The following is a 48445-nucleotide window of genomic DNA, read 5'->3' on the forward strand; positions in this document are numbered from 1 at the left end:
GCACCTTCGGTAATAAAGGACAGACCGAGGATCGATGCTACTTTACCTGCTTCGCGTTCTTCTTTCGTAAAGCGTTTTTTCGCGATCAATGTTGCCAGCCAGATACCGAGTGGAGGTGTCATACCTGCTGCCATAACAGCAGCCATTGGTGTGAAAATTGATGCGCCCAGCAGACCTACTGCAAACGTATACGCTGTTTTATTAAACGGACCACCCATATCGAACGCCATCATCGCGCCGAGAATGGCACCAAGCAAAATCGCATTTCCTGCGCCCATATTAGTCAGCCATGTCGTCAATTGAGCGAGCAGCCATTGAATCGGTTCACCGATTACATATACCATTAACAGACCGATAATTAGAACAGACAATACAGGAACGATCAGAATCGGTTTCAGACCTTCAAAGTTACGCGGCATTTTGATGTGTTTGATCAGCCAGTGTGCAACATAACCTGCGATAAAGCCGGCGATAATCCCACCGATGAAGCCTGCGCCCATATCTTTGGCAAGTACACCACCAACGAGACCCGGAGCGAGACCCGGCTTACCGGCGATCGAGAAGGAGATAAAGCCTGACAGAACGATAACCATCAAGCCCATTGAAGCGCCACCAATAGTGGACAATGCAGCTCCGAGTGAACCTTCTACTTGATCTACGCCACCTTTTGTAAACGCAAACAAGAAGGAGAAGGCGATAATCAGACCACCGGCAATAACGAGCGGCAGCATGTTGGATACACCGTTCATCAGATGCTTATAAAACATATTTTGTTGCTTCACACCGCTATCCGCTGGTGCCGGTGCTGCTGCGGTAGAGCTGGACGGCTGCATATTCAATGCGCGTGTGATCAGCTCACCTGGAATTTTAATCCCCTGTGCTACCGGTACGCGTACAACAGGCTTACCTGCGAAGCGTGCTTCATCCACATCGGTATCTGCTGCAATGATGATCGCATGCGCCTCGGCGATTTCCTGTGGTGTCAGTCCATTTTCGACACCGACTGCGCCACGGGTTTCAACCTTGATTTCTACATCTTTCTCTTTCGCAGCTTTGGCGAGTGACTCTGCCGCCATGTACGTGTGAGCGATACCCGTCGGACAAGCGGTAACAGCTAATAGTTTTTTCATTGTAATATCCCCTTCATCTTCATCTCTCAAATCGGTCGTTCATCAATATGTCCTGCACGACTGCGTTCCCATCGGTGCCATCCGAAATTTGGTAAAACGCTTACAAACTTGTAAAAAGGTTGTTTGCCGAATCCATCAAGCGATAATCATGTCCAGTCCCTGCTTACGGAACTGCCCTATCATAGATACGGATGTTCCCCCATCGGTAATGCAATAATCGATATCCGACAGATCTGCGAATTTGGCATAAGCAATACCGCCAATTTTGCTATGATCGGTCAGTAGAATCACCTGCTTGGAAATATCGATCATTTTACGTTTGATTGCGGCTTCGGTCAGATTCGGCGTTGTGATGCCTTCCTTAAGATGTAAGCCGTTTGTTGCCATAAATGCTTTGTCCACTCGGATCATATCGAGTGTGCGTTCTGCCATCGGCCCAACAAATGCCTGTGTATCCGGCCTGAGCAATCCGCCAATGATCGATAACTCGATGTTGCGACAATCCTTCAGTTCGCCCAGCACAATAACCGAATTGGTAATGACCCGAATGCCAGATCGACTGCGAAGCTCTCTTGCCAGCGGAAGTGTCGTTGTTCCTGAATCGAGTAAAATCGTATCTCCTTGATTCACCATTTCTGCTGCACGGCGTGCGATACGTTCCTTTTCCTCGCGATAGGAGTCTTCCTTATCTACCATATTCGGTTCAAAGTCAACACTCTGTAACGAGATTGCTCCACCATGCGTCCTCTTCAACAGCCGGCCATCTTCAAGTTCTTTCAGATCACGCCTGACTGTTGATTCCGAAACCTGAAACATTTCACCTAGCTCCTGAACCGATGCCCGTTGGTTTTGCTGCAAATACTCCACCATCTTATGCTTTCGTTCTTGCTCGAAAAGCATCGGGACATCACCACCTGTCTGTCAATTTGCTATATCATTATCCAACCTGTGATCGAGGCTGATCATGTATTATCGCTTCATGATTATTTATGATCGTTTGTGATCATCCTTGATTGATTATGATTATAATAACGCTTTCATGACTTGTCAATAACTTTATTTTTGACTTGAAAACAGGTGGGTAGTTCAGCGGCTTATGTATAGTATATCGTCTACAGATGATGTTATTTTTACAGTTTTTTTGTTAAAAAATTTATTTTTTTATCGATATTTTTGAAGTGCTTTGTGCTCGCTTATCCCTTGCCATGACTTCATTAGGAGCATTTTATACATATTATCTGAAAACAGACGAGCTAAATCTGCTGTTATGTTTTAATAACATTTGCAAAGATGGAATTGTTATCCTTATTGCTTGCATGTTACTGGCTAAAGATTGGTTTGATGATTCCATTATCTATGCACATATGATCACGACAAAACAATCATAAATGCGCATATATGCAAATATTAGCGTTTTTTTACTGCTCGATGATGCTCATCTGATCGTTAACCTGGCAATTCCCTATGCTAGCTTTATTCAATTTTACGAATATAAACAAAAAAAGAATGAATAACACTTGCTTGATGTATTGATTGATGTGTATAAGTTAAGTATACATCGATGTCATAAATTGTAAGCGTTACAACTTTAGCTCTAGTTAAAACGTTTATAAGATAGCTGCTTTCAGCAATGAATAGAAACAATGACGAAGCAGCGTCTCGATGCACAGCGATGTATCGTACAGCCAGACTACTGTATGTTGCTGCGCTGTAACTAAATATTCAAGGGGGTTATATGATGAACAGAAAGGGAAAAGATACGCAGCTAGCCATCCATTCCCGGTACGCACGAAAAAAGGTAGCTCGTCCACTTACGGCAGCCGTGCTAGCAGCAGTAATGCTCGGTACGGGTGTTGCTTTGCCATCTTCGCTACTACAGGGTGCCTATGCAGCGAGTAGCACAACTACAAGCGCCAAACAAGCAGTTAGCGCAAATACCGCACAGCGCTCGTACAATTTATTTTTACAACGTTTACAAAAGCCGAGTACACTCGGGCTGGCACGCGCGACGCTCGTTAATCGTATTAAACAATTCGATTCATATCGTGCCACTATTGCCGTATTGCAATTAGAAAATGCTTATATGAAGCATATGGATTATGCATCAAATTTAATTTACAAAGAATCGATTCAAGATGCGCTACTACGTAATTACAAAGCGAATATGACGATCAATCAAGCGGCAGCTACGCTGACGAACAAAGCCGACCGCGAGGCATTACAGCAACTCGGCGCTATGGGCTATGGACTGGAAACGAGTGAGGGTGTATTTTATCCGATCATTGATTATCCGGCATTCAGCACATTTTACAATTATATTCATGGCGACATTATAGACTACATCAACATTATGGCGGCTGAAGTCAAAGCGCCAACGTCGTATGATGCTGGAATCGTCATCTCACCGACGGAGCTGCTAAAGCGCGGACTGGCAACGGAAGCATTTTTGAATCGTTATCCTGTATCCAATCGGCGCACAGCGGTGGAAGATAATTATCGACTGATGAAGTTTTACATTTTTTACGGTTCCGACAACACGCCATTATTCGATCCGCAGACGCAGGAGATCGATCCGCTGTTTGAAGCGGGCTATCGCAAGTCGCTTAACAGTTACAGTGCTCAGCAGATTAAAAATAGCCGACTGTTAACCGATCTGTCTGATCTGCTCAAGCTCGTCGATCAAAATGGTGGCAAAGGGACAGACGCAGTCGAGCAATTTCTAAAGCAACGTGTCAGTGATTTATCATAGTGGATACGTCAACCTATATGGCAATACATCCAGCACTTGTGCGCTCGTATATTGTATAAGGGCGTGATCTAGTTGGAGCGCAGAGGTTTACACATTAGCGATATGTGTCCCCTGCGCTCTCTATTTTTTAGCTTAGTATTGATTCGTATCATCAGGTTGATATGATCTTGTGTTGCTCCATAACTTTTTCATCCTACCGTAATCTTTTTCGTACTATCGTTATTAAAGTTCGTTGTCTTCAATCCTATTTTCACATCATCTTAAGTGATAAATAAAAATCGTCCTGCTCCATTCACAAATATTTATCTATAAACTTTGCCTTGAAATGAATACTTTTGCTGTTTCGTCACACAAGCTATAATAAAGAAGTATTCAAACTAACTTACCAACTTACATAATTACATTATGCTATTTTTCCATTATCGTACAAAGGAGATCTATCTGTATGAAATTTAAACAACAAATTAGACAAACTACATCGCTTGCGCAATCAGGACGCACGGTTCGCCCACTCGCAACAGCGTTGCTGGCCGCCGCGCTATTTACTACAGGAGCCGTATTACCATCCTCCTTGTTGCACCATACAGATGCAACCAGCGCGGGTACGACTCCAGCCACGTCTAACTCGGCTGCCGCGCAAAAAGCGTACAACCTGTTCGTTCAGCAGCTACAAAAGCCCACCACACTGGCACAGGCGCGAGCTACACTGTTGAAATCCATTTCGCAATTTGATCGCTATCGCGCTACGATCGCTGTATTGCAACTAGAGAATGCTTACAACAAGCATCGTTCATTTGCCGATGATCTCATCTATTCATCAACTGTGCAACTTGCCCTGGAGAACGTATACAAGCCAGGCATGACGATGAAACAAGCGGCGGCAGCTGTCACAGGCAAAACCGCTCGTCAAGCGTTACAACAACTCAGTGACATGGGATACCGACTACAAACGGTGGAAGGCTCTTATTATCCCGATATTGATTATCCAGCGTTCAGCCCACTGCTACCTTATGTTACACCGGATATTCGTGATTATATGAATATTATGGCGACCGAAGCCAAAGCGCCAACGATGGATGACAATGGGATAATGATTACACCGACAGAACTGCTGAAACGCGGACTGATGATCGAGTCATTTGTGAACACGTATGCTACATCCAATCGCCGGGCAGAGATGGTGAGACAGTACAAAAATAGTCAGTTGAACATTTTTTATGGCGCTTTGAATACGCCTGTATTTGATGCTAATACGATGAAAATGAATTCGGAGTTTGAGGCGGATTATCGTAAAGTGCTGGCTGGCTATACTGCGGATCAGATTAAAAAGAGCGTTATCCTTACCGATTTATCCGCTTTATTCCAGCTGCTCAAGCAAACGAATGGCAAGCAACCCGACCAAGTAAAACAATTTCTGAACCAGCGACTTGGGCAAGGCAAACCGTTTTAATATGAAAGATGTTGATCCGATGTTCATCTGTTCGCTCCGATTGAAATCAGGTCGGGCAAGTAAATGGATAAAGGCTTGTATTGGCTCAGTTTAATTAAAATGATGTCAATAATCGTTTACAGGTGTGGATGTAGAGAGCTGTTGTTATATGTTAGACATAACTGGAATATGGCTGTCCTGCCTCCACTGTACTGTGAGTAGTTCACACGCTTGAAAAGCCGCCTTTAAGTAAGGCGGCTTTTGGTATACGTATTCCATTTATCCATTTGTATAGCGATACATTCAGTCTGGTATGGAGGTTGATCCGCCAGTACAACAGATGGTCAAATCATGTTCTGCATATCCGATTGTCCGCCGGATGCTCAGCTCATGTTCAATCTATCTTATCGTCCGCCGGATGCTCAGCTCATGTTCTGCATATCTGGTCGTCTGCCGGATGCTCAGCTCATGTTCAATCTATCTTATCGTCCGCCGAATGCTCAGCTCATGTTCTGCATATCCGATCGTCTGCCGGACGCTCAGCTCATGTTCAATCTATCTTATCGTCCGCCGAATGCTCAGCTCATGTTCTGCATAGCATAGTTTAGCGGCATCTATTTGTAACTAAATCGGTATGAACTTGCCTATTCTGACTCGCCTTGTCGTTGAATCTTACGTTCTGTATGACAGATGAACGGTCGAGTTCAACTTTTGTTGCTATAGCATAATGAAACTACAGACTCCATTAGATTTGCTCTTTCAGTACGAGCAATCCAGCGGCAGCGGCTGGCCAGCCCCCATAAAAGGCCAGATGCGTCATCGCAGCCGCAAGCTCAGTATCGTTCAATCCATTTTGCCTAGCCAGGTTAATATGATATGGCAATTGACCGGTATGACGACCTGTAACGAGTGCGGCGATGGTGAGTAAACTGCGTTCACGCGGACTTAACTCCGGATTCTGCCATAGATCGCCAAACAATACGTCTTCGCTATAGCGTGCAAAATCAGGCGCTAATTCACCGTATACCTGCTGAACATCAGATGCTGGCGGCGCATCTGCCTGTTTGTGCGAATGCGTGGGCGGTGTAGATGCAACAGAACAATGCTCGTCGTTCGCCTGCGACGTTGCAGTCCTTAAAAATTCTACCTGAGCATGTGCATCATTCGTGTGCATTATAGCAGTCTGAGCCTGATCTATACGATCGTATACTGCATCCGTACAACTATGTTCTCGCTGAATCATCTGCGCCTGTCCATTACCAAAACTCCAATTGTCCAGCCCTGTCTCTACCAGCACGATAAACACATCCTGCTGACGTACACCCGCCTGCTGCTCCAATAGCTCCGCAGCCCGCTTATAAAACGCCTGCTTTTGCTCTACACTGCGCCCTGAACCGAGCGTGATCTGAATGTATAACAATTGATCGCTACGCTTCACATCGAGATATTGATCATCATACATAAACTGTTCTGGCGCATGCGCATGAAACACCTGAAAATAATCTTAATCCGGCACTTGAAAATGTTCCTGTAATGCCTGCATTAATCCATCGCTGATCTGCTTTAATTGCTCGCCTGTATACACTTGCTGCTGATAACCTGTTCTTATAAAAGGCATATCGGTTGTCTCCTATCTGCGTTGTAAATGTACTTCAGTAGCTTTAGCTTTAGCTTTAGCTTTAGCTTTATCTCTATCTCTATCTCTATCTCTATCTCTATAAATAAGTGTACAGCGCTCTACTTCATTCGTATAATTGAAAATAATGAATAATGAATTCAATTTATCGAATGGAGATCATAGTATGGATTTAAAAGAATTGACAACCTTTCGGACGGTCATTCAGGAAGGTACGTTCTCACGCGCAGCGGATAAGTTACATTATGCACAATCCACCGTGACGAATCAGATTCAACGGTTGGAAAAAGAGCTGGGCATCCAGCTATTCAAGCGCGGATGGGATGCGGAGTTGACCGCAGCAGGTAAAATTTATGCAGCTGAGGTTGACCATCTGATTGCTCACTGGCAATATGTGCGCGATCAGGCACAGCAGTTACAGCAGGAAGAACGCGGGGTGTTACGAATCGGCATGATTGAGAGCACGTGCACTACATTACTGCCCGTGGTCATGCAGCGCTTTTCCCAGCATAAACCAGGGATTCAATGCGAGCTGACGATCGGCAATACCGATGCTTTAGCACAATTGTTGCGCGATGGACGAATCGAGCTGGCGATATGCGGTGAGCCGCCTGTTATCGATTTGTTACATTTTGAGCCGCTATATGAAGAACGAATCGTGTTTATCGTGCATGAGCAGCACCCGTTAGCACAGAAGGACAGTCTTACACCGGATGATGTACAGCAGTATTCACTCACCGTAGGTGGTCGAAGCTGTCTGTATCATTTGCAATTGGAAAAAGAACTCGCCAGGTTCAAGTTGCAACCTTTTACGCATACGATTAGTCAGCTGTCTGCTGTACCGCTACTTGCTACCGCCACAGGCAGCATCGGTGTCGTACTGAACTCCACCCCATTGAATGAGCAGATGGTACAGCTAGCATTCCCACTAGCAGAGCCGTTACTGCGCATCGGTATGCTTGTATCGCGTGAACAGAGCTATTTGCCATTATCACGCCGTTTATTGATGGATATCGTACGTAAGGAAGCTGGAGAAAGGCTGGGGGAATAGGAAGAGAGCCGATCGGTGTCGCTGGAGCAGTAAGCAGTAGATTCAGTGATCCGTTGCTGGTAGATTCAATGTTGTTTATCGTACTGTGAACACCCTGAATCCATTGCTTACAGTCACCATATACATAGGATCAATAAGCGTGTGATATCATTCTGTCGTTCGCTTGCCTTCTTTATCTTCTGTTCGTATCCTATGCGATTGGCTCGTTTCACTTGCGATTTTTAAGCAAAATGGTAATATCCTCTGCCGACTCCTGCATCCCTCTCGCAAACCATTCCTCAATCCAGCCAAACAATCCATAAGAGAAATAAGCCGCTACATAAGCACCAAAGTTAGGATACTCCGGCTTAGGCCCATACAGTGTTTTTAGCACCTCTTTGAGCAAATGAAATAAATTACGTTGACTGAGTAACAGATAGAAATCCCCATGCTTGCTAAAATGCGCAAATAAGCTTCCAAGCATCTCCTCTTCTGATTTTTTATCACTATTCTCATACTCCACATGCCAGCCCAGAATCAATGTATTAATATACTCTCGCAGCACATCCTCCTTTTCGGTATAGTTTCGGTAAAATGAGATCCGACTGACCTCTGCTGCCGCAACGAGATGGCTAATCGATATTGCTTTAAGCTCATTTGTCCTCAAAAGATTAAGCATTGCATCGGTAATTTGCTGCTTCACATACGTGTTTTTCACTGTGGAATCTGCCATGTTACATTTACTCCTTTATGTACCATTTTCGTCCATTATATTGTGCATCAGCTGTACAGATGCTACATTCGTTGTACCAAATGATACATTTGTAACATTGATTAAGTCAATGCAAATGATCGATACCAAAGGAGTCTGGACAGATGACTATTATGCAAAAACGCATCATTCTACTAACGATCATCGTCATTGTAGCTGCCGTTTCGGGACGGCTTGCCGTAAGAGCGGCTTTGAATGTTTTACTTGGCGGTACGATGTTTGGAGGTAACTTTTTATGAAAGTTGAACAAAAAGACAGGAGAACATGGTTATGGGGTTGTATTTATGTCGGCGCCTTTATTGTTGTATTCGCCATTTCAGTCATTATCAAAATGACATACAATCCGCTATCCGGCGAAATGAACGTAAATTGGAACGATTCGGTCGGTCGTATGTATACAGATATCGCTTATGGCGATCAGGAGAAGAACAAGTTTGATCTATACGTTCCTGCGGATCATACGAAAAAAAGCTATGGTCTTGTCGTTTATTTGCATGCAGGCGGCTTCACAGGCGGTGACAAAAGTGATGATATTAATATGCTAAAATGGCTCACTTCCAAAGGCTATGTTGCCGCAGGCATTAACTATACCCTTCGTGACGAGAAACATCCTACAGCTAGCGTTGATACGATGTCTCAGGAGATCAAAAAAAGTATGCCTATCGTCAAAGCCGAAGCGCAGAAATTAGGCTATCCTCTTGATCGGATGGCTATTGCTGGCGGCTCGGCAGGTGGAACACTGGCATTATTGTATGCATATCGGGATGCAGACACCTCTCCAATTCCAGTCAAAATGGTATATGAGATGGTCGGCCCACCCAGCTTTTTCCCGCAAGATTGGATAAGTTATGGGCTGGATCAAAATCCAGCAGCAGCGGCAGGTTTGTTCAGTGTAATGTCCGGTCATGTCATTACACCCGATATGATTGGAACCGAACGCTACAAAGAAGCTGTGAAAGGTATTTCTCCTTATATGTGGATCAACGCGAACTCTGTTCCTACACTGGCAGGTTATGGACGATATGATAAGATAGCGCCATTTGGAGCGGTCAAACACCTGATTAACGCATTAAACGAACATCATGTTCCCTATGACTATTTCGAGTTTCCACATTCAGGACATGGCCTGCAAAACGATAATAAAATCTATGCTCAATATATGGATAAGCTTAATGAATACCTGGATCGATATATGGGCAGTTAATCAACGATAAAGGACAATGAATCTATGAAACGTTTACTTAAAATATTATTAACGATATTCATCTCGCTTGTTGTGATCATTGCAGGATTATGGGCGTTCATTTCATATCGTAGCTCCCATTATTTCGACTTTGTCACTACCGATAAACCGATCGAAGCGAAATATACAGCGCCAGGTCCACATGAAGTTTCATATGTTGAATTTGATGCAGACAACGTGGTGTTCAAAAATTACGACGTGTGGTATCCTTCCGACATCAAACAAAGCACTTCTCCTGTTCCACTCATTGTTATTGCGAATGGCACAGGTAGTACAGCTTTAACTTACAAAGCTATTTTTAAACATTTAGCTTCATGGGGCTTTATTGTTGTGGGTAATGCAGATGAGAATTCCAGAACCGGTGCATCTTCGGCAGCGAGTTTAAATTTTATGCTTCGTCTAAATCAAGATCAGCAAAGCAATTTTTATGGCAAAATCGATACGGATCATATCGGTATTACCGGACATTCACAGGGCGGTGTAGCTGTCATCAACGCTGTCACTCAGCAGCAAAATGGTCATTATTACAAAGCGATGTTTACGGCAAGCGCTACATCCAGCTTCTGGGGGCAAAAAAATCAATTGGGAGAGGATTGGAGTTATGATGTCACCAAAGTCAATATCCCCTATTTTATGGTGGCCGGCACCGGAGCTTTTGATGCAGGAACAGCCACAGATATAAGCGCCCAAAAAGGGCAGGGAATCGCCCCTCTCTGGTCGTTGAATACGAATTATGCGCATATTCCCGATTCTGTAACTAAAGTTATGGCAAGGCGAGTACATGCAGATCACGGTGATATGATGACTCATGCCGATGCTTACATGATAGCGTGGTTTATGTACTGGCTTCAAAACGATCAACAAGCTGGAAATGCCTTTTTTGGTAAGAACGCGGAAATTTTGACCAATGCGAACTGGCAAAATATTCGTAAAAATAATTAACGATCTACTTTATGTAATACGATAGCTTCACCACTGCATCTGACGTAATATCTATTCAACCTGCTACGAAAATGATTAAAAATTTCTCTGCACAAAAAAGGTTATCCTTAATGGATACCTTTTTTTGTGTATTACACTATAGTTCATCATTTCTGAGGTGAAGTGTTATATTGACCTTACCCTACAATCCCCATTAAAAATCCATCATACCCCTTCTCGCCTACCGTCTGGATCGTCGTCACATGCCGCAGTCTTGGTTCCGCATGAATGACATCGTAAAATGTTCTCACGCCATGTATACGTGGATCGGTGCTATGCGGGTCGATGATCTCCCCCTCACGTACAACATTATCAGCAAAAATAATCGTACCTGGATGCGAGAAATGTAATGCCCATTTTAAATAAGCAGGATTATTCGGTTTGTCCGCATCGATGAAAATAAAGTCAAATGGCTCAACCTGATCGTCTGCCAGCTGCTGCAATTGTACAAGCGCTTCACCAGTACGCTGCTCAATACGTTCGTACACACCTGCTTGCTCAAAGTTAATTCGGGCGACAGCCGCATGATTTTCTTCTAGCTCTAACGTAACGATCTGTCCATCCTGTGGTAATGCCTGCGCCATCCAGATCGTACTGTAGCCGCCTAATGTGCCAATTTCCAGCACACGTCGTGTGCCTGACATCATAATCAATTGCTGAAGCAATGCTCCCTGTGCAGGCGATACATCGATCGGTGGTAGGTTTGCTTTTCGGTTGCGCTGTAAAATCTGTTCAAACAGACCGTGATTGAGATGAAGACGTTCATTTACATATTGATCTACTTCGTACCATTGCTGCTGTGCTGGATTCATATTTCGTTGTGCATGGGTCATAATCGTTCACGCTCCTGTTCATAGTAGGCGACGATGGGTGATCATTGATATTGAACTGTAGCTCTATGATGATAGATACTAGATCATTATGGCTGTGAATGATCGTGCTGGGCGATGGCTACCCCATCATTAAATTCAGAAGACACTTATAATAATGAAGTTAATATCGAGCTAGCTTTTATTAAATTAACCTTTGCATCGATCTGTACATCGTCTGCCTCTAAACCAAGCATAATCCTTTTGATTCGATAAATATAATATATCTTTATGCGCTAATCATAACTTTAATGTATGATTTAACTATAGGATGGAGCTATTGGAGTTTAGGATCATGAAAGGAGATTCGGATGAATCTACATGGTTTGCGGTTATTTTATACGATTGCGACGACAGGCAGTGTAACCGGGGCAGCAGCGTTGTTGACGATCAGTCAGCCTGCCATTACAGCACAGGTGAAGCGATTGGAGCAGGAGTTAGGTGTTCAACTTCTACAACCTGCCGGAAGAGGGATTCGCCTTACCTCAGCAGGTGAGACCATTTATGAAATGGCTACCCGTCTGTTTGCAGTCGAGCGACAAATCGAGCAATTTTGTATAGAAAGCGGTCAGGGTACGATCGGTTCGATTTCACTTGCCGCTACATACTTGCCGGCGCATTTTCTGTTACCCGGCTGGCTGGCGCGTTTTAAGCAACAATTTGAGCAGATTGAATTGACGATTCATACGACGAATTCTTCGGATGCACTGCGTATGCTGACCGATGGGCAGGTCGATCTGGCGATTTATGGTGGAGTCACCGAACGGGAAACAGAATGGATTCAAACAGAAGAACTATTTCGCGATGAGCTATGGTTTGTCGTCTCCCCCGAACATCATCTCGCCAATCGTCATGTTTCGCTGGCAGAGATGATGGCAGAGCCTTTTATTATGCGTGAGCAGGGCAGTTCAACGAGAGAGCGCCTGTTATCTCTCTGTCGCACGCATAATTTGCCTGCACCACGAATTGCACTGCAATTTAACGGCCTGTATGAAGCGATTCAAGCGGTCATTGCAGGCTATGGCGCTAACTTTGTCTCTGCCCTGATCGTGCGTGATGAGGTGAAACGGGGGACGTTATGTCGTGTGTATGTAGATGAAGTACAGCTGTATAATACGATTGCCGTTTGTTTGCGTAAAGGGGAAACGCCACGTGCGGCGGCAGGACATTTTATCGATAGGATTCGCCATCATATCAAACAAAAGGATCTTTTAACTAATTAGTTAAAAGATCCTTTTTACTTATTCAACTACCAGCTTCATATTTTCCATCTTATTGGCTGCGGGAGAAATTTGCGATAGTGTATAGGTATACGTTAAACGCATTCCTTTGTTGGCAAAATGGGCTTGCGCTATTGTTTCTTTAACTTTTGCACTCCCAATATTATTTAAAAATAAGGTGATACCTACTACAGGATGAATGGATGCTATTTGTTGAACAGTAGCTCCCCAATTCGAATTCAATTCTTTATACATGGTGTGTACTTCTTGAGGACTATAACGATAACTAACATCAAAAGGGACTCCATATTCTGGAACTTCAATAGCCGCTTTACTTACATGGGTTAAACTAGCTGGAGTAGCTAACGTAGCAGTTCCCGCTAGTGTAAAACAGCATGAGAAAATGATGAATGATTTTTTTAAACTATGGTTCATGAGTTAGTTTCCTCCTATTCATTTTTTGGTAAGTCATTTTATTACCCTTTTGAGTATGTTCAAAACAGGATAGCAATAAAAAAAGCTTCAAATAACACAGTAAAATAACTGTATTATTTGAAGCTTAAAGTTAACTATTAGCTATTTATTTGACGATCACTTTTTTCCAAATACCTAAAATCAAACCAGCTATGACGGCACCAATTAAAACAGCAAGTAAAAATAAAGCTGCTGCAACCAAACTACCGTTGTTAGCTAATGCAGCGACAAAAATACCGCCGTGAGGTGCAGGAATATTTAGGTGCCACAGCTGCGTCAAACCGCCAGCTACTGCGGAACCGATAATGCAAGAAGTCAGAATACGCAATGGATCAGCTGCTGCGAATGGAATCGCACCTTCTGTAATAAAGGACAGACCGAGTACATAGTTAGTCAGACCAGACTTGCGCTCTTGCTCGGTAAATTTATTTTTGAAAAATGTGGTTGCCAGTGCGATCGCCAGTGGTGGCACCATACCGCCTGCCATAACCGCTGCCATCATCATACCGTTTGTGTTGCCGCTCGATGTGAACACACCGATCGCGAATGTGTATGCCGCTTTGTTAAATGGACCACCCATATCGATCGACATCATACCGCCCAGAATCAGACCGAGAATAACCGCGTTGCCTGTACCCAGGTTGTTCAGTACGTTCACGAGCCATGTGTTAATACCACCAAAGATCGGATCAAAGATAAAGTACATAATCGTACCGGTAATAAGCAAACCAAGTACCGGATAGAGCAGGATCGGTTTCAAACCGTCAATCGCTTTTGGCAAGCCTTTGAGCAGCTTACGCAGGAAGATCACGACATAACCAGCCAGGAAACCGGCAGCCAGACCGCCGAGGAAACCAGCGTTTGAATGCACGGCCATCAGACCGCCGACCATACCAGGCATGAGGGCTGGACGATCACCGATACTCATGGCAATGAAACCAGCAAGGATCGGAATTAGGAAGAAGAATGCGCCGTCACCGCCACCGATCGTTTGCAGCAGTTTGACGAGTGCATTGTCCTGACCAAGCGTTTGCTCAAGCAGGAACGAAACAGCCAGCAAAATACCGCCGCCGACAACGAATGGCAGCATATGCGAAATACCATTCATCAAGTCTTTGTAAATTTTGCTACCTACGCTTACTCTTTCGCCAGAGCTTTCTTCACCATTCGCGGCTTGACCGGAGCTACGATAGACCGGTGCTTCACCGTTCATCGCTTTACGGATCAGTTCTTCCGGTTTACGGATACCGTCACTTACCGGTCTTTGCAATACCGGTTTGCCATCAAAACGATCCATTTCAACTTTTTTGTCAGCAGCGACGATAACTCCGCTCGCACGGCGAATTTCATCAGCAGTTAGCGGCGTACCTGCGCCTTCGGAACCGTTCGTTTCGACGCGAATCGCTACGCCCATCTCCTGTGCTTTTTTGATTAAAGCATCTTCTGCCATGAACGTATGCGCGATACCGGTTGGACATGCGGTTACGGCAACGACGAATGGCTCAGCACCTTCGCCGCCTGTGAGTGAAGCTGTCGCTTCCTGCTCGCGTGCATTTGCCTTTTGTTGTTCGGCTTCTTTAGCCGCTTTGGCCGCTTGCTTGGCTTCTTCCTTTGCATCGGCTTCCGCTTGCTTCTCATCGAACAGAGCAGCAACTTCGTCCGGTGTCGTTGTGTTCATCAATTGCGCGATGAAATCGCTATCAATGAGCAGCTTGGACAAAGCAGCCAGTGTGCGCAAATGCGTATTGGCAGCGCCTTCTGGAGCAGCAATCATAAAGAATAGATGAGCAGGCTCACCATCGAGCGATTCATATTCAACACCCGGTGTGCTTTTTGCAAACACAACGGTTGGTTCGTTGACTGCTTTTGTTTTGGCGTGAGGCATAGCGATACCGCCGCCGATACCTGTGCTCGATTCTCCCTCACGTTTCAGGATCATTTCTTTGAACAGGATCGGATCATTGATACGACCGCTCGATGTCAGGCTGGCAATCAGCTCGTCGATTGCCGCTTCCTTGCTAACCGCTTGCAGGTCCATGATCATAACTTCCTTGATCATCAGATCAGTAATTCTCATTGTGTACACTCCCTTGATCTCAATCACCGCGGGCTGCTGCGCTTCAGCATCCAGCCCCGGTGTGGATGGATTACGATATAGTTATAAACGTGTGATCGTCACTTGTGGCAACAGCTCATCAATCTTCGCACGATCTGCCAGATCATCGGAAAATGCCGTTGCACTTCCGGATGCTACGCCTGTACGGAACGCTTCCAATGGATCATTGCTCAGTACCAGTGTGCCAACAAAACCGCCAATCATCGAATCGCCTGCACCGACCGAGTTTTTCACCTGACCTTTAGGCACATTCGCATGGTAGACTTCATCTTTTGTCACCAGCAATGCACCGTCGCCAGCCATCGAAATAAGTACATGCTTCGCACCAAGTTCAAGCAGTTTACGGCCATGAGCAATCAGCTCTTCACGGCTATTGATTTCGGTTTCAAACAGCTCGGACAGCTCGTGATGATTCGGCTTCACCAGCAATGGGCCGTGAGGCAGTGCTTGCAACAATGCCTTGCCTGTCGTATCGATCACGAATTCGGCACCTTTCTCCTTACATACAGCAATCAGACGATCATAGAAGTCACCACCGAGTGAAGGGGGAACGCTACCGGATAGTACAAGCACATCGCCTTGTTGTAGCACGGATAGCTTGTTTACCAGTTGATCCGCTTCCTCTGTACTGATTGCCGGACCCAGACCGTTAATCTCCGTTTCGTCACCATGCTTTAGCTTTACATTAATCCGCGTATCATCGCCAATAAATACAAAGTCCGTCGCAATCTGATCCTGTTTCAGCTTGTCATCAATATAATGACCTGTAAATCCGCCAAGAAAGCCGATAGCTGTATTTTGCGCGCCCAGCTGGTTAAGAATACGGGATACATTGATCCCTTTTCCGCCTGGAAGCTTCAAATCACGTTTCATTCGGTTCAATTCACCAAGCTTCAGTTCGTCAACTTCCACGATGTAATCGATAGAAGGGTTGAGTGTTACGGTGTAGATCATGTTTATCCCTCGATTATCTTAGTTTTATTCAAAATGGACGGACGAGAATATTCCGGTACCGATTCGGTAATTAGCACAGCCTCCTGCAACTCCAGCAGCCTGGCAAAGGTCACCTCGCCGATCTTGCTCGAATCTGCCAGCACATACGTATGGGCTGCCAGCTCATGAGCACGCCGTTTGATCATTGCTTCCTCCGGGTCAGGTGTCGTGTAGCCCATTTCAGCATCCACGCCATTGGCCCCTAAAAAGCAACGGTCAAACCGGAAATTGTCCATACTTTGTAGCGCCATACTGCCTACGACGGCTTTGGTATGCAATTTCATCAACCCGCCGAGCAGATAGCTGCGAATTCGTTTGTTCACAAGTGCATCGACATGAGATAGTCCATTTGTAACGACGGTAATATCTTTTGCTTCGATATATGGAATCATTGCTAGCGTTGTCGTACCTGCATCCAGATAGATACATTCGCCATCCTCAATCTCATGGGAGGCTAGACGAGCAATTATACTTTTTTCTTGAACGTTTGTGAAGGTTTTTTCTTCCATGCCAGGTTCCTGATTTTTCGGATGCAGCAATGTCGCTCCACCGTGGATACGCCTGAGCAGTTGTCTTGCTTCCAGATCGATCAAATCACGCCGTATCGTTGATTCTGAAGCACCAGACACATCGACCAGTTCTTGTAATTTCACAATACCGCGTTCCTGTAAGCGCTCTATAATCAGGTTGTAACGTTCCTCTGTAAGCATATTCATTCCCCCAACTGCTCTATATACTACCACAAACCTAACAAAAAACAATCACTCTCCTTCAAAATAATCCAAAAAGTTTCAACAGTCGACGAATTTCGTTCACAAATTGGATGAGGCTGGTAAAATAAATGAGGGAATGAACGATTTGCTCTCTTTTTTACTTATCGGTTTTTTCGCAGAAACGATTACAGTATTTTACAGAAAAAAAAGAAGCCGATCCAAACGCGATGGTAAGTAGTCGCGTGGATCGGCTTCTCGTGTGTAATTGGAGCATCTACATAATTTTTTGCTGAGTCGTTATCATAACCAACTCATGTGTTTAAGATTAAGAAACGTATAGGTTAAGAAGCGAAATGAGACAAAGGAATTGCACAGATCAGGCTAGTACATGATATAGGCTAAATGATACAGCGTAGCTAAATTTTTTAAGAACCGACCGATCCGTTTAAAGTATTCTTGGTGCTCTTGGTGCTCTTGGTGCTCTTGGTGCTCTTGGTGCTCTTGGTGCTCTTGGTGCTCTTGGTGCTCTTGGTGCTCTTGGTGCTCTTGGTGCTCTTGGTGCTCTTGGTGCTCTTACGCTACAAGCTATACCATTCTATTCCACTGATCGATAACGTGGCTCTATACAGTATAGTGGTGCAGATTCCACACGGATGACCCAGCCGGGCGATAACACCTGTTGCAAGCGCTGAAACTGCGTGTCTGTAAGGGTGACATGAATCGCTTCCTGTCCCTCTTCCAGCAACATCTCTGGCTCGACGTTAAAAGCAACATGCAGCCAGCTACGCAATCCGCGAATCGTATTGTATTTAATCTGGTAACCATACTGCACAGCCTGACGATACAGTTCGGGTTGTGCATTGGCTAGCGCTGCCAGTTCGGTATAATCCCATTCGTATTCACTCGTATCGAGCGGAAGCGGCTCCAGTGAGCCAATTTCTACTAGTTGCTGCTCTGACCAGCCACGGCTGCGCAGCGATTCCAGTAATAGAGCATCCCATTGTGACAACTTCACTTGCTGTGCAGGTTCCGATTGGACGATATCATTCATAGCATAAGCACCCTTTCTTCCATTTTTGTATACCGATCTCATTTATAATCAAATGCAACAAAGTGCCCCGGACTAATTTCTTCCAGTGGAGCAGCCTGTTTATCATTGCGAATAGTCGTAAATCCATCGGGACGAATGCGTTCTGCCACTTTAGCCGGATCGGTTTCCAAAATAGACGAAAGCAGCGCCCGTGTATACGGATGCTGTGGATTCTCATATAGCTCATCGCTATTTGCCACCTCCACAAGGCGTCCACCATACATCACACCAATTCGATCGGAAATATGGCGTACCATCGACAGATCATGCGCGATAAATAGATACGTTAAGCCGAATTCTCCCTGCAAATCCTCCAGCATATTCACAACCTGTGCCTGTACAGACACATCCAACGCTGAGATCGGTTCATCACAGACGATAAATTCCGGTCGTACCGATAGCGCACGAGCGATAGAAATCCGCTGTCGTTGTCCGCCGCTGAATTCATGCGGATACCGATACAGATGATCCCGATGGAGTCCTACCTTTTCAAGCAGATCAGCAATCCGATCTTTGCGTTCTCCGGCATCACCCATCCCATGAATCTTCATCGGCTCACTAATCAGCTCCAGCACATTCAGATTCGGATTCAGTGACGAATACGGGTCTTGAAAAATCGATTGAATACGCCGCCGAAATGGCTTGAGCGCCTTCTCACTAAGTCCACCAAGTGGCTGACCGGCAAAGGTCACTTCGCCATCGGTGTAATCATACAGTCGTAGCAGGCAGCGTCCGACGGTAGACTTGCCACTGCCCGACTCACCGACCAGACCAAATGTCTCGCCACGACGAATATGAAAATGAACACCGTCCACGGCACGCTGTACGCCTGTCGGTTGTCCACGCCAATTGCGCCCATGTACAAAATGCTTTTTCAAATTGTGCACATCCACCAGAATATCACTCATGATGTTCGACTCCTTCCGCTGCGAGTTTGTGATCGTGATCGCCTGCTATCGCAGCTTCATGAGATAACCAGCACATCGAGTAATGCCCCGGCTCTGTCTCGGTCATTGGCGGCATCTGTGTACAACTTGCAAACACATGCGGGCAACGTTCGGCAAATGGACACCCTGCCGGCGGATGCAGTAGATTTGGCGGTGTACCTTCAATCGGTACGAGCCGTTCACGCGAACCACTGCCGCGTTGGGGTAGTGAACGCAATAATCCTTGCGTATACGGATGCTGTGGACGGTAGAAAATATCCTCTACACGCCCTTCCTCCATAATTAAGCCGCCATACATAACGATCACACGCGTACATACCTGTGCAACGACACCCAGATCATGAGTGATCAGTACAATAGCAGTATCTGAACGCTGTTTTAAACTTTTGAACAGATCCAGAATTTGTGCTTGAATCGTAGCATCAAGCGCAGTCGTTGGCTCGTCGGCAATGAGCAGATCAGGCTGACATGATAATGCCATCGCAATCATGACGCGCTGGCGCATCCCGCCGCTGAATTCATGCGGATATTGCCGCAATCGTGTTTTGGCATCGGAGATACCGACCTCCTGTAGCAGTCGCTCCGCCTCCTGATTCGCCTGCTGACGATCCAGACCACGGTGACGGCGAAGCACTTCGGTTAACTGCTGACCGATACGTTTCAGCGGATTGAGCGAGGTCATCGGATCTTGAAAGATCATCGAGATTCGGTTTCCGCGTAGCTTGCGCCATTCCTTTTCTGTCCATGCCAGACAATCCTGTCCACGAAATCGAATACTGCCAGCGGTAATCTGACCTGGTGGCGAGATCAAAGACATGATGGAACGAGCCGTGACGCTTTTGCCGCTGCCAGACTCGCCGACGATGCCAAGTGTCTCCCCTTTATCCACATGAAAATGAATACCGCGTACTGCCTGATTGTCTCCATCACGTGTCGCAAAGGAAACGGTTAAATTTTCCACGCTGAGCAGGCGTTCTGTCATAATCCATCCCCCCTATCTTCGATCCAGCTTCGGCTCCAAACCGACGCGCAAAATATCGCCCAGCACATTAAAGCTGAGCACGGTCAACAAAATAAGCAAGCCCGGAAATAGCGCCATATACGGCGCCTGAGCAATATATCCCTGCGCGCTGTTCAGCATACTGCCCCATGTCGCATTCGGCGGCTGTACACCAAATCCGAGAAAGCTCAGCGACGATTCCATCATAATGGCGGAAGCGATATTGTTCGTCGCCCCGACAATAATGACCGGAATCAGTCCTGGCAAAATATGATGCCAGATCATCCCACCGCCACCTTGACCGGAGGCACGTGCATACAGCACATACTCCCGTTCTTTAATACTCATCGTCTCGGCACGCACGATGCGCGCTACATTCATCCACATGAGCAGCGCAATAATAACAATAATATTGCCCACACTCGGCTTCAAAAATACACTGAGCAACAGCAGAATAAGAAACGATGGAATCGACGAAATAACGTCCAGTGCACGCATAAGCAAGCTATCTAGCCAGCCGCCAAAATAGCCACTAATGACCCCAACCGCTACACCGAGGGCAGTCGCCATAATCATCGAAGCAAAACCGACCAGTAGCGAGATACGTCCGCCATACAGCGCACGGGCAAAATAATCACGTCCATAATCATCTGTACCAAACCAGTGTGTACTATCAGGCGTACCAAACGGTTTGCCCGCATTCATCAGATTCGGATCATAAGGGGACAAAAAAGCAAAAATTGCGCCAAGTGTTAACACAATCAGCACAAACAGGGCAGCTAGACCGGGCTTACTGCTCCAAAGCTCCCGTTTCAAATGGTTCCATTTACTACGATTCATCCCGTCACCCCTTTGCCTTCATACGCGGATCTACAATGGCGTATAAAATATCTGCCGCCAGATTGCCCAGAATGAGCAGTAAAGACGAGAATAAAGTAATCCCCATAATGATCGGATAATCCATCCCGCGCACCGCAGTCATTCCGAGCGAACCGATCCCTGGCCACGAAAATACCGTTTCCGTTACAATCGCCCCTGCGACCAGATCGCCCATCGACATGCCGAGTAACGTAATGATCGGTAGCAGTACATGCTTGACCACATGGCGAAACAGAATCGTCCATTTATTTGAACCAAACGCATACTGAATTTGCACATAATCTTCTTTTAGCTGACCGATCGTACTGGAACGAATGTAGCGCAAATACCCTGCCAAAAAGCCAAATGCTAGCACCGAGCAAGGTAAAATTCCATGACGTATCACATCGCCGACCGATTCCTCGCCAATCGTCCGCATCCCCATACTCGGTAACAACGATAATTTGATGGCAAAAATATAAATCAATAAAATCGCCAGCCAGAATAGCGGTACAGAAATACCGATATAAGCGATTAAATTAATGATTTTATCGATCCAGCGATTACGATTCGCCCCCGCAATCAAGCCGAGCGGAATCGCCAGCAACACAGCAATCGCTATCGCGCTTCCCATTAGCCCGGCGGTTGCAGGCAATCGCTCTACAATCTGACCGAGCACCGGCTGATGATTTACTAGCGAATAGCCCAGATCGCCCTGTAATAGCTGTTTTAGCCATAACCCGTATTGCACATACGCAGGACGGTCGAGACCCAGATTGTGGCGAATGCGTTCGATATCATCAGCATGCATATTCGGCGTCACAAACGACAGCACCGGATCACCCGGTGCCAGCTTGATCATGGCAAAGCAGACAATAGAAACAAAAAATAATAACGGTATCGTTTGCAGCAATCGGCGGATAATCATTTGCCTCATGTTCCGCAGCTCCCTTCACCACAACAAATAAGCCGGGAAACCGGCTTATTTGCTGCTTTCATTATGAACATGGACTTTTATTGTTTTTGATAGATTTTGGACAGGTCTTCAAAAATAACGACCGGTTTCAATACCGCTTGATCCAAGCCACCATAATTTTTGGAGATCGCTACGATCGTTTTGGTGTATGCAATTGGATAGATTGGCGCATCTTCGGCAATGATCGTTTGCAGTTGTTTGTAAATCTCTGCACGTTTGCTTGCATCGCCTTCCCCTGCACCCTGTTCAAACAGCTTGTCCACCTGTGGATTCGAATAATGAGTATAGTTGGATGAAGATCCGGTTGTGAACAGAATACGGTACGCATCCGGGTCATAGCCCATAATGTAGCCGCTCAGTGCCAGCTCATAATCTGTCGCTTTGCCATCTACAAATTTCTGACCAAATGCGGTCGAGTCCATATTTTGCAATTCAACCTCAATGCCGATTTCTTTCAGCTTTTGCTGTACATAGAGCGAGACGGCTTCCTGCACTTTGTTGCCGGACTGTACGATCATACGCAGTTTCAGATTGCTAATACCTTGCTGCGCGAGAATCTGCTTCGCTTTGGCGGCATCATTGTCATAGGTCGGTACATCGTTAGTCTGGTACAAGCCATCCGGTGTTTCAAATGAATGCGCCGGGTCTGCATATTGATCCGATGTATAGGCTGTCTGAATCAGTTCCTGACGATTCAGCGCATAGCCGATAGCCTGACGAACTTCTTTTTTAGCGAGCACCCCGGTATCGCTCTTCTCATTGAACAGCAGATAAGCAAGGCGGCCTTCACTATACGATTGGATATCAAAATTGCCAGTCGCCTGAATCGTTGCTACATCGCGTGGATCGAGATATTGCACATTGATCTCGCCATTTTGCAACGCCAGATTTGCGGCATTCGCATCCTTCGCAATCCGATAAGTGACACTATCGAGATGTGGCTTACCGCCAAAATATTGATCAAAACGATCCAATGTCACGTATTCGCCAGTTTTATACTCTTTAAATTTGAATGGACCCGATCCGATCGGATTATTGTTTTTGCTGCTCTTTTCCAGATCGGTTTCACCTGCAAAAATATGTTTTGGAATCGGCGAAACTTGTACAAGTGAAGCTTCAAATGCCGGACTCACCTGCGGCAACTTGAACGCTACGGTCAAATCGTCGACTTTGGACACCTGTACCGGCTTGTTGTTAATAATAAAACCAGCACGCAGGAAGCTGTTTTGCTTTTCATCCAGAATGCTGTTAATGGTAAATACAACATCGTCAGCTGTCAGCTTTTGTCCATCATGCCAGGTCAGGTTCTTTTTCAGTTTGAGTGTATATGTAAGTTGGTCAGCGGAAGGCTCCAGGCTGTCAGCTAGATAAAACGTCTTTTTGCCATTGTTCACTTGAAATAATGGTGCGTATAGCGCCTGATCAATCGTTAAGCTCACACGATCGCCTGCATAAAGTGGATTTAAAATGACCGGATCTGCGGCTACGCCGATAATCAAACTGCCACCATCTTTCGGTGTTCCGCTATCCGCTGTCGACGAGCCAGTTGACGTGCTCGTTGATGTTGCTGTAGAACTACTATTATTGCCAGAGCAAGCTGCCAGCAATACGGTAAACAGCATCATAATAACTAAACTTTTAAATTTCGTACTCATTTTCTGTATCCCCCATCTGTAATAGTTGCTATCTTGTTTTGTATACTCTGTATAGTATATCGGTTTACTAGGAATTTCAACGCTTTAAATTTACCTTATATGGCATTATTTATGATGAGCAGCTCTAGGGGCTTGTATTTTGTTTGAGTTTCGTTTGTATTACGATTGCATTTCGCGCTTGCATTCGTTTGTATTTCGCTTGATTGCGCTTTTAATTTATTTGAATTTTATTGGCATTGTACTGTTATTCCAGCGTGGTGTTTTACTTATATTCGAGTAGGATCAAGACACAACTCTCATTTACTCGTTCACAACACAAAGTCAACAGCTGGATTTGCCCGTTCATGACAAAAAACTGTCAATAGCAGGCAAACCGTATGCCCACCATTGGCAGTCTATATGCACCATCATCACAATGTTCGTCATCCAATCCGAGCCATCATACTGCTATCCAGCAGGCTACTCATTACAGCCGTGCCTTGTATTCAAAATAACTAAAATCCGCATAACTGCTTTTAAACTGATACATATCATGAACGGCTATCCCGACAAAGTTACCCGTAAAACCGCCGGACAAAAAGGAAATATCCTCTTCCCCGTATAGCGGATTCCACTCTTCCTCTGCTACTTCCTGTGCTTCACCATCCGTCGTCTGGTAATAAAAACGAGCTGTCGTATCATGCACATCCACTGCTAGATGAATCATTTGATGCTCATCGATCGCCAGCTCCGCAGGATACACGTAAAATTGATCCGCAGCACAGCGCATCAATCGCAGCACTTTGCCATGATCGTCACGAGTCACACAGGCATATAAATAATTCTCATCATTCAAATAGAGCACCAGTCCGGCCATTTGCAAATATTGCTGTGGATCATATTGCAGTGCAGTTTCTGCTCGAAAACGATGATGCCGCTGACGCATAGCAACGATATGGTGGTTGAATAGACTCTGAATCGATTCACCACCATATAGCCGCAAATAACCTGGACGCTGCAATAACGAGCACCAATCGTCCTGTACTAGAATGCGCAGTGTATTCCATTCGGGATGCAGCTCGTTTGAAGTAAATGAATCGCGGAATACAAAGGTAGAGTCTACTTGATGGCTGTCGTGCATCTGCGTTAATAGAGACGAAGACGCACGAGTGTTTATATCTGCATTTATACTTGTGTCTGTATGCGTAAGAGTATGAGCAAGAACAAGTTCATTTCCATTCTTATTGTTATGACCGTTTACGTTATCGCGATCATCACGATCTATATTACCGTTATCGCCACTATTACTATTACTATTACTATTACTATTACTATTACTATTACTATTCACATTTCGATCTGCATTGCTATGTTCGTCACTATCATCCCCATCTTCCGGTGCAGACACTTCCAACTGTGCCAGTACACCGCCACCACGCAAACGCAACCAGCCTTCCGCATCCCAGTACACTTGCTGAATCGCCGTTTCCCGTCCAAGAATCGCATACTTTCCTTCCAGCGGCCGTGTACACAGATGAGCCATATACCATTGTCCGCTCGGTGTTTCCACCAGACTGGCGTGACCTGTGCATTGCAGCGGCCATTCGGGATGCTGACTGGAGGTCATCATCGGATAATGGGGATCGACTTCATATGGTCCCAGTAAAGTTTGCGAGCGCGCAACCGTTACCGCATGACCTGTGCCTGTACCACCTTCAGCCGTGATCAAATAATAATAGCCATTATGCTTGTACATATGGGGCGCTTCGGTCTTTTTCAGATCGGTACAATCAAATAGCTTGATCGGTTCACCGATTAAACGTTGTTGCTGGGCATCGTACTCCTGAATCACAATACCGCTCGATTTATTGCCCTCGGTAATGCGATAATCCCACAATGCGTTAAGCACCCATTTGCGCCCATCATCGTCATGAAATAACGATGGATCAAAGCCGCTGCTATTCACATAGACAGGTTCCGACCACGGCCCACGAATATCGGTAGCCGTCATGATGTAATTATGCGCATCTTTGAATGGACGACGTGTACTTTTCACATCTGTATACGCCAGGTAAAATAGTCCATCCGCATAGCTAAGCTGCGGCGCCCAGATGCTACCGTTTTTCGGATTGCCCTGTAGCTGCACCTGATCGGTTACAATATCGGTGCAATGCGACCAGTTGATCAGATCAGTCGACTCGTACACCCGCACACCGGGCAGCCATTCAAATGACGATACCGCGATATAGTACGTATGCTGTACCCGAATCATACACGGATCAGGGTTAAAGCCTGGCAGCACCGGATTGCGAATTATAGCTCGCTGAGATGATTCCCTTGTAGCTTTAGCTTTAGCTGTGTCAGTATAATCGGATGCTGTGTGTGTTTCTTTATTATTTATAGACATATGAATTTTCCTCCCAGAACACATCGCCGCCGAATACAGTTCGGCGATCCCATTGTTCCACACCATCTGCCAGACAATCTGCCCAGTCGACACGCGTGTTGCGTAGCTCATGCGCATGTTCTGGATCATATTCCTGATACACGACTGTACGCTCATTGTCCCGATTGTCCCAATTATGCCAGCCTGCCGGATCAATATGCTCACCCAGACGACATTTCACCCAGACGGTGCGCGCATATTCACGCCACGGTCGTCCTAAAAAAACAGGCGTCATGTTTTCATCGCCCGTCAGCCAGCAGCTATGAAACACATAGCCAAACGGTTGTCCCTGCGGTGTGGATGCTGCCGTAACATATGTAGGCTGATTATCATAATGACGTAAACTATGAATATGACAGTGCTCAAAATAAGCTGTCGCCCCACCAAAAATAAAATCAACCGTACCTTCGATATAACAATTCACATACAGCTGGCGATACTGATCATGCTTGTGCCGAATCTCTGCTCCGCCAAATTTGGCGCGTTCTTTCGGCTTCGGTGGCAATGGGCCGGTGAACAGCGTGTCTTGATGCGCACGCAGCGTACAATTTTGGATCACAGCACGATCGCAGTATGCGGTTAGCGCCACCGCTTGCCCGATGCCTTCACCCTGGCCTGCTGTATTGCTAATAATAAGATTGTCAATCAGCAGATCGCTACCACCAAGAAATACAGTCGGCGTCCCAAACGTTCCGATCTCCTCGCCCTGTTCATTGTGCTGAAGCGCATGGCGACTTCGTGTAATCTCCACTCGCCCGATGCCACATACACGCAGATTGGAATTGTGGATAATGACACACTCTTCATACACGCCTTCCAGAATGAAAATCGTATCGCGTTCCCGTGCTTCCGAGTAGACTTCTTTACGATCCAGCACATCTACCGCTTCCTGAATTGAATGATAATCGCAAAAAGAAGCTTTCCCTACAATTAGCTCCATCGTCTGTCCACGCGCCTTTCCTATTTACAGATACCGCCCGTTTCCTGCAATTTGGCAGAACAAACGGACGGTTACGTCATGTTGTTGTTTTATATCAATTCGTTGTGATATAGGTATGATGTTGTCACTATAATTGTGTACGTATCATGTGGTGATAGATTGACGCTGTCTATTCCGTATACAGTTTCGAATCGATACCTAGACTATTTGGCTACATGCGCATACAGTTTTGAATCTATGCGTATACTAATGAGCTAGACGCGCGTACAGCTTTGAATCTACACGTATACTACTGGGCTAGACGCGTATACAGCTTTGAATCTGCACGTATACTGTTTAGCTACACGTGCATACAGTTTTGACTCTATACACATACGTTTTTGACTACATCCATATACGGTTCCATATTCATATGCTTACTGTCCCAATTCAAACTACGCTTTGAGCTATAGCTAACCCAGCTTACATATATTTTTGCAAAAATGGCATCCACGCCGCGCGCATTTCCATCGTTTCCATATGTCCGCCACTACCGATAACCGGCTGCCAATGCTCGGCGCAACCTGCTTCCGTATACGTTTTCTGCAAACCTGCCGCCAGATGCTCTACCCCCTCCAATGGGCATAACCGATCATGACGACCTACCAGACTTAGGCGTGGACGCGGCGCAATCCGGCGCTGAATATCGAGTGTTGTATACTGCTTGAGCAGTCCTGGTACGTAGGAATAGAAACCATGATGATCTAGCCCACGCTTAGCAATCAATGTGTGTGCGTCCACCTGAGCAGCAATGTCCACAACAACCCGTACACGCTCATCGAGCGCTGCCAGCCACCATGCCATTAAACCACCCATCGACATGCCGATCGTACCGATACGGCTAGCATCGATATCATCGCGGCTACACATATAATCGAGTAAGCGACGATTATCATACAGCATCATGCCCCACAGTGTCTGTCCCTGCCAGAGCATCTCTTTCACGGTCTCACTTTCCGCACGACCACTGCGCTCCCCAAAACACCACATATCAATACAGCAAACGGCATACCCCATCGCTGTAAGTACAGCAGCAAACGAAGGTTGTTGCAAATAGGCACTGCTTTGAATCAATTCGCGCCGTCCACCTGTATAATTGCCACCATGCGAATGGTTAAAGACGATTAGTGGAAAAGGTCCCTCGCCGTCCAGCGGTAATGCAATAGATGCAGGCACTTTTTCCAGTCCGTTCAGTTCCAGCAATACCGTTTCCAGTCGGTATCCATCCTGCTCCTTGCGTTCCAGTAACTGACTCGTTATTGGCATCGTAGCCGGCAGATCGCCAAGCAGTTGCCATAATGGATCATTCGCTTCACCGAGCGCATGATGAGATAGCTCTGTCATTACGATGCACTCCTTTACTAACAAACATCGACTGTAGCTTGATTAGACGGTAGCGATTTCTTTTACCGGAATTGTACTTTGATCCGTATTGTTCTTTTATCTCTAGCGTCCTGTTAACTGCATCGTTCTTCTATCTGCATCGTTCCTTTAACTGCATTATGCTTCTATCTACATGGTTGGTAGCGAAATAGTTCTTTCATTAGAATAGCTCTTTCATCGAATAGCTCTTTCATCGAGAACGGTTCTTTTATCCGAATGAAGCAGGCGTTTCCGATTCCGCTGAAGGCTGCATCGTTACTCGCTCTACCAGCTGCTCCTCACGCTTCGTGCGGCGTGAACGGCAATCGATCACCTCAACGTCTTCACCATTTTCAATATAAAAGGCCGGGCCTTCATGATTCTCAATCGTTACGCGATTGAATCGTACATCGCGTACATTGCCGAGATAAAAGCCACGATTGTTCATATCTTCAATTCCTGCCATCATCGCAGGACGACCGGGAACGGCGTTTTCCGCCATTGAAATATCGATATCGGAAAACGTCACCTCCGACACATACTGCTCCGCCAATCCATACAAAAATCCGGCTGCCGCATGCACACGACGGGCGGTAATATGGGCAAAATGAATGCGCCGGAAGCACGGTGTTTCTTCGGTGATCGAATATGGATTTTTGTCCCATACATACTTGTCCTTGCCGCGCGGTCCACAAAAGTAGTACAGATTCATAATGAACGGACAGATCACATCCTCCATTACGATATTGCTAATGCGAATATCTTCTACGATGCCACCACGACCACGACGTGACTTGAGCCGAATCCCACGATCGGTCTGTTTGAACACACAATTGCTAATCGTCACATTACGAATGTCTCCGCTCATCTCGCTACCGATCACAACGCCGCCATGACCGTGCATCATCGTACAGTTTACGACCGTTACATTTTCACAAGGTACACGATTAGGGGTATCTTCAGTACCCGACTTGATCGTAATGCAGTCATCACCGACATCGATATGACAGTTGCTAATATGCACATTGCGGCAGGATTCTGGATTAATGCCATCCGTATTCGGTGAATCAGCTGGATTATGAATCGTAATATTGTCGACTGTGACCATCTCACAGCAGATCGGATTGACCGTCCAGCTTGGCGAATTGCGTAGCTGCACATCACGAATCGTAATCCGTGTACAATGATCGAAGCTAATCAGCTTCGGACGTGGATATTGCAGCTGCTCACGTCGATTGCGGAACAATTCCCACCACGCCTCACCATTGCCTTCCATTCGTCCGCTGCCAGTAATCGATACATTGTGCAGCTGTTCTCCATAAATACATGAAGCATGCACATGCTGATCGACACCTTCCCAGCGCGAGCGCACAGGTGGGTAATGGGCTGGATCGGTGCTAAATGATAGCACAGCGCCAGCACTCACATGCAGCTCGATATTGCTTTGTAGCCTAATCGCACCGGTATGATAGATGCCTGCCGGAATGTATACCGTTCCGCCACCTGCCACCGAAGCAGCTTCAATTGCAGCCGCAATCGCTTCGGTGGATAACGTGTCGCTATTCGGTGCGGCACCATAATTATCGATATTGTATAGATTTGGATTCATCTTTACCGTCCTCCTGTAAAGCATGTTCATATTCCGCACAGGCAAGCAAAAAGGCACCCAGTCCTTTCTGATCGTTCGTAACGATCGGCTCGCTAATGTAATAAGCGAACGAACCGTCGCGTTTCGTTGCACCACCTAGACCGGCAACCTGACAGTTTTTGTTGTAGTTGACCCAGCCTTCCTTCGTCTCCAGCACGAATTCCGAAATCATGCCAGCATAAGCCCAATCGGTAGCCTGCTGCCACTCCGCTTCCAGCAAGCCCAGACGAATACCTTTAGCCATCGCATACACAAACATCGCTGTGGCCGAAGCTTCCAGATAATTGCCTTTGCGATTACCCTGATCAATAACCTGATACCATACGCCTGTCTCAGCATCCTGATAGCGCCGAACCGCGGTCAGCGTATCATTCAGCATTCGTTGTAGCTCACCATAATGAGCATGCTCGGTCGGCAAAATTTCCAGCACATCAACGAGTGCCATCACAAACCAGCCCAGCGAGCGTCCCCAGAAGTTAGGCGATCGTCCTGTATGCGGGTCTGCCCACGGCTGCTGTTTCTTTTCATCCCATGCATGATAAAGCAGACCTGTTTTTGTATCGCGTGTATGCTGTTCACAGAGCAGGAATTGACGGGTAACATCATCCAATTCTGCTGACGGCTCATACGTTAGCAAATATTCCAGATAAAATGGTGCGCCCATATACAGCCCATCCAGCCAAATTTGATACGGATAAATCTGTTTGTGCCAGAAGGCGCCTTCCGACGTGCGCGGATGGGTTTTGAGCTGTTCGCGCAGCGATGCCGCCGCCTGACGATAACGCTCCTCCCCTGTATCACGATGCAGCATAAATAGCAGCTTGCCGTTGTTAATATGATCGATATTGTATTCATCCTGACGATAACCGCCAATCGTGCCCTCTTCATAAATAAAATGATCCATATTGTTGCGGATATATTGCCAGTATTTGCGATCTCCAGTCTGCTTCCATAGCAACTGAAATCCTTTTAAAATAACGCCGTAATCATACGACCATTTGCCATGATGCTCCGGGGCTTCATGCAAATAAGCCATACGCTGCATAATCGAATCGGCGGTACGTGTAGCCCATCGGGATTGCTCGTCAAATGTGGTCATCATAACCCTCCTGCAAAATGGATTCCTGTACATGTTGCAATCATCAACAATATATAGTTACAAAATGGTAATTCTCAAACGACTATGCCTGCCGCCATAATGGTGACAGGCATACCTTTACATACAGCAGAGCAACACAATCTTATACCGTCCTAACGAAAGGCGCTGAATGGACAGAATGTCGACTAAGCTCAGATATTAATGTCAGATGTTAATGTCAGATATCAATGATTGAATCATTTGCCCTGTGTTTGCTTGTACGCTGCCTCATATTCGGCAATAATGCTGTTACCACCAGAATTTCGCCATGTTTCCAGCGCTTGTTTGAAGCCTGCTGCATCAATTTCGCCGAGAATGTATTTGTACGTCGCGTCTGTAATAATTTTTTGCAGCTCCGAACCCTGTGTATTGTATGTTTCGGAATCAAGCGAATACGCTGGGTTTAGTACCGCATAATTGGCGTTATCTGCGATCATTTTATCTGCCTGCTGCTTGAGTGGATCGGCATCATGAATTTGAAAGCCGCTCTCTTTAGGACGACTTGCTGCAAATGGCTGTACTTCCTGTTGCCATAGATCGGTATTCGTAATCGTTGCCGCATCCTTGTCATCCACTGTATAGTGTGTACCTTCAATACCGTAGGTCATCAGTGCATAGGAATCTTCATCCAGCAGATCGTTTACGAATTGCAAAATTCGCTTTAACTGCGCTTCATCTTTCACCTCGGTACGTGGGAATGCCAGCAAACCGCCGATTCCATTGTTAGCTGCCCAGATCGCACGATCGCTTTCCTTGCCAGTCGATGTAATATCGTTCGCCATCACCAGCTGCATATTGTCCTGTACGCCTTTAGACATATTGAGCAGGTTTTTGCTATCGAACAGAGCGCCTACATAAATGCCTGCTTTGCCCTGCGCAAACTTTTGCTGCTGATCGGTTTTGGCAGTAACGGCAAAGTCTTTATTCATATAGCCTTTATCATACAGCTGCTTCATATAGTTCATCGTTTTCATGTAGCCATCGGTCATAAATTCTGGTATCATTTTGCCGTCTGCGCTCACCTGCCAGTTATTCGGTGTACCAAAATAAGAACCAAGCGTTTTGAAAGCCCCGTATACGAGATCATTGCGATCTACAAAGCCGGTCGTATCGTCCTGCCCGTTACCATCTGGATCATCCTCGGTAAACGCACGTGCCACTTCCATCAGCTCATCCGTCGTCTTCGGCACATCCAATCCTAATTTGTCGAGCCAGTCTTTGCGTAAGGTAACACCGTTACGCGCCAGATCTTTTTGAAACGGAATACCGTACAGCTTGCCGCCAATCGATGCCGATTTGATCGTCTCCGGCGATATTTTGGCGAGGTTTGGATAGTCTTTCAAATAAGGCTCCACTTCCCAGAACAGACCGGATTTGAGCGAATTACGTACTGACGAATTATCCAGCATCGTTAAGGTAACGATATCGGCTAGCGAATCGGATGCCAGTGCCGTATTGATGCGCTCTTCCTTAGAAGCATCCGGAATCCACGAAAAGGTAAGCTCGGAATTCGTTTTCTCCTCTAGCTTATTCAAAATCGTATCGGTCGGCGGAGAAGCCGTGTGCAAAATGTTCAGCCACGTAATCGTTGCTTTTGAGTTCGCGTCATATTCACCAGAGGATGCGCCCTGTCCGCCACAAGCAGTCAATGCAATTGCACTGCTCACCATCACGGCAGCCAGTCGTTTCATCGCAATCTGTCGTTCCTTTTTCATCCGTTCATGCTCCTCTCAACATATCGGTTATGAATGATACCGTGGGCAAAACGACTATAGTTTGGCTGTAATTGCTTATGACTGGGTAGGATGTAGTATACATTTAGGATTAGGATGAATGTATGAATGATTAGGACTTGCCCTGACTCGTTTTGTAAGCGGATTCATATTCTTCCGTAATACGTGTTCCACCTGCATCTTTCCAGCTTTGTACCGCCTGTTTGAAGCCTGTATCGTCCAGCTCGCCCATAATGTAGCGGAATGTCGCGTCCGTAACGATCTTTTGCAACTCGGTGCCCTGTTCGTTATTCGTCTGGGAATCCAGTGGAACCGTTGGATCAAGCACAGCATACTGGTCATTTTCCTGTATGAGATCGTTAGCCATTTGTTTACGTGGGTTGGAATCTTTCAGCTTATATGTCACTTCACTTGGACGGGAAGCAGCGAATGGTTGTACATCAGCCTGCCATTTGTCCTGATTCGTAATTTTGAATGAACCGTCTTCATCGATTTTGTAATGTTCGCCTTCAATACCGCCTGTCATATACATAAATGCTTCTTGATCGAGCAGCTTGTCTACAAATTGTAGCAGTCGTTTCAGTTCGGCTTCGGATTTCACTTCGGATTTCGGGAATGCGAGCAATCCGCCAACACCGCTGCCTTCCGACCATACATGATATTTACCATCGCCATTGGAAATTTTGTTGACCGGCACGAGTTCCATGCCTTTCTGCAAGCCCTGCGACATATTTTCCAGACTAGCGATATCGACCATACCCGTATAGATTCCTGTACGTCCCTGAGCGAATTGTTGCTGCTGATCGGTCTTCGCCGTCACCGCAAAGTCACGAGTTAGGTAGCCATTTTCATACAGCTTACGTGAATATTGCAGGGTGTCCATATACTGCGGCGTATCGAACTCCGGTGTGAATTTGCCGTTCTCATCCACTGCCCAACCGTTAGGCGTACCAAAGTAAGAACTAAGCGTTTTGAAGCTGCTATAACGCAGATCGGAACGATCGCCGAATCCGGTTGTGTCGTTTTTGCCATTGCCGTCCGGGTCATCTTCGGTAAACGCACGTGCGACATTATACAATTCATCTAGCGTTTTTGGCACTTCCAAACCAAGCTTATCGAGCCAGTCTTTACGCAAAATCAGACCGGAACGCGCCATATTTTTCTGAAACGGTACGCCGTACAAATGACCTTCGATCGAAGCGGCCGTTCGCACTTCCTGTGGAATCTTTTTCAAATTCGGATAGCTGTCCAGATAAGGACCCACATCCCAGAACAGACCGGATTTGAGCGAGTTACGTACAGTGGAGTTGGTCATCATCGTGATCGTGACCACATCGGCAAGCTGGCCGGAAGCAAGCGCGGTCGTAATACGCTCTTCTTTGGAAGCATCCGGCACCCAGCTAAAGTTGATTTTAGAATTCGTATACGCTTCCAGCTTGTTCTTGATCACATCGGTCGGCGGTGAAGCCGTATGCAAAATGTTCAGCCAGGTAAATTCCAGCTTGGAGTTTGGATCATACGTTTGATTGGCTTCGGTTTCACTGCCATTGCCACAGCCGGACAGTACCGTCGCCAGCGCGAGGCTTGCGATTAATGCCAGATTCCATCTCTTTTTCGTTTTCATGTGCATACGTAAATCCCCTTTGAATTGGAATGTACTCAAATTGGCGAATTGGAAATGTGCTTCAGCTACGTGAATTGTATTTGATATACGTAAAATGTACTTAATATACGCCGTCTTCACCGAATTTTTTGGCGAGGCGATTGGCTAGCATGATCAGAACAAGACCGACCAATCCTTTAAACAAACCGACTGCGGTACTAAAGCTAAGCTGACCATTTTTCAAACCCGCGGTATAGATGTACGTATCGAAAATTTCGGCTACTTCGCGGTTGAGCGAATTGAGCAGCAGATACATATGCTCAAAGCCCAGATCGAGCGTGCTCCCAATTTTCAAAATAAGCAGGGTAATAATAACCGGACGAATAGCGGGTAGAGTAACATGCCATGTTTTGCGCCAGCGTCCAGCACCGTCCATCTCCGCGGCTTCGTACAATTGTGTATCGACAACCGTAATGGCTGCCAGATAGATGATCGTCGACCAGCCCAGCTCTTTCCAGATGATCTGTGCCATATACATCGTGCGCAACCATTCTGGTGAGGTTAGGAAGCTGATCTTCGGTAATCCGATCGCCGCCAGCATCTCATTCACGACACCACCGTCAACCGTTAGAAAGACATAAGTAATAGATACGATAATCACCCAGGACATAAAGTGAGGGATGTAGATAATTGTCTGGATTGCATTTTTAAAATAACGATGCCGTACTTCATTGAGCATGAGCGCTAATATAATCGGTAACGGGAAGAAAATGACGATATTAAGCGCAAATAGAATGAGCGTATTACTTAATAACATAAAGAAGGTAGGTTCGGTAAACAGGCGAACAAAATGCTTCATGCCTACCCAGGGACTGTCAGAGATACCGAGATACGGCTGGTAATCCTGAAAGGAAATGATCAGGCCACCCATCGGTAAATACTTGAAAATAACAAAATAAATGAAGCCAGGCAAAATCATTAAATACAAAAATTTGTTGCGCATAATACCGTAGCGGCCTTTCTTTTTGACCGCTTTTTTGTCTTGTTCCAGCCCCAGTGCAGCAGCATCAGCTAGTTTCATTTCGTTCGACATCTTCACCGGCTCGCAGCCTCCTTTGCACATTCTCGCTTACGTGTCTAAGCTTAGAACAGGCTAGTCATTCCGTATATAATCATCTCATGATAGCGTTTGCAAAATATTGATATATCAACGTTTTCTTGGCTCGCATCTTATCTGATGATTATACTGTGAGCTAATGATCATGTCCGATTCAGCCGTCATTTCACCGATGATGTGGGCACCTGATTATATACGGAACACCAGGAGACTGGTACAGTGAAGAAGTATAAGATCACTAAGGAGGTTCACGTGCATGGAACAGACATTACGTAAAGACACAACGCTAGGGAGCAAAGTCTTCACTATCGTAAATAACACTTTATTGATTCTGATTGCTCTTGCCTGTCTGCTACCTTTTGTAAACGTTATCGCCAGTTCATTCGCTTCCACACAAGAAGTCGTATCGAAAAAGTTCATTTTGTTTCCGACTACCTTTTCACTGGATGCGTATCGCTACATTTTATCCACGCCGACGATGTTTAGAGGCTTAGGCGTATCTATTGGTACAACGCTGGTCGGTACACTCGTCAGTATGGCACTGACCGCATTTATGGCCTACGGTCTGTCTCGCAAATATCTGGCTGGACGTAATGCGATTAACTTTATCGTGGTCTTCTCGATGCTATTCAGTGGCGGAATGATCCCAACCTTTCTTATTGTAAAAAGTGTCGGTCTGATCGACTCCTACTGGTCAATGATTCTGCCGGTTGCCATCAATGCCTTTAACCTCATTATTATGCGTAACTTTTTCCAGGCACTGCCGGAAAGTTTGGAAGAATCCGCAAAGATCGATGGCTGTAATGATTTTGGTGTATTTTTCAAAATTATGCTGCCACTGGCGCTGCCTTCGATTGCTACGATCTCCCTGTTCTATGCGGTTACGTACTGGAACACGTATATGAATGCGATTCTATACCTGAATGACTCCACCAAATGGCCGATTCAAGTATTGCTGCGCCAGATCGTTATCGTTTCGAGCGGCATGCAAGCAGAAGGCAGCTCAGTTGACGTGATTCCGCCAGCACAGACGATTAAAATGGCAGTTATCGTTGTCGCGACGGTGCCGATGCTGATTGCGTATCCTTTTGTGCAGAAGCATTTTACGAAGGGTGCTTTGTTGGGTGCGGTTAAGGGTTGATGCTGGGTTGTAGTTGATGCTGAGCTGTAATAGATCAGGTGAGTGTGACGAAAGAAACCGCTTGTTTGCTGGGAGTTACACTACTGTGGGAAAGGTACCCCACTCCAAAAAGGAATAAGGGGACGGACTCAGTGGAGCCGCGGGAATCTTTTAGATTAGGAAGGAATGAAGATTCCCGCCCCTCCAAAGCAGTAAGATATTTTGCTTTGCAAAAATCACTTTTCATTGAACCTCGTGTTAGGAAATCACTAACACGGTAAATCGTCCTTTCCCTTTATTTCCCTTCCTCCGTTCTGTGCTTGTCGCAGCAAGAGTATTAGATCATAGACTACAACTACAACTACAACTACAACTACAACTACAACTACAACTACAACTACAACTACAACTACAACTACAACTACAACTATCTGAGTCTACGTAATTCGATGTCTGGAATCAAAATTTCATCTGCACATTTTCGAGTTAGATTGTAACTTTTGCGAGCATCCACATCTTTTAAATTGAATGTGCCCGTATGAGATGCACTGCATAGGAGTAATCCTTTTAGTTTGTAGCATTATATGGTTTATTGTAGTTTAGCTTACAGTAAAGCTTCTTTGCTGCATTACCTGCTATTTATCAATCATCATTCATGGCTTACCATTTGCGAAGTGCTATCTACCGAATTATTAAACTGTTATTTATCGATTATTACTTCTAATATATGACTCTAAACTTGCTTTGATATTAGGAACTCTTTATAAAACATCATCTGGCGGTATAAAGTGTGTGTATAATACCCGATATTCGTAAATGTTAATTTGAAATGGAGTAGCTGAATATTAATGTATGGTGTTTTATGTTTGGTATTTAGATTAACTAAGGATTCAAGCAAACTTATATGGATGCACACCGCACAGAACGGAAGGAAGGAAATAAGGGGTAAGGACGACTTTTGAGCATGGGAATCTACAATGTACTTCTAACTCTGTAGATTCCTGTGCGAGACGGGAGTCCGTCCCCTTATTCCTTCCTGGAGTGGTTGAAGCATTATGAAACAAGTTTGCGGGCATGCCTTAGATTAATGGTTAGGTTTATCAGGCATAGGAGCTTGGACAGTCGAATCAAGTCATCTGCCTCATTTTACGATACGTCCCCGGAGTAACCTGCTCTTTTTTGCGGAATGAGCGGATGAAGTTTTGGGGATTATGATATTGCAGTCGCTCGGCGATTTCTTTGATGGTTTGATCGGTTTCGGTCAGCCATTTTTTCGCCATTTCCAGGCGATAGCTCATCAGGTAGTCGCTGAAGGTCGTGCCGTATTCTTTTTTGAAAATGCTGCTCAGGTAGTTCGGATTATAATGCAAGCGATCGCCAATCATCTCTAGTGACAGCTCGCGATCGTATTCCTGGCGCACGATATCCGCAATCGTTTCGGAGAGACAGCGGAATTGCTCGCTCGTCTTCTCCTTCATACTGCGTACCATGGGGAAAATAACCTGCTCCACCAAAATACGCTCAACCTCTTCCGGGTTGCGAATGCTAAGCAAACGATGATATAGCGCCTGATTATCTCTGGTCAGCAGCACCTCCAAACCGAGTAGCTGTTCCAGTTGAATCAGATTGTTGACCAGTCGCACCAGCATCACTTCCAGATCCATCGAATGGCGACTTTTTTTCATGAATGCAGCCATAAGCGGATACAAACTGGAGGATACTTGCTCTTCATCACCAAGCCGAATCGCATCGAACAGTCTTGCTTCCAGCTCTGTCGGATAATGCAGCAGGACAGGTCCGGAGACCACATTCGAAATATCTTCATAAAAGATAATCGATTCCTTACCCAGATTCAGTCGCTGGTGCAACGCCTGTTTACTCATCTCCACCGCTTCTTTACTGGACAGCAGACTGTCATACGTGCGGCTAATGCCTACACTAACCGACAGTTTGAGATAGTCACGCACACTACGCACCATGAGCTTCGCATATGCGATCACCTGCTTGCGAATCTCCTGCTCATTTAGATCAGAGAACATAAGAATTGTTGCCTGTGTATCATCGTTCAAAATGATCGGTAATAGCCGCTGCTCTGCTGGAATGAGTTCTTCGGCAATTTTGTTCATGGCGAGCATGAGCACATCGCGATCAGCGACACTACGTTTGCCCAAATTATCGAGCTGCACAAGCATCGTGACATAATGACGTCCATCCAGTCTACTGTAGCCGAGACGTGCTAGTTGACCTTCCAATTCATCTGCCTTGATCCGGTTGCGGAACAGATTAAGCACAAGCTGCGTCTCCAATTGCGGTTGTTCCGCTTCAATTAACGTTTCCAAACTTTGCTTTTCGGTCAAAATATGATTGATAGACGACAAAATCCATTCGATTTCATTTTTGGACTGCACATGTGCAGCCGTTGGCAAGCTATGGCGAATTTGCTGAATCGGCTTTGTAAAATAAAGTGCAATCCCGTAAGCGACCATCACAATTAGCAAAATCAGCACCAGCTCGATCGCAATTAAACCATAACGTGTCGTTTGCAGCGCAGCAGCGATTTCAGCCGGGTCCAGTACCGTGAAATAGACCCAGTTGTTATAAGCAGATTTGGCATAAATAAGCTGTACAGGCTTGTTTGCTTCATCATCTAGCGTCAGCATACCAACCGACTGGTCATTGCCAATCGTGCCCGGTAGCTCTTGCACCCGCCCATTTGCGAGCACATTAGCATTGTTGCCAGTATCATACATGAGTTCACCCTGCCGATTCAAAATAAACACAGGCGAATTGTCCTCCGTATGCAGCGTGCGATTCAACGTATCCGCTGAAATATCGGATAGCGCAATCGCCTGCTTACGTGTAGAGAAAACCGGCAATGTGTTTACAAATCGGATACCCGAATCGGTCTTCACCCAGAACAGGCTCTGATCCTGACTGTCTACATATTCCCGATACAGCTGCTCGCGCTGCGGAGCGGTTAAATGGGTCAAGCGCCCGCTGGAAATTTGCCAGTTTTGATTGAGACTGATCAGAGAATATTTGGCACCATCCAGCCCCATCGTGGCGATATAATTGAGCTGAGTGTTCACATCCCGATAAGCGATAAAGTCACGCTCGGTAATCGGGTTATTCACCACTTCACTAAACGAACTCGTTGTGCTATATGTATTGAAAGCGTATTCAATAGTACGTATCTTTTGCTCCACATTGTTGCGCATTTGCATCATGTACGTCTGCTTGTTGGTCGCGATGCTATCCGTAACCGAATGCACGGTGCTGAAATAGATGTAAATACCGAAGCTAATCGACAAACCAATGCCAAGCACTAAAATAGGAATAAATATCTTATAAAACATAATCCCTTTTTTCATCATTTTCCCCCATTGGTTCAGTCATCAGCTTCATACTTTTCTTTATTATGCGTGAGTCGATCGCAGTGGACAAGAACTATTATACCCTTTTCATATTATGGATGTTAAGGATTTCTTTAACAAAAACAGTTTGGCCAACCCTTATTTTTGATTTAGGGTTACCATTATCCGGCAAAGGAGCTGACGACCATGTCGATTTTGCACATTACACTCGATTCGGAAATATGTACAGACAGTAATCGTTTCACACAAATCTTTGATAGCAGAAGCGAAACCAACTCACAGAGCACGCTCATGCTGAACGGAATACCCGTTCAGCCACAGCATAAGTATACAATCGATACAAATAACTCCTCACCTATACCCCATCACTCAGCTCACGCAATATCCAAACCTGATCATAAACTAGCCCAACTGGTACTTTATCCGGTCTCCCTCACAAATGCTACAGCACGTCCGTGTATCGTTATATTGCCAGGCGGTGGCTATCATCATCTGGCAGAACACGAAGGCGCACCGATTGCACGCTGGCTCAATGGACTTGGTATTCACGCAGCGGTATTGCATTACGATACGTACTCCGATTACGAACAACAGATGGAGCCTTGTTCCACTCTGCATCCTATCGAGAATGACACTGTAGCTCAGGATGCTCATACAGCTACTACAGAACAAGCTACCAGACAAGCGGAAGCGCCTGTCATTCAGCCACAGCTGCTTATGAAGCAGGTCGAAGCAGCACTGCAAGCCGTCCAACAACAGAGAACTGAGATCGGCTGGCATGTGCTGCCGGATCGTATCGGATTAATCGGCTTCTCGGCTGGCGGACATCTGGCTGCACTTACTGCCACGTTAGGTACGATCCGTCCCAATCTGCTGCTGCTCGCTTACCCCGTCATTACGATGAACGATCCTTATGTGCATCAGGGAAGCCGACAGTTCCTGCTTGGCACTCAACCGAGTATAGAACAAATCTGCCTGTACTCGCCAGACTGTCAGGTCGATGAACGTACTCCCCCTTCTTTTATCTGGTCAAGTGCAGATGATACAAGCGTACCTGTACAAAATAGTTTATCTATGGCTGGAGCATTAACAGCGGCTGGTATTGAACATGAACTGCATGTGTTCCAGCAGGGACGACACGGTTTGGGATTGGCTGAGGATCATCCGTATTGCGGCATATGGACTGAACTTGCCGCCCGCTGGCTGCAACGTCATGGATATGTAAATGAGGCGGTGAACGAGCAAACGTTGATTACCGAGGTTTCTGTTCCGAGTTCGAGTTCGAGTTCGAGTTCGAGTTCGAGTTCGAGTTCGAGTTCGAGCAATTATACAATTGCAGCAATACATACACCAGCAGATGTTACCTCTGTCTTACCTGCTATACATCTAGTAGGCGATTCTACTGCTGCGATCAAAGGGGCAACCGAGAAACCGATGAGCGGTTGGGGTGAATATGTGGGCCATGATATGCGGCCTGGTATAGCGCTTCATAACCATGCGGTCAACGGACGAAGCACGCGTTCTTTTATTACAGAAGGACGTTTGCAATATGTAGCGGATCAGCTCCAAACTGGCGATTATTTGTTGATTCAGTTTGGTCATAATGACAGCAAGGCAGAAGATCCGACGCGCTACGCTGATCCAGCGCGGGATTATCGCCATTTTCTACGACAATATATCGATACGGCTCGTGCTAAAGGTGCATTTCCTGTACTGCTCACTTCGGTCAGTCGCCGTCTATATTTGGAAAATGGGCAGCTTGATCCTCACGCACTTGGTCCGTATCCCGAAGCGATGCGGGAGGTCGCAGTAGAGACGGATACACCACTCGTGGATTTATTTCAGCACAGTCAACAGTTATATCGTCAACTCGGTGAGCAACAGTCCTTGCGTTTATTTATGCATCTACGTACCGGCGCACATCCAAATTATCCTGATGGTGTTAGCGATAATACGCATTTCTCCGAATACGGTGCACACTATATAGCGCGCCTGGCTGTCCAGGCAATTCGTCAGCATCCACAGCTAACCGAGCTGGCAAAGCTGTTATTACCAGAAAAGGACGTACCGCCTGATCACTCCTATCCACTCATTTAAAGATTGCTCGCCTATCTTAATACGTTCACTATCTTCATAGTTTAATCATATTAAATTCCAACTCTTATTGTGTGTTCGTATGGCTATATTTCAGCACTGGAAGCAGATTTAAAGTTAAAATTAAGCTCGGTCAAGGTACGATGTAATTATAGAGTTGCAACTGCAACTGCAACTGCAACTGCAACTGCAACTGCAACTGCAACTGCAACTGCAACTGCAACTGCAACTGCAACTGCAACTGCAACTGCAACTGCAACTGCACAAGTGTGACGACCACTCCTGAACAAAGCAAACTCATGCTAGTTAACAAACCTAGCAGACTAACATCATAGCAAACAGGGTTTTCTCGCTTCGCCACCATACGTGAGCAAGAAAACCCTGTTTTATTTTATATCCCATTCGTCTCTAAACCATATGTCCAATCTGTAACCAATGATCTACTCATCTTTTGCTAAACAATCATACTTTTTCTAAACAATTATACTATCGTCTTCCCTCGCTAAACGATGCCGTCCTTAACTCAGTTCTTCAATTAAGCCTGCACCACCTTAGGCCAACGACCTACAAACTCCGGTTCATTATATGCAAGGAAACGACTCAAAATTTCCTGTTTATCATCCAAAAATAATTGATCCGCTATCGCTGTTACGAGCTTAGGTACAGCATTTTTGGTGCCGGAGATGGCGGAAGCCGATAGACCACAGCTTGCCAGCGCCGAATAGTTAAACACAAATAGACCATGCAGCAGCTTCTCCCCCTGCTCACTACGACTTTGAAAAGCAAAGCCTGGACTCAAGTAAGGATGCGCATCCAGCAGCTCATTGGCTATCTCAGCAGGCGCTACGTATCGATCCTTCCAGCGTGCAATATAATCAGCTACAAGCTGAAGCTCTGGACGAAGCGCTGGATCACTGAGCAGCCCTGTACTCACAATCAGAAAATCAAAATAAAACTGTCCATGTGGCGTAGTGACGATGGCACCTTCTCCATGCTGCTCTACATTCAACCACGGCGATCCAAGATGCAGCTGGAATCCCGGCCATGCGGCTGCACGCTCAAATGTATCATTGGTCGGAGGCTGATTAAATTTGAAGAAATGGGAGATCGTCCTATACTTCTCCTCATCGTTCAGAGCGTGGAAACGTTCGATCATCCCCGACACTTCCATCTGCCGAATCGGATTCACGCTTGGCAGCACTTCCCGTCGTACAAATACATGCGCCTCCGCCACCCCTTCCGTGAGCGCATAGTTCGCATTATCAAAAGCAGACGCACCTCCACCAAGCACAGCGATCTTTTTCCCTTTTAGCGTATCAAAATCAATCGTCTTCGATGTGTGTGCATAGAGATGAGCAGGCAGATGTTCCGCAACTATTGGCGGTACATGCCATTCTCCACCACCTTGAATCCCCGTTGCCAGCACAACTTTACGTGCTAACACTACACTAGATGGAGCACCTCCCCCTTCCAGATGCAAACGATGAACACCTTGCTCCAGCGGCTCAATCAGCTTTAATGTGGTGTCATTTACAACAGGCAGATCGAGCACACGGCGATACCAGCGCAAATAATTCATCCAGTCTCCACGCGGAATTTTGTCTACTTTTTCCCAGCCTGCTTGTCCGGTCTGCGCTTCCCACCAGGAGCGAAAGGTCAATGAAGGAATGCCCAGATCGACTGAAGTTAGATGCTTCGGGGTACGCAGTGTTACCATACGCGCATACGTTTCCCACGGACCTTCCTGTCCTTCTGCATTTTCATCAAGTACGAGAATATTCGATATACGCTCACGTAATAGCCCAAATGCGGCGGCAAGTCCACTTTGTCCACCACCAATGATGACCACATCATATACATGGCCTTCCGGATGCTCTACCGGACGCACCCAGTCCGCTCCACCATAAGCGAGATAAGCCAAATCCTGTTTCACTCGTGTATTCAACATTTCCAAACTCATAGCCCTCATACCTTTCGTTTGTAGCATAGATTATAAAAAGCAGGTAATATTGTGTCATATTAAATCACATAGATGTTATTCATTTAATACTTATTCCATGATCATTCATCATGTATTTATTGTTCATTTTTATTACTCATTCAGCATAGGCATCGCATCGTATATGGATCGCCACAGCTCACTCTATACATTGATAATTTCTACGCGGAAGGAGTCTTTTCCCATTTTAAAAACTATTTTATGCACTCACTGCATCCATTCATTTTGAAATATGTTTTATCATCAAACTGTATTCAGCCTGTCTTGAATTATTCCCATTATAGCGATATTCGTTTTATTTTCGATAGTATATGTTAATTTTATTGTCATGTCATCCAAAATTAAAACTATGATTTGTATGATAAAACGAATAAACCTGCGATTGATGTAATAAAAAATAACTTATGCTTGCCAATTGATTCTGTTTCCTCTAAAATAATGCTAATTTATTCTTATGTAGGTCATATCGTTGTACGCATAACTGTCTTTCGTATAACCCCGATAATATGGGCCGGGGGTCTCTACCAGGAACCGTAAACTCCTGATTACGAAAAAATGCTGCCGTCTGTCTGTCATGCATTTTTTTGTGATCGGGATTTTTGCATTCAGAATTACTGGTATAGATTACTAGTATGGACATGCTAACCATTTGTGGCTATTTCTGAATGATTGCTGATCCCGTTACATGTCATGCCGCATGACAGCCAGTCGGACAAACTAATTTCTATCAGAGGAGTGTGTGCTATGCAATGGAATCAAGCTGCATTAACCCGTAGAATCGAAGTCGCTGCTCACCATCAGTCTGCCGATCTGGTCATCCGTGGCGGGCAAATCGTCAATGTGTTCAGTGGAGAAATAATGGAGGCGGATATCGCCATCGTGGATGGCGTGATCGCTGGGATTGGAAGCTATGAAGGTAAAGAGATTATCGAGGCAAATGGCAAATGGATTATTCCCGGACTGATCGATGGACATGTGCATATTGAAAGTTCACTGCTATCCCCAAAGGAATTTGCCAGAGTCGTGCTACAGCATGGCGTAACAAGCGTCATTACCGATCCGCATGAAATTGGGAGCGTTGCAGGGGTTGAAGGTATTCGTTATATGCTGGAGCAATCGGAAGGCTTACCGATGGATCAATTTGTTATGCTTCCTTCCTGTGTGCCAGCGACTTCATTTGAGAGCTGTGCGGCACATTTGACCGCAGCGGATTTAGAGCCATTTTATAATCACCCGCGTGTACTCGGTCTGGCAGAGGTGATGGATTATGGTGCACTGGCTGGAGCCGATCCTGATATGGTGGATAAGCTTGCCTCAGCTCATGCCTATAGTAAACGAATCGACGGCCATGCAGCCGGCATCGCTGCCGATCAACTTGACGTGTATGCAGCAGCAGGCATTCGTACCGATCATGAATGTATTAACGCCGAGGAAGCAAAGCAGCGGCTGGCACGCGGTATGTATGTGATGATTCGCGAAGGAACGGCGACCAAAGATCTCGAAGCGATTTTACCAGCTGTCACACCCTATAATGCACGTCGCTGTGTATTTGTCACCGATGATAAGTTAACCGACGATCTACTGGATGAAGGTAGTGTCGATCATAATGTGCGGTTAGCGATTCGTTATGGTCTTCCTCTTGTTACCGCTATTCAGATGGCAACACTCAATACGGCGGAATGCTTCGGTCTACGGGATCGCGGTGCGATTGCACCCGGCTATATCGCTGATCTGGTGCTGCTCGACAATCTGGAGGAACTAACGATACACAGCGTATATAAACAGGGGCGTGCTGTAGTGATCGAGCGGCACTTACAGGAATCCGTATTCCCTGCGGCTGCTTCAGCTCGTGATGCTAATTCGGCTCGTGATACTGGTGCAGCGGCGCTTGCGCGCGGTCATATGGCTCCACTGGAAGCACAACATCTCGCCTTACCGCTCAGCTCAGAACTGTGCAATGTGATTGAAATTATTCCGCAATCGATCGTTACGCGTCATGCACTGGAACGAGCAGATATTGCAAACGGTCACTTCGTACCGTCCATAGAGCGCGATTTGCTCAAGCTTGTTGTCGCAGAGCGTCATCAAGGAACCGGCCATATTGGACGTGCGATTGTGAAAGGTTTTGAGCTGAAGTGTGGAGCAATTGTATCGACCGTGGCTCACGATTCGCATAATCTAATTGCTGCGGGTGCATCAGATGAAGAGTTATTACTGGCCATCCGTCATGTGACCGAGCTGGGCGGCGGACTTGCTGTCGTGGCTGGCGATCAAGTGCTTGCGTCTTTGCCATTATCGATTGGTGGGCTATTATCCAAACTTCCATATGAACAGGTGTATATACAGCTCCAGCAGCTTCAACACGCACTCCAGCAGATTGGAGCGGCACAGCATTTCGATCCATTTTTAACGCTGTCCTTCCTTGCGTTGCCTGTCATTCCAACGCTCAAGTTGACCGATCTCGGATTGTTTGATTTTGCAGCGGGGCGCCATATTTCTGTAGAGGCTGTACAGCAGCCACATTCATTGCCGCAGACATAATATAGAGAACAGTACAGTTAATCGCTATCAGAATAAGGGATTTTTTTACAAATGATAATTAAAGTTGCTCGCCTCTCTAATCTCAGCATATCCCCTGACCGATATACATCTAAGAAACTTTCCTATTACAACGAACAAAGGGGAATGCAATAATGGTATGGCTTAAAACACTACTACTCACATTAGGTGCGTTTATCGTGGGTGGAGCGGCTGTTTTTCTCGCATTGTATCTGGACAACGGCCCTTTAGAACAGGTATTCGGCACACAGACTCGTACAGAAGCAGAATCACCTGTAGCAGAGCATCACGCTTCCTCTCCACCAGCACCACTATCGGAAAGTGAATTACCACCTGTAGAGCAATTCAATCACATTCCGAAAACGAAGCTGTATGACGATCATGTAGCGGTACTGATGTACCACGATATGAGTTCAACAGAAAAAGGCGGCGATATTATTACGCCGGACTTGTTCGCAGCTCAACTTGATTTCTTACGTTCAAAAGGTATGAATTTTATTACATTAGAGCAGTTCCGTTCTTTTATGGAAGGTGCTGCTGTACCGGAAAATGCCGTTCTGGTTACATTTGACGATGGTTACGAAAACTTTTATACAACCGCGTATCCGATTATGAAAGAACGTGGCATTTCTGGCGTTAGCTTCGTCATCACTGGCGACTTTAGCAAAAAAGCAATGGTATACACGCCGCATATGACCCGGCAGGAAATCCAGAGTATGCTTGCTGCCGATCCGAATACAGAAGTGCAGCCTCATACGAACCATCTGCATTACAAAACAAGCGAGACGACCGATGCGTTGACCGCACCGCTTGTTAAAGATGGCGTGAAGGAATCACCGGGAGAGTACATCACTCGTATTAGCGGTGATCTGGCTACCTGTATCGATCAACTAAAAACGCTGAACAAACGTCCTGTCGATTCGTTTGCGTATCCATATGGCTTGTACACACCGGAAGTGGAGCAAGTTGTAAAAGATGCAGGCATCAAATACGCCTTCACGACTACACTCGGTCTAGCTTCTCGCAACGACAATCCGCTGGCAATCCCGCGCATTAATGGCGGTTCACCACTCGTCAGCCCACAGCGTCTGTTTGCCTCGATCTATTGGGAAAACAAACAGCCTGGACATAATCTGTACTTGCCAGATGAAGTACAGCATAGCGGACGTGAGGATATCCGTTCGGTGGATGTTCATCGTTAATGGTTTGGGTGTTGGATGTGTACGCAAATTGTTTTGGATGAGACAGGCACCACTCCGGGAAGGAATAAAGGGACGGACTCCGGTCTCGCACGGGAATCTACGGAGTAGAAATGAATGGTAGATTCCCGTGCTTGGAAGAGGTAAGATATTTTGCTTTGCAAAAATCACTTTCGATTGAACCTCGTGTTAGGAAATCACTAACACTAGAAGA

General features: G+C 45.9%; 38 protein-coding genes and 1 riboswitch (1 of these 39 cut by a window edge). Of the genes, 12 read left to right on the forward strand and 26 right to left on the reverse strand.

Annotation, left to right across the window (positions count from 1 at the left end):
- Together AAHF22_RS02260 and AAHF22_RS02265 are read right to left on the reverse strand one after the other, a co-directional pair.
- Positions 1 to 1130, reverse strand: partial view of a PTS fructose transporter subunit IIC gene (locus AAHF22_RS02260; protein WP_347323338.1) — the 5' portion only. It extends 247 nt beyond the left edge of the window; the window shows 1130 of its 1377 coding nt (coding positions 1-1130); it begins with the start codon at positions 1128 to 1130; its stop codon lies off the left edge, out of view.
- A 135-nt stretch (positions 1131 to 1265) separates the two neighbouring features.
- Positions 1266 to 2030, reverse strand: a complete 765-nt coding sequence (locus AAHF22_RS02265; RefSeq protein WP_347323339.1) for a DeoR/GlpR family DNA-binding transcription regulator — start codon at positions 2028 to 2030, stop codon at positions 1266 to 1268.
- Positions 2031 to 2868: 838 nt separating this feature from the next.
- On the opposite strand from AAHF22_RS02265, the gene AAHF22_RS02270 reads away from it, so the two are divergent.
- The 3 genes from AAHF22_RS02270 to AAHF22_RS02280 all read left to right on the forward strand — a co-directional run bounded on the left by AAHF22_RS02270 (position 2869) and on the right by AAHF22_RS02280 (position 5911).
- Positions 2869 to 3879, forward strand: a complete 1011-nt coding sequence (locus AAHF22_RS02270; RefSeq protein ID WP_347323340.1) for a hypothetical protein — start codon at positions 2869 to 2871, stop codon at positions 3877 to 3879.
- Positions 3880 to 4324: 445 nt separating this feature from the next.
- Entirely contained in the window at positions 4325 to 5329 is a 1005-nt protein-coding gene (locus tag AAHF22_RS02275; protein WP_347323341.1) for a hypothetical protein, read from the forward strand.
- A 330-nt stretch (positions 5330 to 5659) separates the two neighbouring features.
- Entirely contained in the window at positions 5660 to 5911 is a 252-nt protein-coding gene (locus tag AAHF22_RS02280) for a hypothetical protein (protein ID WP_347323342.1), read from the forward strand.
- A gap of 142 nt (positions 5912 to 6053) precedes the next feature.
- On the opposite strand, the gene AAHF22_RS02285 is transcribed toward AAHF22_RS02280, so the two are convergent.
- Complete coding sequence (locus tag AAHF22_RS02285) at positions 6054 to 6800, reverse strand: tautomerase family protein (protein ID WP_347323343.1); 747 nt, start codon at positions 6798 to 6800, stop codon at positions 6054 to 6056.
- A gap of 310 nt (positions 6801 to 7110) precedes the next feature.
- Here AAHF22_RS02285 and AAHF22_RS02290 point away from each other — a divergent pair, with 310 nt between their 5' ends.
- Positions 7111 to 7995, forward strand: coding sequence for a LysR family transcriptional regulator (locus tag AAHF22_RS02290; protein WP_347323344.1), 885 nt, complete (start codon positions 7111 to 7113; stop codon positions 7993 to 7995).
- A 208-nt stretch (positions 7996 to 8203) separates the two neighbouring features.
- Here AAHF22_RS02290 and AAHF22_RS02295 read toward each other — a convergent pair whose 3' ends face one another.
- Complete coding sequence (locus AAHF22_RS02295) at positions 8204 to 8707, reverse strand: TetR/AcrR family transcriptional regulator (protein ID WP_347323345.1); 504 nt, start codon at positions 8705 to 8707, stop codon at positions 8204 to 8206.
- Between the two features lie 143 nt (positions 8708 to 8850).
- On the opposite strand from AAHF22_RS02295, the gene AAHF22_RS02300 reads away from it, so the two are divergent.
- From AAHF22_RS02300 to AAHF22_RS02310, 3 genes are read left to right on the forward strand one after another with little or no spacing between them, the layout of a single operon-like run.
- Complete coding sequence (locus AAHF22_RS02300; RefSeq protein ID WP_347323346.1) at positions 8851 to 8985, forward strand: hypothetical protein; 135 nt, start codon at positions 8851 to 8853, stop codon at positions 8983 to 8985.
- On the forward strand, positions 8982 to 9950 hold the full coding sequence (locus tag AAHF22_RS02305; protein ID WP_347323347.1) for an alpha/beta hydrolase: 969 nt from the start codon (positions 8982 to 8984) through the stop codon (positions 9948 to 9950). Before AAHF22_RS02300 ends, AAHF22_RS02305 begins: the two co-directional genes overlap by 4 nt.
- Before the next feature lie 24 nt (positions 9951 to 9974).
- Complete coding sequence (locus AAHF22_RS02310) at positions 9975 to 10931, forward strand: poly(ethylene terephthalate) hydrolase family protein (RefSeq protein ID WP_347323348.1); 957 nt, start codon at positions 9975 to 9977, stop codon at positions 10929 to 10931.
- A gap of 176 nt (positions 10932 to 11107) precedes the next feature.
- Here the strand turns inward: AAHF22_RS02310 and AAHF22_RS02315 are convergent, their stop codons facing one another.
- Positions 11108 to 11803: an O-methyltransferase gene (locus AAHF22_RS02315; protein ID WP_347323349.1), complete on the reverse strand. Its 696-nt coding sequence runs from the start codon at positions 11801 to 11803 to the stop codon at positions 11108 to 11110.
- Positions 11804 to 12150: 347 nt separating this feature from the next.
- On the opposite strand from AAHF22_RS02315, the gene AAHF22_RS02320 reads away from it, so the two are divergent.
- Entirely contained in the window at positions 12151 to 13062 is a 912-nt protein-coding gene (locus AAHF22_RS02320) for a LysR family transcriptional regulator (RefSeq protein ID WP_347323350.1), read from the forward strand.
- A gap of 18 nt (positions 13063 to 13080) precedes the next feature.
- Here the strand turns inward: AAHF22_RS02320 and AAHF22_RS02325 are convergent, their stop codons facing one another.
- From AAHF22_RS02325 to AAHF22_RS02410, 18 genes are all read right to left on the reverse strand, one after another.
- Positions 13081 to 13494, reverse strand: coding sequence for a hypothetical protein (locus tag AAHF22_RS02325; protein ID WP_347323351.1), 414 nt, complete (start codon positions 13492 to 13494; stop codon positions 13081 to 13083).
- Positions 13495 to 13639: 145 nt separating this feature from the next.
- Positions 13640 to 15610, reverse strand: a complete 1971-nt coding sequence (locus tag AAHF22_RS02330) for a PTS fructose transporter subunit IIABC (RefSeq protein WP_347323352.1) — start codon at positions 15608 to 15610, stop codon at positions 13640 to 13642.
- A gap of 81 nt (positions 15611 to 15691) precedes the next feature.
- Positions 15692 to 16603 carry a 1-phosphofructokinase gene (gene pfkB, locus AAHF22_RS02335; RefSeq protein ID WP_347323353.1) on the reverse strand — a complete coding sequence of 304 codons (912 nt, stop codon included), beginning with the start codon at positions 16601 to 16603 and terminating at the stop codon, positions 15692 to 15694.
- A 2-nt stretch (positions 16604 to 16605) separates the two neighbouring features.
- A complete protein-coding gene (locus AAHF22_RS02340) occupies positions 16606 to 17352 on the reverse strand; it encodes a DeoR/GlpR family DNA-binding transcription regulator (RefSeq protein WP_347323354.1) in 747 nt (248 codons plus the stop codon).
- 598 nt (positions 17353 to 17950) lie between these two features.
- A complete protein-coding gene (locus tag AAHF22_RS02345; protein ID WP_347323355.1) occupies positions 17951 to 18406 on the reverse strand; it encodes a hypothetical protein in 456 nt (151 codons plus the stop codon).
- Between the two features lie 38 nt (positions 18407 to 18444).
- Complete coding sequence (locus tag AAHF22_RS02350; RefSeq protein ID WP_347323356.1) at positions 18445 to 19353, reverse strand: ABC transporter ATP-binding protein; 909 nt, start codon at positions 19351 to 19353, stop codon at positions 18445 to 18447.
- Positions 19346 to 20374, reverse strand: coding sequence for an ABC transporter ATP-binding protein (locus AAHF22_RS02355; protein WP_347323357.1), 1029 nt, complete (start codon positions 20372 to 20374; stop codon positions 19346 to 19348). The genes AAHF22_RS02350 and AAHF22_RS02355 overlap by 8 nt, the downstream gene beginning before the upstream one ends.
- Positions 20375 to 20386: 12 nt before the next feature.
- Entirely contained in the window at positions 20387 to 21232 is an 846-nt protein-coding gene (locus AAHF22_RS02360; protein WP_347323358.1) for an ABC transporter permease, read from the reverse strand.
- A 4-nt stretch (positions 21233 to 21236) separates the two neighbouring features.
- A complete protein-coding gene (locus AAHF22_RS02365; protein WP_347323359.1) occupies positions 21237 to 22187 on the reverse strand; it encodes an ABC transporter permease in 951 nt (316 codons plus the stop codon).
- Between the two features lie 77 nt (positions 22188 to 22264).
- Positions 22265 to 23881 (reverse strand): ABC transporter substrate-binding protein, encoded by a 1617-nt coding sequence (locus AAHF22_RS02370; protein ID WP_347323360.1) that lies wholly within the window; start codon positions 23879 to 23881, stop codon positions 22265 to 22267.
- A 466-nt stretch (positions 23882 to 24347) separates the two neighbouring features.
- Positions 24348 to 26267 (reverse strand): glycoside hydrolase family 43 protein, encoded by a 1920-nt coding sequence (locus tag AAHF22_RS02375; protein WP_347323361.1) that lies wholly within the window; start codon positions 26265 to 26267, stop codon positions 24348 to 24350.
- On the reverse strand, positions 26254 to 27246 hold the full coding sequence (locus tag AAHF22_RS02380; RefSeq protein ID WP_347323362.1) for a pectinesterase family protein: 993 nt from the start codon (positions 27244 to 27246) through the stop codon (positions 26254 to 26256). The genes AAHF22_RS02375 and AAHF22_RS02380 overlap by 14 nt, the downstream gene beginning before the upstream one ends.
- Positions 27247 to 27708: 462 nt before the next feature.
- Positions 27709 to 28629 carry a dienelactone hydrolase family protein gene (locus AAHF22_RS02385; protein ID WP_347323363.1) on the reverse strand — a complete coding sequence of 307 codons (921 nt, stop codon included), beginning with the start codon at positions 28627 to 28629 and terminating at the stop codon, positions 27709 to 27711.
- Positions 28630 to 28876: 247 nt separating this feature from the next.
- The gene (locus tag AAHF22_RS02390; RefSeq protein WP_347323364.1) at positions 28877 to 30256 is read right to left on the reverse strand and encodes a glycoside hydrolase family 28 protein; all 1380 of its coding nucleotides are present in this window, start codon (positions 30254 to 30256) and stop codon (positions 28877 to 28879) included.
- The gene (locus AAHF22_RS02395) at positions 30228 to 31394 is read right to left on the reverse strand and encodes a glycoside hydrolase family 88/105 protein (RefSeq protein WP_371833998.1); all 1167 of its coding nucleotides are present in this window, start codon (positions 31392 to 31394) and stop codon (positions 30228 to 30230) included. The genes AAHF22_RS02390 and AAHF22_RS02395 overlap by 29 nt, the downstream gene beginning before the upstream one ends.
- Positions 31395 to 31630: 236 nt before the next feature.
- Entirely contained in the window at positions 31631 to 33148 is a 1518-nt protein-coding gene (locus tag AAHF22_RS02400; RefSeq protein ID WP_347323366.1) for an extracellular solute-binding protein, read from the reverse strand.
- Positions 33149 to 33278: 130 nt separating this feature from the next.
- Complete coding sequence (locus tag AAHF22_RS02405) at positions 33279 to 34790, reverse strand: extracellular solute-binding protein (RefSeq protein WP_347323547.1); 1512 nt, start codon at positions 34788 to 34790, stop codon at positions 33279 to 33281.
- 100 nt (positions 34791 to 34890) lie between these two features.
- On the reverse strand, positions 34891 to 35772 hold the full coding sequence (locus AAHF22_RS02410; RefSeq protein ID WP_347323548.1) for an ABC transporter permease: 882 nt from the start codon (positions 35770 to 35772) through the stop codon (positions 34891 to 34893).
- A 370-nt stretch (positions 35773 to 36142) separates the two neighbouring features.
- Between AAHF22_RS02410 and AAHF22_RS02415 the strand changes: the two genes are divergently transcribed.
- On the forward strand, positions 36143 to 37027 hold the full coding sequence (locus AAHF22_RS02415) for a carbohydrate ABC transporter permease (RefSeq protein WP_347323367.1): 885 nt from the start codon (positions 36143 to 36145) through the stop codon (positions 37025 to 37027).
- 1106 nt (positions 37028 to 38133) lie between these two features.
- Here the strand turns inward: AAHF22_RS02415 and AAHF22_RS02420 are convergent.
- Positions 38134 to 40377: a helix-turn-helix domain-containing protein gene (locus tag AAHF22_RS02420; RefSeq protein WP_347323368.1), complete on the reverse strand. Its 2244-nt coding sequence runs from the start codon at positions 40375 to 40377 to the stop codon at positions 38134 to 38136.
- Positions 40378 to 40566: 189 nt separating this feature from the next.
- Between AAHF22_RS02420 and AAHF22_RS02425 the strand changes: the two genes are divergently transcribed.
- Positions 40567 to 42477 carry a GDSL-type esterase/lipase family protein gene (locus AAHF22_RS02425; protein ID WP_347323369.1) on the forward strand — a complete coding sequence of 637 codons (1911 nt, stop codon included), beginning with the start codon at positions 40567 to 40569 and terminating at the stop codon, positions 42475 to 42477.
- A 130-nt stretch (positions 42478 to 42607) separates the two neighbouring features.
- Here AAHF22_RS02425 and AAHF22_RS02430 read toward each other — a convergent pair whose 3' ends face one another.
- On the reverse strand, positions 42608 to 42838 hold the full coding sequence (locus AAHF22_RS02430) for a hypothetical protein (protein WP_347323370.1): 231 nt from the start codon (positions 42836 to 42838) through the stop codon (positions 42608 to 42610).
- 171 nt (positions 42839 to 43009) lie between these two features.
- Positions 43010 to 44434, reverse strand: coding sequence for an NAD(P)-binding domain-containing protein (locus AAHF22_RS02435; RefSeq protein WP_347323371.1), 1425 nt, complete (start codon positions 44432 to 44434; stop codon positions 43010 to 43012).
- 507 nt (positions 44435 to 44941) lie between these two features.
- Positions 44942 to 45041, forward strand: a riboswitch (purine riboswitch).
- A gap of 176 nt (positions 45042 to 45217) precedes the next feature.
- Here AAHF22_RS02435 and ade point away from each other — a divergent pair.
- Both ade and AAHF22_RS02445 read left to right on the forward strand, forming a co-directional pair.
- Positions 45218 to 47014: an adenine deaminase gene (ade, locus tag AAHF22_RS02440; protein ID WP_347323372.1), complete on the forward strand. Its 1797-nt coding sequence runs from the start codon at positions 45218 to 45220 to the stop codon at positions 47012 to 47014.
- Positions 47015 to 47166: 152 nt separating this feature from the next.
- Positions 47167 to 48234, forward strand: a complete 1068-nt coding sequence (locus AAHF22_RS02445; RefSeq protein ID WP_347323373.1) for a polysaccharide deacetylase family protein — start codon at positions 47167 to 47169, stop codon at positions 48232 to 48234.
- Positions 48235 to 48445: the final 211 nt, after the last annotated feature.

It is taken from the genome of Paenibacillus wenxiniae, assembly GCF_039822605.1.
In the GTDB taxonomy this organism is placed as follows: domain Bacteria; phylum Bacillota; class Bacilli; order Paenibacillales; family Paenibacillaceae; genus Saccharibacillus; species Saccharibacillus wenxiniae.

Coding starts and splice junctions, on each gene's coding strand:
- AAHF22_RS02370 (WP_347323360.1), bottom strand. CDS start 23,881: ATGAGTACGAAATTTAAAAGTTTAGTTATTATGATGCTGTTTACCGTA.
- AAHF22_RS02280 (WP_347323342.1), top strand. CDS start 5,660: ATGTTCTGCATATCCGATTGTCCGCCGGATGCTCAGCTCATGTTCAAT.
- AAHF22_RS02305 (WP_347323347.1), top strand. CDS start 8,982: ATGAAAGTTGAACAAAAAGACAGGAGAACATGGTTATGGGGTTGTATT.
- AAHF22_RS02405 (WP_347323547.1), bottom strand. CDS start 34,790: ATGAAAACGAAAAAGAGATGGAATCTGGCATTAATCGCAAGCCTCGCG.
- AAHF22_RS02425 (WP_347323369.1), top strand. CDS start 40,567: ATGTCGATTTTGCACATTACACTCGATTCGGAAATATGTACAGACAGT.
- AAHF22_RS02445 (WP_347323373.1), top strand. CDS start 47,167: ATGGTATGGCTTAAAACACTACTACTCACATTAGGTGCGTTTATCGTG.
- AAHF22_RS02350 (WP_347323356.1), bottom strand. CDS start 19,353: ATGAGTGATATTCTGGTGGATGTGCACAATTTGAAAAAGCATTTTGTA.
- AAHF22_RS02360 (WP_347323358.1), bottom strand. CDS start 21,232: ATGAATCGTAGTAAATGGAACCATTTGAAACGGGAGCTTTGGAGCAGT.
- AAHF22_RS02270 (WP_347323340.1), top strand. CDS start 2,869: ATGAACAGAAAGGGAAAAGATACGCAGCTAGCCATCCATTCCCGGTAC.
- AAHF22_RS02410 (WP_347323548.1), bottom strand. CDS start 35,772: ATGCGCAACAAATTTTTGTATTTAATGATTTTGCCTGGCTTCATTTAT.
- AAHF22_RS02345 (WP_347323355.1), bottom strand. CDS start 18,406: ATGAATGATATCGTCCAATCGGAACCTGCACAGCAAGTGAAGTTGTCA.
- AAHF22_RS02340 (WP_347323354.1), bottom strand. CDS start 17,352: ATGCTTACAGAGGAACGTTACAACCTGATTATAGAGCGCTTACAGGAA.
- AAHF22_RS02385 (WP_347323363.1), bottom strand. CDS start 28,629: ATGACAGAGCTATCTCATCATGCGCTCGGTGAAGCGAATGATCCATTA.
- AAHF22_RS02290 (WP_347323344.1), top strand. CDS start 7,111: ATGGATTTAAAAGAATTGACAACCTTTCGGACGGTCATTCAGGAAGGT.
- AAHF22_RS02380 (WP_347323362.1), bottom strand. CDS start 27,246: ATGGAGCTAATTGTAGGGAAAGCTTCTTTTTGCGATTATCATTCAATT.
- AAHF22_RS02315 (WP_347323349.1), bottom strand. CDS start 11,803: ATGACCCATGCACAACGAAATATGAATCCAGCACAGCAGCAATGGTAC.
- AAHF22_RS02295 (WP_347323345.1), bottom strand. CDS start 8,707: ATGGCAGATTCCACAGTGAAAAACACGTATGTGAAGCAGCAAATTACC.
- AAHF22_RS02390 (WP_347323364.1), bottom strand. CDS start 30,256: ATGAATCCAAATCTATACAATATCGATAATTATGGTGCCGCACCGAAT.
- AAHF22_RS02415 (WP_347323367.1), top strand. CDS start 36,143: ATGGAACAGACATTACGTAAAGACACAACGCTAGGGAGCAAAGTCTTC.
- ade (WP_347323372.1), top strand. CDS start 45,218: ATGCAATGGAATCAAGCTGCATTAACCCGTAGAATCGAAGTCGCTGCT.
- AAHF22_RS02330 (WP_347323352.1), bottom strand. CDS start 15,610: ATGAGAATTACTGATCTGATGATCAAGGAAGTTATGATCATGGACCTG.
- AAHF22_RS02395 (WP_371833998.1), bottom strand. CDS start 31,394: ATGACCACATTTGACGAGCAATCCCGATGGGCTACACGTACCGCCGAT.
- AAHF22_RS02420 (WP_347323368.1), bottom strand. CDS start 40,377: ATGAAAAAAGGGATTATGTTTTATAAGATATTTATTCCTATTTTAGTG.
- AAHF22_RS02400 (WP_347323366.1), bottom strand. CDS start 33,148: ATGAAAAAGGAACGACAGATTGCGATGAAACGACTGGCTGCCGTGATG.
- AAHF22_RS02275 (WP_347323341.1), top strand. CDS start 4,325: ATGAAATTTAAACAACAAATTAGACAAACTACATCGCTTGCGCAATCA.
- AAHF22_RS02355 (WP_347323357.1), bottom strand. CDS start 20,374: ATGACAGAACGCCTGCTCAGCGTGGAAAATTTAACCGTTTCCTTTGCG.
- AAHF22_RS02375 (WP_347323361.1), bottom strand. CDS start 26,267: ATGTCTATAAATAATAAAGAAACACACACAGCATCCGATTATACTGAC.
- AAHF22_RS02310 (WP_347323348.1), top strand. CDS start 9,975: ATGAAACGTTTACTTAAAATATTATTAACGATATTCATCTCGCTTGTT.
- AAHF22_RS02430 (WP_347323370.1), bottom strand. CDS start 42,838: ATGGTGGCGAAGCGAGAAAACCCTGTTTGCTATGATGTTAGTCTGCTA.
- AAHF22_RS02435 (WP_347323371.1), bottom strand. CDS start 44,434: ATGAGTTTGGAAATGTTGAATACACGAGTGAAACAGGATTTGGCTTAT.
- pfkB (WP_347323353.1), bottom strand. CDS start 16,603: ATGATCTACACCGTAACACTCAACCCTTCTATCGATTACATCGTGGAA.
- AAHF22_RS02365 (WP_347323359.1), bottom strand. CDS start 22,187: ATGAGGCAAATGATTATCCGCCGATTGCTGCAAACGATACCGTTATTA.
- AAHF22_RS02320 (WP_347323350.1), top strand. CDS start 12,151: ATGAATCTACATGGTTTGCGGTTATTTTATACGATTGCGACGACAGGC.
- AAHF22_RS02300 (WP_347323346.1), top strand. CDS start 8,851: ATGACTATTATGCAAAAACGCATCATTCTACTAACGATCATCGTCATT.
- AAHF22_RS02265 (WP_347323339.1), bottom strand. CDS start 2,030: ATGCTTTTCGAGCAAGAACGAAAGCATAAGATGGTGGAGTATTTGCAG.
- AAHF22_RS02325 (WP_347323351.1), bottom strand. CDS start 13,494: ATGAACCATAGTTTAAAAAAATCATTCATCATTTTCTCATGCTGTTTT.